This window comes from Streptomyces sp. NPDC090445 (genome assembly GCF_044769385.1).
GTDB lineage: Bacteria > Actinomycetota > Actinomycetes > Streptomycetales > Streptomycetaceae > Streptomyces.
In genome coordinates, this window is the sequence record NZ_JBIVXV010000002.1 from 111,331 (window position 1) to 167,583 (window position 56,253).

At 73.6% G+C, this 56,253-nt stretch carries 51 protein-coding genes and 1 riboswitch (1 of these 52 only partly in view); of the genes, 19 read left to right on the forward strand and 32 right to left on the reverse strand.

Annotated features, from left to right (window positions below; all coding sequences use genetic code 11):
* Window positions 1-122 precede the first annotated feature (122 nt).
* The 10 genes from ACIQUT_RS05225 to rsmH all read right to left on the reverse strand — a co-directional run bounded on the left by ACIQUT_RS05225 (window position 123) and on the right by rsmH (window position 13,029).
* Entirely contained in the window at window positions 123-827 is a 705-nt protein-coding gene (locus tag ACIQUT_RS05225) for a cell division protein FtsQ/DivIB (RefSeq protein ID WP_403560579.1), read from the reverse strand.
* A 314-nt stretch (window positions 828-1,141) separates the two neighbouring features.
* Window positions 1,142-2,236 (reverse strand): undecaprenyldiphospho-muramoylpentapeptide beta-N-acetylglucosaminyltransferase, encoded by a 1,095-nt coding sequence (murG, locus tag ACIQUT_RS05230; RefSeq protein ID WP_403559618.1) that lies wholly within the window; start codon window positions 2,234-2,236, stop codon window positions 1,142-1,144.
* Window positions 2,237-2,242: 6 nt separating this feature from the next.
* Window positions 2,243-3,643 (reverse strand): putative lipid II flippase FtsW, encoded by a 1,401-nt coding sequence (gene ftsW, locus ACIQUT_RS05235; RefSeq protein ID WP_403559620.1) that lies wholly within the window; start codon window positions 3,641-3,643, stop codon window positions 2,243-2,245.
* A gap of 67 nt (window positions 3,644-3,710) precedes the next feature.
* Complete coding sequence (murD, locus tag ACIQUT_RS05240; protein WP_403559622.1) at window positions 3,711-5,150, reverse strand: UDP-N-acetylmuramoyl-L-alanine--D-glutamate ligase; 1,440 nt, start codon at window positions 5,148-5,150, stop codon at window positions 3,711-3,713.
* Complete coding sequence (gene mraY, locus ACIQUT_RS05245; protein WP_403559624.1) at window positions 5,132-6,202, reverse strand: phospho-N-acetylmuramoyl-pentapeptide-transferase; 1,071 nt, start codon at window positions 6,200-6,202, stop codon at window positions 5,132-5,134. The genes murD and mraY overlap by 19 nt, the downstream gene beginning before the upstream one ends.
* Window positions 6,199-7,626 (reverse strand): UDP-N-acetylmuramoyl-tripeptide--D-alanyl-D-alanine ligase, encoded by a 1,428-nt coding sequence (gene murF, locus ACIQUT_RS05250; RefSeq protein WP_403559626.1) that lies wholly within the window; start codon window positions 7,624-7,626, stop codon window positions 6,199-6,201. The genes mraY and murF overlap by 4 nt, the downstream gene beginning before the upstream one ends.
* The gene (locus ACIQUT_RS05255; RefSeq protein ID WP_403559628.1) at window positions 7,623-9,356 is read right to left on the reverse strand and encodes a UDP-N-acetylmuramoyl-L-alanyl-D-glutamate--2,6-diaminopimelate ligase; all 1,734 of its coding nucleotides are present in this window, start codon (window positions 9,354-9,356) and stop codon (window positions 7,623-7,625) included. The genes murF and ACIQUT_RS05255 overlap by 4 nt, the downstream gene beginning before the upstream one ends.
* A gap of 47 nt (window positions 9,357-9,403) precedes the next feature.
* Window positions 9,404-11,407 carry a peptidoglycan D,D-transpeptidase FtsI family protein gene (locus tag ACIQUT_RS05260; RefSeq protein WP_403559630.1) on the reverse strand — a complete coding sequence of 668 codons (2,004 nt, stop codon included), beginning with the start codon at window positions 11,405-11,407 and terminating at the stop codon, window positions 9,404-9,406.
* 153 nt (window positions 11,408-11,560) lie between these two features.
* Window positions 11,561-12,103, reverse strand: coding sequence for a hypothetical protein (locus ACIQUT_RS05265; protein WP_403559632.1), 543 nt, complete (start codon window positions 12,101-12,103; stop codon window positions 11,561-11,563).
* Window positions 12,100-13,029 (reverse strand): 16S rRNA (cytosine(1402)-N(4))-methyltransferase RsmH, encoded by a 930-nt coding sequence (rsmH, locus tag ACIQUT_RS05270; RefSeq protein ID WP_403560581.1) that lies wholly within the window; start codon window positions 13,027-13,029, stop codon window positions 12,100-12,102. The genes ACIQUT_RS05265 and rsmH overlap by 4 nt, the downstream gene beginning before the upstream one ends.
* A 342-nt stretch (window positions 13,030-13,371) precedes the next feature.
* Here rsmH and ACIQUT_RS05275 point away from each other — a divergent pair, with 342 nt between their 5' ends.
* From ACIQUT_RS05275 to ACIQUT_RS05290, 4 genes are all read left to right on the forward strand, one after another.
* Window positions 13,372-13,920 carry a beta-class carbonic anhydrase gene (locus tag ACIQUT_RS05275; RefSeq protein ID WP_403559634.1) on the forward strand — a complete coding sequence of 183 codons (549 nt, stop codon included), beginning with the start codon at window positions 13,372-13,374 and terminating at the stop codon, window positions 13,918-13,920.
* A 137-nt stretch (window positions 13,921-14,057) separates the two neighbouring features.
* Complete coding sequence (locus ACIQUT_RS05280; RefSeq protein ID WP_403559636.1) at window positions 14,058-15,068, forward strand: AAA family ATPase; 1,011 nt, start codon at window positions 14,058-14,060, stop codon at window positions 15,066-15,068.
* Window positions 15,068-16,432 carry a DUF58 domain-containing protein gene (locus ACIQUT_RS05285; RefSeq protein ID WP_403559638.1) on the forward strand — a complete coding sequence of 455 codons (1,365 nt, stop codon included), beginning with the start codon at window positions 15,068-15,070 and terminating at the stop codon, window positions 16,430-16,432. Before ACIQUT_RS05280 ends, ACIQUT_RS05285 begins: the two co-directional genes overlap by 1 nt.
* Window positions 16,429-18,876, forward strand: a complete 2,448-nt coding sequence (locus ACIQUT_RS05290) for a transglutaminaseTgpA domain-containing protein (protein ID WP_403559640.1) — start codon at window positions 16,429-16,431, stop codon at window positions 18,874-18,876. Before ACIQUT_RS05285 ends, ACIQUT_RS05290 begins: the two co-directional genes overlap by 4 nt.
* A gap of 406 nt (window positions 18,877-19,282) precedes the next feature.
* Here the strand turns inward: ACIQUT_RS05290 and ACIQUT_RS05295 are convergent, their stop codons facing one another.
* The 3 genes from ACIQUT_RS05295 to ACIQUT_RS05305 are packed head-to-tail and all read right to left on the reverse strand — an operon-like array spanning window position 19,283 to window position 23,035.
* Window positions 19,283-19,909 carry a TetR/AcrR family transcriptional regulator gene (locus ACIQUT_RS05295; protein ID WP_403559641.1) on the reverse strand — a complete coding sequence of 209 codons (627 nt, stop codon included), beginning with the start codon at window positions 19,907-19,909 and terminating at the stop codon, window positions 19,283-19,285.
* Between the two features lie 29 nt (window positions 19,910-19,938).
* Window positions 19,939-22,029, reverse strand: coding sequence for a YhgE/Pip family protein (locus ACIQUT_RS05300; RefSeq protein ID WP_403559643.1), 2,091 nt, complete (start codon window positions 22,027-22,029; stop codon window positions 19,939-19,941).
* A complete protein-coding gene (locus ACIQUT_RS05305) occupies window positions 22,001-23,035 on the reverse strand; it encodes an ATP-binding cassette domain-containing protein (RefSeq protein WP_403559645.1) in 1,035 nt (344 codons plus the stop codon). The genes ACIQUT_RS05300 and ACIQUT_RS05305 overlap by 29 nt, the downstream gene beginning before the upstream one ends.
* Before the next feature lie 206 nt (window positions 23,036-23,241).
* Here ACIQUT_RS05305 and ACIQUT_RS05310 point away from each other — a divergent pair, with 206 nt between their 5' ends.
* From ACIQUT_RS05310 to ACIQUT_RS05330, 5 genes are all read left to right on the forward strand, one after another.
* A complete protein-coding gene (locus ACIQUT_RS05310; protein ID WP_179175656.1) occupies window positions 23,242-23,724 on the forward strand; it encodes an SAV_6107 family HEPN domain-containing protein in 483 nt (160 codons plus the stop codon).
* Between the two features lie 73 nt (window positions 23,725-23,797).
* On the forward strand, window positions 23,798-24,556 hold the full coding sequence (locus tag ACIQUT_RS05315) for a methyltransferase domain-containing protein (RefSeq protein WP_403559648.1): 759 nt from the start codon (window positions 23,798-23,800) through the stop codon (window positions 24,554-24,556).
* Between the two features lie 310 nt (window positions 24,557-24,866).
* On the forward strand, window positions 24,867-25,268 hold the full coding sequence (locus ACIQUT_RS05320; protein ID WP_403559650.1) for a DUF3040 domain-containing protein: 402 nt from the start codon (window positions 24,867-24,869) through the stop codon (window positions 25,266-25,268).
* A 128-nt stretch (window positions 25,269-25,396) separates the two neighbouring features.
* Complete coding sequence (locus ACIQUT_RS05325; protein WP_403559652.1) at window positions 25,397-26,047, forward strand: DUF4126 domain-containing protein; 651 nt, start codon at window positions 25,397-25,399, stop codon at window positions 26,045-26,047.
* A 33-nt stretch (window positions 26,048-26,080) separates the two neighbouring features.
* Complete coding sequence (locus tag ACIQUT_RS05330) at window positions 26,081-27,502, forward strand: phytoene desaturase family protein (protein WP_403559654.1); 1,422 nt, start codon at window positions 26,081-26,083, stop codon at window positions 27,500-27,502.
* 111 nt (window positions 27,503-27,613) lie between these two features.
* On the opposite strand, the gene ACIQUT_RS05335 is transcribed toward ACIQUT_RS05330, so the two are convergent.
* The 5 genes from ACIQUT_RS05335 to ACIQUT_RS05355 form a co-directional block, all read right to left on the reverse strand.
* Window positions 27,614-28,615, reverse strand: coding sequence for a hypothetical protein (locus ACIQUT_RS05335; RefSeq protein ID WP_403559657.1), 1,002 nt, complete (start codon window positions 28,613-28,615; stop codon window positions 27,614-27,616).
* Between the two features lie 41 nt (window positions 28,616-28,656).
* Window positions 28,657-29,574, reverse strand: a complete 918-nt coding sequence (gene metF / locus ACIQUT_RS05340; protein WP_403559659.1) for a methylenetetrahydrofolate reductase [NAD(P)H] — start codon at window positions 29,572-29,574, stop codon at window positions 28,657-28,659.
* Between the two features lie 69 nt (window positions 29,575-29,643).
* The gene (gene thiE / locus ACIQUT_RS05345; protein WP_403559662.1) at window positions 29,644-30,294 is read right to left on the reverse strand and encodes a thiamine phosphate synthase; all 651 of its coding nucleotides are present in this window, start codon (window positions 30,292-30,294) and stop codon (window positions 29,644-29,646) included.
* A gap of 78 nt (window positions 30,295-30,372) precedes the next feature.
* Window positions 30,373-30,738: an Rv2175c family DNA-binding protein gene (locus tag ACIQUT_RS05350; protein WP_403559665.1), complete on the reverse strand. Its 366-nt coding sequence runs from the start codon at window positions 30,736-30,738 to the stop codon at window positions 30,373-30,375.
* Between the two features lie 119 nt (window positions 30,739-30,857).
* Entirely contained in the window at window positions 30,858-32,141 is a 1,284-nt protein-coding gene (locus ACIQUT_RS05355; RefSeq protein ID WP_403559667.1) for an NAD(P)/FAD-dependent oxidoreductase, read from the reverse strand.
* Window positions 32,142-32,242: 101 nt separating this feature from the next.
* Window positions 32,243-32,355, forward strand: a riboswitch (TPP riboswitch).
* Between ACIQUT_RS05355 and thiO the strand changes: the two genes are divergently transcribed.
* The 5 genes from thiO (at window position 32,353) to ACIQUT_RS05380 (ending at window position 37,606) form a co-directional block, all read left to right on the forward strand.
* The gene (gene thiO / locus ACIQUT_RS05360; protein WP_403559670.1) at window positions 32,353-33,537 is read left to right on the forward strand and encodes a glycine oxidase ThiO; all 1,185 of its coding nucleotides are present in this window, start codon (window positions 32,353-32,355) and stop codon (window positions 33,535-33,537) included. It overlaps the preceding riboswitch by 3 nt.
* The gene (thiS, locus tag ACIQUT_RS05365; protein WP_403559673.1) at window positions 33,534-33,734 is read left to right on the forward strand and encodes a sulfur carrier protein ThiS; all 201 of its coding nucleotides are present in this window, start codon (window positions 33,534-33,536) and stop codon (window positions 33,732-33,734) included. The genes thiO and thiS overlap by 4 nt, the downstream gene beginning before the upstream one ends.
* A 5-nt stretch (window positions 33,735-33,739) precedes the next feature.
* Window positions 33,740-34,534: a thiazole synthase gene (locus ACIQUT_RS05370; RefSeq protein WP_403559675.1), complete on the forward strand. Its 795-nt coding sequence runs from the start codon at window positions 33,740-33,742 to the stop codon at window positions 34,532-34,534.
* Between the two features lie 280 nt (window positions 34,535-34,814).
* A complete protein-coding gene (pknB, locus tag ACIQUT_RS05375; protein ID WP_403559678.1) occupies window positions 34,815-36,728 on the forward strand; it encodes a Stk1 family PASTA domain-containing Ser/Thr kinase in 1,914 nt (637 codons plus the stop codon).
* Between the two features lie 5 nt (window positions 36,729-36,733).
* Window positions 36,734-37,606, forward strand: a complete 873-nt coding sequence (locus tag ACIQUT_RS05380) for a deoxyribonuclease IV (protein ID WP_403559681.1) — start codon at window positions 36,734-36,736, stop codon at window positions 37,604-37,606.
* A gap of 30 nt (window positions 37,607-37,636) precedes the next feature.
* On the opposite strand, the gene ACIQUT_RS05385 is transcribed toward ACIQUT_RS05380, so the two are convergent.
* On the reverse strand, window positions 37,637-38,269 hold the full coding sequence (locus ACIQUT_RS05385; RefSeq protein WP_403559684.1) for a sulfite oxidase-like oxidoreductase: 633 nt from the start codon (window positions 38,267-38,269) through the stop codon (window positions 37,637-37,639).
* Window positions 38,270-38,442: 173 nt separating this feature from the next.
* Here ACIQUT_RS05385 and bfr point away from each other — a divergent pair, with 173 nt between their 5' ends.
* On the forward strand, window positions 38,443-38,922 hold the full coding sequence (gene bfr / locus ACIQUT_RS05390; protein ID WP_403559687.1) for a bacterioferritin: 480 nt from the start codon (window positions 38,443-38,445) through the stop codon (window positions 38,920-38,922).
* A gap of 57 nt (window positions 38,923-38,979) precedes the next feature.
* Here the strand turns inward: bfr and ACIQUT_RS05395 are convergent, their stop codons facing one another.
* Window positions 38,980-39,228, reverse strand: coding sequence for a bacterioferritin-associated ferredoxin (locus ACIQUT_RS05395; RefSeq protein ID WP_403559690.1), 249 nt, complete (start codon window positions 39,226-39,228; stop codon window positions 38,980-38,982).
* Between the two features lie 181 nt (window positions 39,229-39,409).
* Window positions 39,410-40,765, reverse strand: a complete 1,356-nt coding sequence (locus ACIQUT_RS05400) for a class II 3-deoxy-7-phosphoheptulonate synthase (protein WP_403559693.1) — start codon at window positions 40,763-40,765, stop codon at window positions 39,410-39,412.
* Between the two features lie 117 nt (window positions 40,766-40,882).
* Between ACIQUT_RS05400 and ACIQUT_RS05405 the strand changes: the two genes are divergently transcribed.
* The gene (locus ACIQUT_RS05405; RefSeq protein ID WP_361088582.1) at window positions 40,883-40,954 is read left to right on the forward strand and encodes a trp operon leader peptide; all 72 of its coding nucleotides are present in this window, start codon (window positions 40,883-40,885) and stop codon (window positions 40,952-40,954) included.
* 94 nt (window positions 40,955-41,048) lie between these two features.
* Complete coding sequence (locus tag ACIQUT_RS05410) at window positions 41,049-42,950, forward strand: anthranilate synthase family protein (RefSeq protein WP_403559696.1); 1,902 nt, start codon at window positions 41,049-41,051, stop codon at window positions 42,948-42,950.
* Between the two features lie 292 nt (window positions 42,951-43,242).
* Here ACIQUT_RS05410 and ACIQUT_RS05415 read toward each other — a convergent pair whose 3' ends face one another.
* The 5 genes from ACIQUT_RS05415 to ACIQUT_RS05435 form a co-directional block, all read right to left on the reverse strand.
* The gene (locus tag ACIQUT_RS05415) at window positions 43,243-44,241 is read right to left on the reverse strand and encodes a 2-hydroxyacid dehydrogenase (protein WP_403559699.1); all 999 of its coding nucleotides are present in this window, start codon (window positions 44,239-44,241) and stop codon (window positions 43,243-43,245) included.
* 795 nt (window positions 44,242-45,036) lie between these two features.
* A complete protein-coding gene (locus tag ACIQUT_RS05420) occupies window positions 45,037-46,065 on the reverse strand; it encodes a 6-phosphofructokinase (RefSeq protein ID WP_403559702.1) in 1,029 nt (342 codons plus the stop codon).
* Between the two features lie 165 nt (window positions 46,066-46,230).
* Window positions 46,231-46,875, reverse strand: a complete 645-nt coding sequence (locus tag ACIQUT_RS05425; protein ID WP_403560583.1) for a response regulator — start codon at window positions 46,873-46,875, stop codon at window positions 46,231-46,233.
* Between the two features lie 59 nt (window positions 46,876-46,934).
* Entirely contained in the window at window positions 46,935-48,143 is a 1,209-nt protein-coding gene (macS, locus tag ACIQUT_RS05430) for a MacS family sensor histidine kinase (protein ID WP_403559705.1), read from the reverse strand.
* Window positions 48,144-48,265: 122 nt separating this feature from the next.
* On the reverse strand, window positions 48,266-48,997 hold the full coding sequence (locus ACIQUT_RS05435; RefSeq protein WP_360632738.1) for a lysophospholipid acyltransferase family protein: 732 nt from the start codon (window positions 48,995-48,997) through the stop codon (window positions 48,266-48,268).
* A 584-nt stretch (window positions 48,998-49,581) separates the two neighbouring features.
* On the opposite strand from ACIQUT_RS05435, the gene ACIQUT_RS05440 reads away from it, so the two are divergent.
* On the forward strand, window positions 49,582-50,364 hold the full coding sequence (locus ACIQUT_RS05440; protein ID WP_403560585.1) for an alpha/beta hydrolase: 783 nt from the start codon (window positions 49,582-49,584) through the stop codon (window positions 50,362-50,364).
* A complete protein-coding gene (locus tag ACIQUT_RS05445; protein WP_403559707.1) occupies window positions 50,357-50,944 on the forward strand; it encodes a hypothetical protein in 588 nt (195 codons plus the stop codon). The genes ACIQUT_RS05440 and ACIQUT_RS05445 overlap by 8 nt, the downstream gene beginning before the upstream one ends.
* A 221-nt stretch (window positions 50,945-51,165) precedes the next feature.
* On the opposite strand, the gene ACIQUT_RS05450 is transcribed toward ACIQUT_RS05445, so the two are convergent.
* From ACIQUT_RS05450 to ACIQUT_RS05475, 6 genes are all read right to left on the reverse strand, one after another.
* On the reverse strand, window positions 51,166-52,122 hold the full coding sequence (locus tag ACIQUT_RS05450; protein WP_403559710.1) for an endonuclease/exonuclease/phosphatase family protein: 957 nt from the start codon (window positions 52,120-52,122) through the stop codon (window positions 51,166-51,168).
* A gap of 106 nt (window positions 52,123-52,228) precedes the next feature.
* Window positions 52,229-53,170 (reverse strand): ROK family glucokinase, encoded by a 942-nt coding sequence (locus ACIQUT_RS05455; RefSeq protein ID WP_403559713.1) that lies wholly within the window; start codon window positions 53,168-53,170, stop codon window positions 52,229-52,231.
* Between the two features lie 61 nt (window positions 53,171-53,231).
* Entirely contained in the window at window positions 53,232-53,711 is a 480-nt protein-coding gene (locus ACIQUT_RS05460; protein WP_403559716.1) for a DUF5304 domain-containing protein, read from the reverse strand.
* A 146-nt stretch (window positions 53,712-53,857) separates the two neighbouring features.
* Window positions 53,858-55,144, reverse strand: coding sequence for an ArsA-related P-loop ATPase (locus ACIQUT_RS05465; protein ID WP_403559719.1), 1,287 nt, complete (start codon window positions 55,142-55,144; stop codon window positions 53,858-53,860).
* Between the two features lie 5 nt (window positions 55,145-55,149).
* The gene (locus tag ACIQUT_RS05470) at window positions 55,150-55,599 is read right to left on the reverse strand and encodes an SRPBCC family protein (RefSeq protein ID WP_403559722.1); all 450 of its coding nucleotides are present in this window, start codon (window positions 55,597-55,599) and stop codon (window positions 55,150-55,152) included.
* Window positions 55,600-55,706: 107 nt separating this feature from the next.
* Window positions 55,707-56,253 carry the 3' portion of a metallophosphoesterase gene (locus ACIQUT_RS05475; RefSeq protein ID WP_403559724.1) on the reverse strand. Its footprint extends 248 nt past the window's final position, so the window shows 547 of its 795 coding nt (coding positions 249-795); the start codon falls outside the window, past its right edge; its stop codon occupies window positions 55,707-55,709.

Sequence of the window (56,253 nt, forward strand, 5' to 3'; positions counted from 1 at the left end):
GGACACTAAGTCGACAAGTAGCGCGTGTTCAACGAACACGCCGAACCTCCCGTTTTTCTTTTCACCCTATGTGATCACCCGTATCGGTGGCCAACCAGGGTGCGTCGCCGCGCGACCGGACGTCAACTCCCGGACACGGCAGGGGCGGTGGGAACGCTCACGTCGAAGTGGGCAGCTCCCGGCGCGGCTTTGAGCAGGGCGGTCAGCGCGCGCGCCTTCGCCTCCCCCTGCTCCCCGCTCCCCCACACCACCGAGCGGCCCCGGGTCAGCTCCAGCACGATCGAGTCGTACGAGCCCACCTTGACCTGCACGGTCTCCTTGGCGACGGCCTCCGGGAGGTCCCCGGCGACGCCCACGGCCTCGCGCAGCAGCCGCTCCCCGTCGAAGCGGCGGCCGCTCGGCGACTGCGCCGCGTTCAATTCGAGGAGCGGTACGCCGGCGGGTGCTTTCGCGACCGTGTCGAATCGCACGCCCGAAGCGTCCACTTCCACGAAGTTGGCGTCCTTTTTGATGAGCAGGACGGGTTTGCGTTCCGTCACTTTGAGACCGATCCCGCGGGGCCAGGCCCGGACCACATCGACCGAATCGACGCGGGGCAGCCGCGTGCGCACCCGCTGCCCGATCTCGTCGGTGTCCGCGGCCACGAGCGGGGAGCCCACCGGCACGGCCGCGGCGGCCAGGACCTGTTCGGGGGTCAGCACCTGCGTGCCGCTCGTGGTCACCTTCTCGATGCGGAGCCACGGGGACCCGTACAGCACCCAGCAGGCTCCGCCGGTGAGCAGCACGGCGGCCGCGGCGACGGCCACGGGCCGGCCCCGGCCGCGCAGCCGCCGGACGAGGCGGAGCACACCGGGGCGCGGTGCGGACGGGCCCTTGGCGGCCTTCGCCGACTTGGCGGACTGTGCGGCCTTCGCGGGTTTGCCGGGCTTTGCGGCCTTCGCGGGCTTGGCCGGCTTCGCCGCCTTCTGCTGCCTCGCCGGCTTCTGCTGCTTCGGCGCCCGGGGCGGCTTCGGCGAGGCGGGCGGCTTGGGGGAGCCGGAGCCCTTGCCCTTGCGGGCGGGCCGGTCGGAACCGGGTGTCCCGCGCTGTGCGGTGTTCGCTCCGGCCACTCCAGTGCCTCCTGCGTCTGCGCGGTACCGCCTCAGCGGTTCCGGTGGGCGGCGATCGCCTCGTACACCATCGCAACCAGCAGCTCGTCGGCGTCGCGGCGGCCGAACTCGGAGGCGGCGCGGGACATCTCGTACAGGCGGTGCGGGTCGGACAGCACCGGCAGGATGTTGCCGAGCACCCAGTCGGGCGTCAGCTCCGCGTCGTCGACGAGCAGGCCGCCGCCGGCCTTGACCACCGGCTGGGCGTTGAGCCGCTGTTCGCCGTTGCCGATCGGCAACGGGACGTAGACGGCGGGGAGCCCGACGGCGGAGAGTTCGGCGACGGTCATCGCGCCCGCGCGGCACAGCATCATGTCGGCGGCGGCGTACGCGAGATCCATCCGGTCCACGTACGGTACCGGGACGTAGGGCGGCATCCCGGGCATGTTGTCGACGTGCGGCATTTCGTTCTTCGGGCCGACCGCGTGCAGGATCTGGATCCCGGAGCGCTGGAGGGTCGGGGCGACCTGCTGCATGGTCTCGTTGAGGCGGCGGGCGCCCTGCGAGCCGCCGGAGACGAGCAGGGTCGGCAGGTTGGGGTCCAGGCCGAAGGCGGCGCGGGCCTCGGGGCGGGCCGCGGCGCGGTCCAGGGTGGCGATGGTGCGGCGCAGCGGGATGCCGACGTAGCGGGCGCCCCGGAGCTTGCTGTCGGGCGTGGAGACGGCGACGGCGTGGGCGTAGCGGGAGCCGATCTTGTTGGCCAGGCCGGGGCGGGCGTTGGCCTCGTGGACGATGATCGGCACGCCGAGCCGCTTGGCCGCGAGGTAGCCGGGCAGGGCCACGTAGCCGCCGAAGCCGACGACGACGTCGGCCTTGGTGCGCTCCAGGATCTCCTCGGCCGCCTTGATGGTGCCGCGCAGCCGCCCCGGGACGGTGATGAGCTCGGGGGTGGGCTTGCGGGGCAGCGGGACGGCGGGGATCAGGCCCAGCTCGTAGCCGCGCTCGGGCACGAGGCGGGTTTCGAGTCCGCGCTCCGTGCCGAGGGCGGTGATGCCCACGGAGGGGTCCTGCCTGCGCAGGGCGTCCGCGAGGGCGAGCGCGGGCTCGATGTGGCCGGCGGTCCCCCCACCGGCGAGTACGACATGCACCGAAATTCACCGCTCTCCGGACGGACGCGTCTTGACGCGCCGTCTCATCGACTTCCATCTCTGCACGGTCCGCTTCCAGCCCGACCTCGGCTGGCGCATCGCGAGCGCCGCACGCGCGGCCGGCTCCTCCCGCGCGAAGGCGATGAGCAGTCCGACCGCGAACATGGTCGGCAGCAGGGCGGAGCCTCCGTACGAGAACAGCGGGAGCGGGACTCCGGCGATCGGCAGCAGGCCGAGCACCGCACCGATGTTGATCACGGCCTGGGCCGTGATCCAGGTGGTCACGCCTCCCGCGGCATAGCGTACGAAGGAGTCCTCCGTGCGTCCGGCCACGCGGATACCCGCATAGCCTAGAGCCGCGAACAGGGCGAGTACCGACAGCGTCCCCGCCAGACCCAGTTCCTCCCCGGTGATGGCGAAGATGAAGTCGGTGTGGGCTTCCGGTAGTTGGCCCCATTTTTCCACGCTGGCCCCCAAACCGGAACCGAACCATCCGCCTGACGCGAGGGCGTAGATCCCGTGTACGGCCTGCCAGCAGAGGTCGTTTTTGCCCGGTTCGGTCGCGCCGAGGCAGGCGAGCCGGTCCATGCGGTGCGGGCTGGTCTTGATCAGCAGTGCGACGATCACACCCGCGAAGGCGAGCACGGCCACGAAGAGCCGGGTGGGGGCGCCGGCGAGCCAGAGCAGGCCGAACAGGACGGCGCCGAGGATCATGGAGGTGCCCATGTCCCCGCCGAGCATGATCAGCCCGAGGAGCAGGAAGGCCACCGGGACCAGCGGCACCAGCAGGTGCTTCCACTGGGTCAGCAGGCCCTTGTCGCCCTTGCGGGCCAGCAGGTCGGCGCCCCACAGGATCAGCGCCAGCTTGCCGAACTCGCTGGGCTGGAGCATGAACGGGCCGCCGAGGGAGATCCAGTTCTGGTTGCCGTTGATCGCCACCCCTATCCCGGGGACCTGGACCAGGACCATCAGGAACAGGGTTCCGGCGAGCACGGGGTAGGAGAGCGCCCGGTGCAGCTTGACCGGCATCCGGGAGGCGGCGAGCAGGAGGAGGGTGCCGATCAGGGCGGCGACGAACTGCTTCTTGAAGAAGTACGCGTCCCCCAGGCCCAGCTGCAGGGCCTTGATCATCGAGGCCGAGTAGACCATCACCAGGCCGAGCACGGTGATGAGCAGCGAGCTGCCGAAGATCAGGTAATACGCGGTGAGGGGCCGGTCCCAGGCCCGGCGCAGCTGCCGCTGGGTCCGCCGCAGCCGGGTCAGCGGCCCGCCCCCGGAGGGCCGCCGCGCGCCCGGTACCGGGCGCCTGCGGCCCTGCACCTTGACGGCCCGCAGGCCCTTCAGCGGGCCGGCGGCGGCCTTCCCCGCGGACGGCCGCCGCCCGGGCAGCACCTGCTTGGCCGGCATCTGGAACCTTCCCCTCCACTCGTACGCGGCGAGCAGCCGCCCGATCGGGGAGGTCCTCCTGCCCGGCCTAGGCGCTTTCGGCGGCCAGTTCGCGCACCGCGTCCGCGAAGGCGTCCCCGCGCTTGTTGTAGTTCGCGAACATGTCCATCGACGCACAGGCGGGCGCCAGCAGGACCGTGTCCCCGGGTTCGGCGAGCCGGGCCGCCTCCCGCACCGCCGCGAGCATCGCCCCAGTGTCGGTCCGGCCGAGGTCGACGACCGGGACATCGGGGGCGTGTCGCGCCAGCGCCTCGGCGATGAGCGCCCGGTCGGCGCCGATCAGCACCGCGCCGCGCAGCCGCTTGGCCGACTTCTGCACGAGCTCGTCGAAGGTCGCGCCCTTGGCCAGGCCGCCCGCGATCCACACGACGGGCTCGTACGCGGCCAGGGAGGCCTCGGCGGCGTGCGTGTTGGTGGCCTTGGAGTCGTCGATGTACGCGACCCCGGCGACCTCGTCCACGAACGCGACCCGGTGCGCGTCCGGGCGGAAGTCGCGCAGCCCGTCGCGGACCGCGCGCGGCGGGACGCCGAAGGCGCGGGCCAGGGCCGCCGCGGCGAGCGCGTTGGCGATGTTGTGCGGGGCCGGCGGGGTGACGTCCGAGACCTCGGCGAGCTCCTGGGCGTTCTTCTGCCGGTTCTCGACGAAGGCGCGGTCGACGAGGATCCCGTCGACGACGCCGAGCATGGAGGGGCCGGGGGAGCCGAGGGTGAAGCCGACGGCGCGGCAGCCCTCCACGACGTCGGCCTCCTCGACGAGCCGCTCGGTGGCGGGGTCGGCGACGTTGTAGACGCAGGCGACGGTGTTGCCCTCGTAGATGCGGCCCTTGTCGGCGGCGTAGGCCTCCATCGAGCCGTGCCAGTCGAGGTGGTCCGGGGCCAGGTTGAGCACGGCCGCCGAGTGGGCGCGCACGGAGGGCGCCCAGTGCAGCTGGTAGCTGGAGAGCTCGACGGCGAGGACGTCGTACTCCTCCTCGCCGAGCACCACGTCGATGATCGGGGTGCCGATGTTGCCGACGGCTGCGGTCTTCAGGCCGGCGGCCTTCAGGATCGAGGCGAGCATCTGGGTCGTGGTGGTCTTGCCGTTCGTCCCGGTGATCGCGAGCCACGGGGCGGGCGTGCGTCCGGGCCGGGACCCGCGCAGCTGCCAGGCGATCTCCACGTCGCCGACGACGTCGACGCCGGCCGCCGCCGCGGCGGCGAACAGCGGGCTGTCCGGCTTCCAGCCGGGCGAGGTGACGACGAGGTCGGTGCCCTCGGGCAGCGTCTCGGCGTCGCCGAGGCGGACGGAGACGCCCAGGTCCGCGAGTTCGGCGGCCTTGGCGCGGTGGCCCTCGCCGTCGCCGCCGTCGACGACGGTCACCGAAGCGCCGAGGCCGGCCAGGGCGCGGGCGGCGCTGATGCCGCTCACGCCGAGACCGGCGACGGTGATGTTCTTGCCCTGCCAGGAGGTCACTTGTCGGCTGCCCATCCAGCGTAGAAGAGTCCGAGTCCGACGATCACGCACATGCCCTGGATGATCCAGAAGCGGACCACCACGAGTACTTCGGACCAGCCCTTGAGTTCGAAGTGGTGCTGCAGCGGGGCCATCCGGAAGACGCGCTTCCCGGTCAGACGGAACGAGCCGACCTGGATGACCACCGAGAAGGTGATGAGCACGAAGAGGCCGCCGAGGAGGGCGATCAGGAACTCCGTGCGGGAGCAGATCGCCAGACCGGCGAGCGCGCCGCCGAGGGCCAGCGAGCCGGTGTCGCCCATGAAGATCTTGGCGGGCGAGGTGTTCCACCACAGGAAGCCGAAGCAGGCTCCCATGAGGGCCGAGGCGACGACCGCGAGGTCGAGTGGGTCGCGCACCTCGAAGCAGGCGTTCGGGTTGGTCAGGGTCTGCGCGTTGGCGCAGGACTCCTGGAACTGCCAGACGCCGATGAACGTGTAGGCGCCGAAGACCATCACGGCGGCGCCGGTGGCCAGGCCGTCAAGACCGTCCGTCAGGTTCACGCCGTTGGACATGGCCAGGATCATGAACAGCGCCCAGACCACGAACAGGACGGGGCCGATCGACCAGCCGAAGTCGTTGACGAACGACAGCTTCATGGAGGCCGGGGCGAGCCCGCGGGCGTCCTTGAACTGCAGTGCCAGCACGGCGAAGGCGACGCCGACGATCAGCTGGCCGGCCATCTTGGCCTTGGCCCGCAGGCCGAGCGAGCGCCGCTTGACGATCTTGATGTAGTCGTCGAGGTAGCCGACGAGGCCCATGCCTGCCATCAGGAACAGCACGAGCACGCCGGAGAGCGACGGCGACGCGCCGGTCAGCACCTTCGTCAGGGCGTACGCGATGAGCGTGGCCAGGATGAAGGAGATGCCGCCCATGGTGGGCGTGCCCTTCTTCCCGAGGTGGCCGCGGGGGCCGTCGTCGCGGATGAACTGGCCGTAGCCCTTGCGGGCCAGCAGCTTGATCAGCAGCGGGGTGCCGATGACGGTGAGGAACATACCGATGACACCCGCGAACAGGATCTGCCTCATCGGCCGGCGACCTCGCCCTCGGCGCCGTCGAGCAGCGCCTGCGCGACCCGCTCCAGGCCGATCGACCTGGAAGCCTTCACCAGCACGACGTCACCCGGGCGCAGTTCACTGCGCAACAGGTCGATCGCCGCCTGCGCGTCGGACACGAGCACCGACTCCTCACCCCACGAACCCTCGTTATAGGCGCCCAGTTGCAGCCAGGACGCTTCCCTGCCCCCGACTGCGACGAGCTTGCTCACGTTGAGCCGGACGGCAAGCCGTCCCACCGCGTCGTGCTCGGCCAGCGCGGCGTCACCGAGCTCGGCCATGGGACCGAGCACCGCCCACGTACGCCCCCCGTTCGCCCTGGCGGAGCCGCCCATGGCGGCCAGCGCGCGCAGTGCGGCCCTCATGGACTCGGGGTTCGCGTTGTAGGCGTCGTTGACAACCGTGACGCCGTCCGCTCGCTCGGTGACCTCCATCCGCCACCGGGACAAGGTGCCCGCCCCGGAGAGCGCGGTGGCGATCTCGTCGACGGACATGCCCAGCACGTGGGCGACGGCGGCCGCGGCAAGCGCGTTCGACACGTGGTGCTCACCGTACAGGCGCAAGGTCACTTCGCCGCACCCGGTGGGGGTGTGAAGTGTGAAGGCGGGCTGTCCGGCCGGTGTCATCCGGACTTCCGAAGCCCGTACGTCGGCGTCCTCGGCCTCGCCGAAGAGCAGCGAACGGGCCCGGGTGCGGGCGGACATGGCCCGGACCAGGGGGTCGTCGGCGTTGAGGACGGCGACTCCGCCGTCGGCCGCGGCGGGCAGGGCCTCGACCAGCTCGCCCTTGGCGACGGCGATCTGCTCGCGGCCGCCGAACTCGCCGATGTGGGCGGTGCCGACGTTGAGCACGACGCCGATGCGCGGCGGGGTCAGGCCGGTGAGGTAGGCGATGTGCCCGATGCCGCGGGCGCCCATCTCCAGCACCAGGTGCCGGGTCTCCGCGGTGGCGCGGAGCGCGGTGAGCGGCAGGCCGATCTCGTTGTTCAGGGAGCCGGGGGTCCACACGGTGGGGGCGTGGGCCTGGAGCACCTGGGCGATGAGGTCCTTGGTGGAGGTCTTGCCGGCGGAGCCGGTCAGGGCCACCACGTCGGTGCCGAGACGCTGTACGACGGCCCGGGCGAGGGCGCCGAGCGCCTTCTCGACGTCGGGGACGACGATCGCGGGGACGCCGACGGGCCGGGCGGCGAGGACGGCCGCCGCACCGGAGTCGACGGCCCCCTTCGCGTAGTCGTGGCCGTCGACGTGCTCGCCGTCGAAGGCGGCGAACAGGCTGCCGGCCTCCACCTGGCGGGAGTCGATGACGACGGGCCCGGTGATCCGCACGGACGGATCCGGTATGTCGTGGGGCCGCCCGCCGGTGATGTCGGCGATCTCGGCGAGGGAAAGGGCGATCACTGGTTCACCTCGGCCTCGGGGACGCATCCGTCGTGCTGCCGCGCGGCGCGGTCGCGCGCGGCCTGTGCCTCGATCGCGGCGCGGAGCACCGCGCGGTCGTCGAAGGGCCGGACGACACCCGCGGTGTCCTGGCCCTGCTCGTGGCCCTTGCCGGCGACCAGCACGGTGTCGCCGGGTTCGGCGCGCGCGACGGCGGCGGCGATGGCCGCGGCCCGGTCGGCGTCGACGAGGACCCGGCCGCGCTCCCCGGCGGGGACGGAGGCGGCGCCCTCGAACATCGCGGCGAGGATCTTCAGGGGGTCCTCGGAGCGCGGGTTGTCGGAGGTCAGCACGGCGGTGTCGGCGAACCGGGCCGCCGCGGCGCCCATCGGGCCGCGCTTGGTGGTGTCGCGGTCGCCGCCGCAGCCGAGGACGATGTGCAGCCGGCCGGCGGTGACCTCGCGCAGCGCCCGCAGCACGGATTCGACGGCGTCGGTCTTGTGCGCGTAGTCGACGACGGCGAGGTACGGCTGTCCCGCGTCGACCCGCTCCAGGCGGCCGGGGACGCCGGGGACCGCGGCGACGCCGTCGGCGGCGGTCTGCGGGTCGAGGCCGGCGGCGGCGAGGGTGGCGATCGCGGCGACGGTGTTGGCGACGTTGAACGGGCCGGGCAGCGGGGCCTTGGCCGACACGCGCTCCCCGTTCGGGCCGAGCACGGTCAGCGTGGAGTCCATGTGCCCGAAGACGACGTCCTCGGCGCGCCAGTCGGCGCCCGGGTCGCCTGCGGCGGAGAAGGTCACGACCGGGATCGCGGACTCCTTGGCCAGGCGGCGGCCGTACTCGTCGTCGACGTTGACCACGCCCAGGCGGGCGCGGCGCTCGGTGAAGAGCTGGGCCTTGGCCTGGAAGTAGTCCTCCATGTCGGAGTGGAACTCCATGTGCTCCGGGCTCAGGTTGTTGAAGACGGCGACGTCGAAGACGCAGCCGTCGACCCGGCCGAGCACGAGGGCGTGGCTGGAGACCTCCATGGCGACGGCGTCGACGCCGCGTTCGCGCATGACGGCGAACAGGGCCTGGAGGTCGGTGGCCTCGGGGGTGGTCCGCTCGGACTTGATGCGCTCGTCGCCGATGCGCATCTCGACGGTGCCGACGAGCCCGGTGGCCCGGCCCGCTCCGCGCAGGCCGGCCTCGACGAGGTAGGCCGTGGTGGTCTTGCCGGAGGTGCCGGTGATGCCGATCTGCAGCAGGCCCTCGCCGGGGCGGCCGTAGATCGCGGCGGCGAGCTCTCCCATCCGGCCGCGGGGGTCCGCGACGGCGAGCACCGGCAGGCCGGTCGCGGCGGCGCGCTCGGCGCCGGCCGGGTCGGTCAGCACGGCCGCGGCGCCGAGGGCGGCCGCCTGGGCCGCGAAGTCGGCGCCGTGCAGCCGGGCGCCGGGCAGGGCCGCGTACAGGTCACCGGGGCGCACGGCACGGGAGTCGTGCGTGATCCCGGTGATCAGCGGGCCCGACGGCTCGGGCGCGACCTCGGGGTCGACCAGGGCCGCGAGCTCCGTGAACGGGGTCGGGCGGACGGTCGCGGGCCTCGGCGCGCCCGGCGGCGTTGCCGGGGCGTCTTGCTCGGTGGTTCTGGGCTGATCAGCGTGGGGCACGGCGGTGAGCGTACCGGGCGGGGCGGGCCGGTCGCGAAGTGAGGGCCCGCCCGGGACGGGGCCGGAGGTCTGGTTCCCGGGTTTCGGGGTGATCGTTGTCACTGGTGGTGCCTCACGGATCTGCTGGACGGGACGGGCGGGCGGACGGGTCACCGGCCGGGCTGCGGGGAGCTCTGGGGGGCCGCCTGGGGGCCGGGTTCGTAGGTGACGGGGAGGCCGGCGGGGGCGCTGCCGGTGGGGGCGACCTGGAGGGTCTTGAGGGCGAACTCCATGACCTTCTTGTAGATGGGTCCGCAGATCTGGCCGCCGAAGTAGCTGCCCTTGGTGGGGTTCTGGATGGCGCAGTAGACGGTGATGCGGGGGTTGTCGGCGGGGGCGAACCCGGCGAAGGAGGCGGTGTAGCCCTTGTAGCGGCCGGTGGCCGGATCCACCCGGTTGGACGTGCCCGTCTTGCCGCCGACGCGGTAGCCGGGGATGCGGGCCTTGGTGCCGGTGCCCTCCTGGTCGTCGACGACGGACTCCAGCATCTCGGAGAGGGTCCTGGCGGTCTCCCTGCTGATCACGCGGGTCTGCTCGGGGGCCGGGGCGGGGGTGAAGCGGCCGTCGGGGCCCTTGGTGCCGCGGACCAGGGTGGGCTCGATCCGGACGCCCCCGTTGGCGACGGTGGAGTACACGGAGGCCGCCTGCATGGCGTTGAGGGACAGGCCCTGGCCGAAGGGGATCGTGTACTGCTGGGAGGTCGACCAGGCCTCGGGGCGGGCGAGGATGCCGCGGGACTCGCCCGGGTAGTTCAGCCCGGTCGGCTGCCCGATGCCGAACTTGGTCAGGTAGGAGTGGAGCACCCGGTTGGCGTCGGGCTGGGTGGGGCCGAGCTGGCCGGTGGCCAGGATGGTGCCGATGTTGGAGGACTTGGCGAGGACCCCGTTGAGGGTCAGGTACCAGGTCGGGTGGTCGATGTCGTCCTTGAACAGCCGGTCGCCGCGGTGGAGCCGGTTGGGGACCTCGACGCGGGTGTCGGGGGCGGCCTTCTTCTCCTCCAGTACGGCGGCCATGGAGATGACCTTGGCGGTGGAGCCGGGCTCGTAGACGTCCTGGAGGGCCGCGTTGCCCATGGCCGCGGAGCTGGCCCGGCTGAGGTCGTTGGGGTCGAAGCCGGGCGCGTTGGCCATGGCCAGCACCTCGCCGGTGCGGGTGTCCTGGACGATGACGTAGCCGCGGTCGGCCTCGGACTTCTGGACCTGCTCGGTGATGGCGCTCTGCGCCGCCCACTGGATGTCCCGGTCGATGGTCAGCTCGACGTCCTCGCCGGGCACGGCCGGCTTCTCGCTGGACCCGGCGGTGGGGACGCGGCGGCCGCCGGACTGGGCGTAGGTGATCGTGCCGTCCTTGCCGGACAGCTTCCGGTCGAGGGCCGACTCCAGGCCGCCGGCTCCCTTGCCCTCGGCGTTGACGTAGCCCAGTATCCCGGCGGCCAGGTCCCCGCCCGGGTACACGCGCTTGCTGCTGTCCTCGTTGAACACGCCGGCCAGCACGTTGGCGCCGGGGCCGTTGTTCCGCTTGTCGGCGGTGGCCTTCTCGGCGAAGACCCGTTTGAGGTCCTTGATCTGGTTCCAGACCTGGGGGGTCTGGCGGCGGGCGAGGACGACGTAGCGGGTGTTCTTGGTCTTCAGCCGGGCGGTGAGTTCCTTGGCGTCGGCGCTCAGGATGGGCGCGAGGAGGGCGGCAGCCTGCTCGGGGGCGTCGGGGGCCTTGCTCTCCTGCGGGGTGAACATCTGGGGGTCGGCGGTGATGTCGTACGCGTCGACGCTGATGGCGAGGGCGACGCCCTTGCGGTCGGTGATCTCACCGCGCTCGGCGGCCAGGGTGATGCTGGCGAAGCGGTTCTCGGAGGCCTTGGCGGAGTACGTGGCGGCGTCCACGGCCTGCACCTGCAGCAGCCGTACGACGAAGGCCAGCATCACGAGCGTCAGCCCGACGCCGACCAGGCGCAGCCGGGGCCGCGGGCTGCCGAGCCGGATCGTGTGCGGGGCGCGGGCGGCGGGGGGCCTGCGGGTCGCGGGGCGGGCCGCGGGCCGCGGCCGGCCGCCCGTGCCGGCGGGGCGGGGCCGCCCGGGTCCGGGCACCCGCCGCCGCGGGGTGTCCTGCGGGTTCACCCGGCCACCTCCGGGCGGTGCCGCTCCGGCGCGCCTGCGTGCGCCCCCGCCCGGGGGGCCGGCCCTTCGGCGGCGGGGGTGCCGGCGGCTGTGGCGCGGGGGCGGGGAGGGGGTGGGGCGGGGAGGGGGCCCGGAGGGGTCCGCGTCACGACGTCACCTGCCTGGGTTGGGGGTGGGCTGGGGTCCTGGCTGCGGGGAGGACGCCGCCGGGCCCGGCACGGCAGGGGCGTTCGGCGGGGGCGGGCTCTGCGGCGGCGCCCCGGTCGGCGCCGACGGGGTCCCGGACGCGGCGGGGAGCGCGGCCGGGGGCGAAGCGGGGGGCGGGGCGGCCGGGGTCGGGGACTCCGCGACGGCGGCGGTGCCGGTGACCTTGCCGTCCGGGCCGACGAAGGCGGGGCTGCCGCCGGGGACCATGCCCAGCTCCTGGGCGCGCCGCTGCAGCGCGTCGGGCGCCGAGTAGGCGTCGACGTCCCGCTGGAGGGCCTGCTCCTCGTCGGTCAGCGCGGTGGTCTCCTTCTTCAGCCGGGACAGCTGGAAGGAGCCCTCGTTCAGGGCGGAGTTCAGCAGCAGCAGGCTGATCAGCCCGCCGGCGAGCAGCGCCACCACGAGCAGGACGAACGGCGTGCGCGCCGCCTGTCCCGCCGCGGGGCCGCGCAGTCGCCCCGGTCCCGCCGGCCCGGCCCCGCCCCTGCTCACAGGTTCGCCTCCCGGATCCGCTCCACTCCGCGGAAGCGGGCCGGGGCGGCCCGCCGGTTCTCGGCGATCTCCTCCTCGGTGGGCAGCTCGGCGCCGCGGGTGAGGAGCTTCAGCTTCGGCAGGTACTTCTCGGGGACCACGGGCAGGCCCGGCGGGGCGGTGGAGGCGGCTCCGGCGGCGAAGACCTGCTTGACGAGGCGGTCCTCCAGGGAGTGGTAGGAGAGCACCGCGATGCGGCCGCCGACGGCGATGCGGTCCACGGCGGACGGGATGGCCCGCTCCAGGACCGACAGCTCGCCGTTGACCTCGATGCGCAGGGCCTGGAAGGTCCGCTTGGCCGGGTTGCCGCCGGTGCGCTTGGCCGCCTGCGGCAGGGCATCGCGGATCAGCTCGACCAGCCGGGCGCTGTTGCCGAACGGCTCCTTCGCGCGCTCGCGGACGATCGCCGAGACGATCCGCTTGGCCTGCTTCTCCTCGCCGTACTGGCGCAGGATCCGTACGAGCTCGCCCGGCGGGTAGGTGTTGAGGACCTCGGCGGCGCTGATGCCGGTCGTCTGGTCCATGCGCATGTCCAGCGGCGCGTCCTGGGCGTACGCGAACCCGCGGTCGGCCTCGTCGAGCTGCATGGAGGAGACGCCCAGGTCGAAGAGGACGCCCTGGACGGCGGGGATGCCGAGGCGGTCCAGTACGTCGGGCAGCTCGTCGTAGACGGCGTGGACGAGGGTGGCCCGGTCCCCGAAGGGGGCGAGCCGCTCGCCGGAGAGGCGCAGGGCCTCCTTGTCACGGTCGAGGCCGATCAGGCGGGCCTCGGGGAATCGGGTCAGCAGGGCCTCGCTGTGGCCTCCGAGGCCGAGGGTGCAGTCGACGACGACGGCCCCCGGCTTCTGGAGCGCCGGGGCCAACAGGTCCAGGCAGCGCTGGAGCATGACCGGGACGTGTCGGGACTCGCTGGTCAAAGCGCCCTCTCAGATAACGGCGCGGCAGGCATACGCCGCGCCGCGCACGCGGAGTGTTACCAGGGGGCCGGGCGGCCGGTGGGGCCGGGCTCCGGCCGGTTCGCGCCACTTTAGTGCACCGGTCGGCGCGGTCAACGAACCGCCCGCGCGTGCCGTAGCGGCTGCCTTCCGAGGAACCCCCGAAAGCCGCGAACCACCCGGATGGGCCCACCCTGCCCACTCCTGTGGGTTAGCTCACAACAAGGCTGGTTGACCTTCTTTGTCCACCCTCACTCCATGCCCGGACCGGCCGTGACCACTACCGTCGTATGCATGACGACTTCCGCATCCCTGCCCGCAGAGTCCGCCGCACCGACCTCCGGCGGGTCCGTCACCGATGAGCTGGTCGTGGCGAACCGCAGGTATGCCGCGACTTTCAAGGACCCCGGCATGGACGCCCGGCCCGTGCTCCGCGTCGCCGTCGTGGCCTGCATGGACGCCCGCCTCGACCTGCACAAGGCGCTCGGCCTGGAGCTGGGCGACTGCCACACCATCCGCAATGCCGGCGGCGTCGTCACCGACGACACCATCCGCTCGCTCACCATCAGCCAGCGCGCCCTGGGCACCCGCAGCGTCATACTCATCCACCACACCGGCTGCGGCCTGGAGAGCCTCACCGAGGACTTCCGGCACGAGCTGGAGGACGAGGTCGGCCAGCGCCCCGCCTGGGCCGTCGAGGCCTTCCGGGACGTTGACCAGGACGTTCGCCAGTCCATGCAGCGGGTCCGCACCAATCCCTTCCTGCCCCACCGCGACGATGTGCGAGGCTTCGTCTTCGACGTGCACACCGGGCTCCTGCGGGAGATCGATCCGGCCTCGTGAGTGACACAGCCCCGTGACGCCGTCAACAATGCGGGGATGACGCCGCCCGGAATTCCGTCCGGGCCGGCGTCCGTGTTGGGGTGGGCCGTCACGCGCGAAGGACGTCGGCCCTGCCGGAAAGGGCCGAGGAGAACCAGGTGACGACGTATGACGACAGAGCGGGCCTCGCAGATCTGACGAGCACGGCCGAGCGGGTCCGCGACTCGGTCGAGACCGTGATCGAGGGCAAGCCCGAGGTCGTGCGGATCGCGCTGACCGTGCTGCTCGCCGAGGGCCATCTGCTGATCGAGGACGTGCCGGGCGTCGGCAAGACCATGCTCGCCAAGGCCCTCGCCAAGTCGATCGACTGCTCGGTGCAGCGCATCCAGTTCACCCCGGACCTGCTGCCCTCCGACATCACCGGTGTCAGCATCTACGACCAGCAGCGCCGCGAGTTCGAGTTCAAGCCCGGCGCGATCTTCGCCCAGATCGTCATCGGCGACGAGATCAACCGCGCCTCGCCCAAGACCCAGTCCGCGCTGCTGGAGTCCATGGAGGAGCGGCAGGTCACCATCGACGGCACGACCTACGCCCTGCCCAGCCCGTTCATGGTGGTCGCCACCCAGAACCCGGTGGAGATGGAGGGCACCTACCCGCTCCCCGAGGCCCAGCGCGACCGCTTCATGGCCCGCGTCTCCGTCGGCTACCCGAACCCGGACGCCGAACTGCAGATGCTCGACGTGCACGGCGGGCTGTCCCCGCTCGACGACCTCCAGGCCGTCGCGCACGCCCACGACATCACCAAGCTGATCGACGCCGTCCGCGACGTGTACGTCGCCGAGCCCGTCAAGCGCTACGTCGTCGACCTGGTGTCCGCCACCCGCAGCCACCCCGACCTGCGCCTGGGCGCCTCGCCCCGCGCCACCCTGCACCTGCTGCGCGCCGCGAAGGCCTCGGCCGCCCTGTCCGGCCGGGACTACGTCCTGCCCGACGACGCCCAGGCCCTGGCCGGGCCGGTCCTCGCGCACCGGCTGCTGCCCACCGCGCAGGCCCAGCTCAACCGGCGCACCGCCGAGCAGGTCGTCCAGGACATCGTCCAGCGCACCCCCGTCCCGGCTGCCCGGGGCCGCGGCGAGACGCCGCCCGCCGCGGGCGTCCGGGGCTTCTGATGAGCGCCGGTGCCCCGCGCGGCGCCGGCGGCGCGAGCCAGGGCCCGGGGCCGGGCGGGCTGCGCGCCTCGCTGGCGGGGCTGACCACCCGCGGCCGGTCCTTCCTGGCCGCGGGAATGGCCGCCGCCCTGTGCGCGTACGTACTCGGCCAGAGCGAACTGCTCCGGGTCGGGCTGCTCCTCGCCGCCCTGCCGCTGGTCTGCGTCCTCGCCCTGCACCGCACCCGCCACCGGGTCTCCGGCAGCCGCCGGCTCACCCCGGTCCGCGTGCCCGCCGGGGCCGAGGCCCGCGTACAGCTGCGCATGGACAACGGCTCCCGGCTGCCCACGGGTCTGCTGATGCTGCAGGACCGCGTCCCGTACGTGCTCGGGCCCCGCCCCCGCTTCGTCCTGGACCGCCTGGAGCCGGGCGGACGCCGCGAGGTGTCCTACCGGGTCCGCTCCGACATGCGCGGCCGCTACCCGCTGGGCCCGCTCCAGCTGCGGCTGACCGACCCGTTCGGGCTCGTCGAGCTGACCCGCTCGTTCGGCACGTACGACCTCCTCACCGTCGTCCCGCGGACCGAGGAGCTGGCGCCGGTCCGGCTGACCGGCGAGACCTCCGGCTACGGCGACGGCAGCCACCGCGCGCTGGCCCTGGCCGGCGACGACGACGTGATCCCGCGGACCTACCGGCGCGGCGACGACCTGCGCCGGGTGCACTGGCGCTCCACCGCCCGCTACGGCGAGCTGATGGTGCGGCGCGAGGAGCAGCCGCAGCGCAGCCGGGCCACCGTCCTGCTGGACACCCGGGCGGCCGCCTTCGAGGGCGCCGGCCCGGAGTCCGCCTTCGAGTGGGCCGTGTCCGCGGCCGCCTCGACCCTCGTCCACCTGCTCGAACGGGGCTTCGCCGTACGGCTGCTCACCGACACCGGGAGCGCGGTGCCCGGCGAGGGCGGCGGCTTCTCCTCCGGCGGCCCGGAATCCACCGAGGCCTCCGGGCTGATGATGGACACCCTCGCGGTCGTCGGGCACTCCGACGGCGCGGGCCTCTCGCGCGCCTACGACGCCCTGCGCAGCAGCGGCGCCGACGGCGGCGGTACGGGCTCCGGCGGCGACGGGCTGCTCGTCGCCTTCCTCGGGGACCTCGACGACGCACAGACGGAAATGGCGGCGCGGATGCGCGGGCGCAGCGGGGCCGCGGTGGCCTTCGTCCTGGACCCGGACCGGTGGGCCGGACGGCCGGGCACGCAGGCGGAGGAGCGGCTGCGCCGCCTGCGCGAGACGGGCTGGACGGCGCTGGCCGTGCCGCCCGGGGCGGCGTTCGGTGATCTGTGGCGGCAGGCCGGCAGTGCACCGGCAGAGACCTCGGGAGGCCGGTCATGAGCGGGCGGGCGCGGCTGACGCTGTTCGCGGCACTGGCGACGCTGATGACCTCGTGGTCGCTGGCCTCGCTGGTGGAGTCGGCGGGCTGGCTGCTGCAGGCGGGCCTGCTGCTCGCCGTGCAGAGCGGGGTGGGGGCGGCGGCCCGGCGGGTGCCGCTGGCGCGCTGGCTCACCGTCGCCTGCCAGATGCTGGTGTCGGCGCTGGTGCTGATCTTCCTCTTCGCGGGGAAGGGCGAGTCCACCGGCACCGGGCCGGTGGCGTACCTGGTGACGGACGTCGGGGCCCTGTTCCTGCGGGGCCTGCAGGACGTGGCCGAGTTCTCGATCCCGGCGCCGCTTACGGACGGCATCCGGCTGCTGCTGCTCGCCGGGGTGCTGCTGGTCGGGCTGCTGGTGGACCTGCTGGCGGTGACGCTGCGCAGCGCCGCGGCGGCCGGGCTGCCGCTGCTCGCGCTGTACTCGGTGGCCGCCGGGCTGTCCGGCGGCCTCGGCGGCGGCGGCGCCTGGTTCTCCTTCGTGCTGGCCGGCGGCGGCTACCTGTTGCTGCTGCTGGCCGAGGGCCGGGACCGGCTGGCCCAGTGGGGCCGGGTCTTCGGCGGGGCCCCGCCCGGCCGGGTGTCGGCCGCCTCGGGGTACGGGAGCGGCGAGGGCTCGGGCCAGGCGGTCTCCCCCGTGCGCACGGGGCGGCGGATCGGCGCGGTGGCGCTGGGCCTCGCGCTGGCGGTGCCGGCGGTGCTGCCCCCGCTCGGCGGCGGGATGCTGGCCCGCCAGGGCGAGGCCGAGGGCGGCGGCAGCGGGGTCGGCGGGACCATATCGGCGGTCAACCCGCTCGTCTCGCTGCAGGGCAGCCTGAACGCGCAGGACAACCGGGTGGTGCTGAAGTACCGGACGGACAGCCCGCAGCTGGGCGAGCAGTACCTGCGGATCCTGGCGCTGGACGAGTTCAACGGGGTCAAGTGGGAGGCGTCGGCGCGTGCCCTGGAGGACGTGCCCGAGCGGCTGCCGGCCCCGCCGGGCCTGAGCGCGCAGGTCCGCCGGAACGCCGTCGAGGTCCGCACCAACCTCTCCGCGGCCGACACGTACGCGCAGCGGTACCTGCCGATGCCGTACCCGGCGACGTCCGTGGACATCCCCGGCAAGTGGCGGTTCGAGCCGGTCGGCCGGACCCTCGTCGGCGACCAGCTGGGCAAGGACCGCTTCCAGAACGTCCAGGGTGCCGGCTACAAGGTGACCAGCCTGCTGCTGCGGCCGACGGCGGCGCAGCTCCAGGCCGCCCCGGAGCCGGACCGGGCGATCCGCGACGAGTACACGAAGCTGCCCGACACCCTGCCGCCGGTGGTCGCGGAGACGGCCCGCCAGGTCACCAAGGGGGCGAAGGACGACTACACGCGGGCGGTGAAGCTGCAGGACTTCTTCGCCGTGAACGGTGGATTCCGTTACGACACGAAGGTGGCCTCGGGGACCGGACCGACGGCGATCGCCCGCTTCCTCCAGGACAAGGAGGGCTTCTGCGTCCACTTCGCGTTCTCGATGGCGGCGATGTCGCGGTCGCTCGGCATCCCGGCGCGGGTGGCGGTCGGCTTCACCCCGGGCGAGCGGCAGCCGGACGGCAGCGTCAACGTGACCATGCGGGACGCGCACGCCTGGCCCGAGCTGTACTTCGAGGGCATCGGCTGGACCCGGTTCGAGCCCACGCCCCGGCAGGGCATCAGCCTGCCGGACTACTCCCGCACCGACCGGCCGGCGGCCCAGCCCTCGGCCCCGTCCCCGGTGCCGTCGCAGAGCGCGGCGCAGCCGTCCGCGGAGCCGTCGAAGGCCGACACCTGCCCGCCGGAGCTGAGGAGGCTGGGCGAGTGCGGCGGCGCAGCGCCCCAGCAGAGCGCGGGCGGCAAGGGCGGCGGCCCGTCGGTCACCGCGGTCCTCGGCTGGACGGGCTCCGTGCTGGCGCTGCTGGCCCTGCCGCTGCTGCCGATGCTGTGGCGGAGCCGGGTCAGGGCGCGGCGGCTGGCCGCGGACGGTGTCCTGTCGGCCTGGGAGGAGCTGGGCGACGCCGCCTGGGACGTCGGCATCGCCCCGGACGGGGCCCTGTCGCCGCGCCGGGCCGCGTCCCGGCTGGTGGAGCTGGGCCGGCTGGAGCCGGAGGCGGCCGAGGCGGTGCACCGGGTCGCCGGGGCCGTGGAGCGCGCGCTGTACGCCCCGCCCGGCCAGGACCCGTACCGGCCCGCGGCGGACGTGCTGCTGGCGCGGACCGCGCTGCTGGCCGGGCCGGGCCGCTTCGGCCGGCTCCGGGCGCTGCTGCTGCCGCGCTCCGCGGTCCGGCTGCGCTGGGCGGCCGCGGCGCGCCGGGAGGCCTGGGCCGCGGCGGTCCGGGGCCGCCTGGCCGCCCTCGCGGCGCGGGTCCCCCGGCCGCGCCTGCCCCGCCTGCCGCTGCGGGACCGCAGCTGAGGCCGGGGGCCGCTGCGGGCGCGGTGGCATCCGTACGCATGTGAAAACGCCGGCGCGGCGAGGCTCGATCCCCCCGAGCCCCGCCGCGCCGGCGTCACTGCATCACCGGGCTGTTTCCCCCCGTTTTTCCCCTCCCCGGTTTCCCCGTTTTCCCCGTCTTCCCCCGTCTTCCCCCGTCCCGGCGGAAGGCACCCGGTCCGCACCGGCCGCCCCGTGTCGGCGGTCCGGACCGGGCCCCGTTCCGTTGCCCCCAGTCTGTCGTCCGCGCAGGTGGGAGCCCATCCGCGCTGGTACTCATTTCCTCGCCTGAGTACGGGTACTCAGGCTCCGCGGCGGACCGGCGGCAGGCCCCACCAGTTGTACGCGGCCGGGCCGGCCGGCAGCACCGCCGATCGGGGGGCGGCGGTCAGGCGTTGCCGCTGACCCGCCCGCGCAGCAGCAGCGACAGCGCCGAGTGCACGTCGTCCAGCGACCGCTCACGCTGGAAGGACTGCCAGTCCAGCGCGGCCACCAGCACCATCCCCACCAGCGCCGCGGCCGTCAGCGGCACGTCGATCTCCGCGCTGAGCTCGCCCCGCTCCACGCCCTCGCGCAGCACCGTCTCCACGACGGCCACCGCCTCCTGGCGGACCACCATCAGGGTGGACTGCCAGGTGCGGTTGGTCCGCCACAATTCGGCCACGTAGAGCTGGGTGAAGGCGGGGTAGCGGTCGATGAAGACCAGGCCGGCCCGGATCATCGCGTCGAGCGCCTCGACTTTGCTGCCGCCGTTCGACTCGGTCTCCTCGGCCGCCGCCCGAAGGGAGGCGGTGAGCAGGCCGACGCCGTGCCGCAGCAGCTCCTCGAAGAGCTCGTTCTTGCTGGCGAAGTTGTAGTAGACGGTGCCCTTCGCGACGCCCGCCCGCTCGGCGATCTCGTCGACCGTGGTCGCGGAGAAGCCCTGCTCGGCGATGAGGGTGACGGCCGCTTCGTAGAGCTTCTGGCGTGTCACCTGGCGGCGGCCGCCGCCGGCGGTGGTGCTGCTGCTGTCCATGTGGCTGATTCTCACAGGTCCCCCGGTCTCTACAGGCTCAGTTCGGGGTGGAGCCGGTCCATCGTCCACACCTGCTTGCCGCGGGCGGCGAGCGAGGTGAGGGCGAGGGCGCCCACGGTGAAGGCCAGCAGGACGGCGCTGCCCTGCCAGACGGGGGCGAGGTCGCCGCCGGTGATCAGGCGGCGCAGGCCCTCGACGATGTACGACATCGGCAGGTACGGGTGGATGGCGTTGAAGAAGCCCGGGCTGGTCTCGACGGGGTAGGTGCCGCCGGCCGAGGTCAGCTGGAGCATCAGCACGGCCAGCACGAGGATCCGCCCGGCGGCCCCGAACTTTGCGTTCAGCCACTGCACGATCGCCGCGAAGCAGCCGGTGACCAGGACCAGGAAGCCGATGGTCAGGGCCGGGCGCTCCATCTCCAGGCCGAGGCCCCAGTGCAGGACGGACATCAGCAGGCCGACCTGGAGGGCGCCGAGGCCCGCGACGGGCAGCCAGCCGGCGAGCGCGATCCGCCAGGGCGAGGCGCCGGCGGCCAGGGCGCGCCGGTTCACGGGCGCGATCAGCATGTACGCGACCATCGCGCCGACCCAGAGGGAGAGCGGGATGAAGTACGGGGCGAAGCCGGTGCCGTAGTTCGGCGCCTTGTGCAGGGACTGGTTGGCGAGCTTGATCGGGTCGGCCATGACCTCGGTGCGGGCGTCGCGCTGCTGCTGGTCGTAGTCCGGGATCTTGCCGACGCCCTCGTGCAGGCCGTTCGCCAGTTCGCCGTTGCCGTCGGCGAGCTTGTACAGGCCGCCGTCGAGGCTGTGCGCGCCGTCGCCGATCTTGCTGACGCCGTCGCCGATGGCGGCGGAGCCGTTGGTGGCCTTGCCGAGGCCGGCGTGCAGCTGGGCCATGCCGTCGGCGACCTTGTGGGCGCCGTCGTTGAGGGCGTTGGCCTGGGTGACGGCGGCGTCGAGTCGGGCGGACAGGTGGGGGGCGTCCGCGGCCAGCTTGCGGGCCTTGGTCTCCAGGTCGGAGAGCTGCTTGCGGAGCGTGATCAGGTCGCCGTTGGTGCCCTTGAACAGGGTGTCGACGTCGCCGGTGAGCCGGGACGCCTCCGCGCTCGTGTCCTTGACCTTCTTGAGGTCGGCGCAGGCGGCCGACGGCGTCTTGGCCGCGGCGGCGCCGGTGCAGTTGCGGGTGTGGGCGTCGGCGGCCAGGGTGGCGACCTGCTTGCTGACCCGGGCCGCGCCGGGGGCCGTCTTGGAGATCTTGTCGAGGTGGTTGCCCACGACCTGGGCGGTGTCCGCGACCAGCTGGGCGGCGTCGGCGACCTGCTTGGGGTCCTTCAGGGCGGGGCGGGCCTTGTCGGCGTTGCCGCTGACCTTGTCGGCGACGACCTGGGTGCCGTTGGCGACGTCCCTGGTCCCCTTCTTCAGCTTTGTGGCGGCCTCGCCGAGCTTCTCCAGCCCGCCGGTGAGCTCGCCGTTCTTCTGCTCGACCTTGTCGAGGTTGTCGGCGATCTCCTTCGCGCCCTCCTGGGCCTTGGTCGCGCCGTCCTTGAGCTTGGAGGCGCCGTCGGCGGCCTCGGCGGTCTTGTCGTGCAGGTCGGAGAAGGAGACGAAGATCTTGTCGAGGAACTTCCGGGAGGCGTTCGTGGACGCTGCGGTGCGGACCTCGGCGAAGACCGTGCGGGAGATCGAGCCGACGATGTAGTTGTTCGCGTCGTTCGTGCGGACCTGGAGGGCGCCGGTCGTCGGGTCGTCGCCGGAGCTGGAGGCGATCCGCTCGCTGAAGTCGGCCGGCATGGTCAGGGTCAGGTAGTACTTCCCGTCCTCCAGGCCCTTGGCCGCCTCCTTCGCGCTCACGTCGTGCCACTGGAAGGTCTTGCTGTCGTGCAGCTTCTTGGTGATGTCCGCGCCCGCGTCGAGGCGGCTGCCGTCGACGGTGGCGCCCTTGTCGGCGTTGACCAGGGCGACGGGCACCTTGTCGAGGCGGCCGTACGGGTCCCAGAAGGAGCACAGGTACAGGGCTCCGTAGAGCAGCGGCAGCAGGAGCAGCGCGACGAGGGCGGCCCTGGGCAGCTTCCCCCGCCCGAACCGCTTCAGCTCAAGCGCGGCCAGCTTCGGCGAGCGCATCGTCCGCTCCCTTCGTGTCGTCGTCGGCCGTGTCGGCCGGGGTCTTCGCCTCGGTCCGCGCCTCGGTCTGCGCCGCGGGCTTCGCCTCGGTCTGCGCGTCGGTCTGCGCCTCGCCCTCGGCCCGGGCCTTCGCCGCGGGCTCCGTCTCGGCCGTGCCGGTGTCCATCGCCGCGGGCTTCGCGGTGTCCTTCCGGGCAGGCTTCGTCTCGGGCTTCGCGGCGGGCTTCGCCTCGGTCTTGTCCGCGGGCTTCGCGGCCGTCTTCGTCTCGACCTTGGACGCGGGCTTGGCCGCAAGCTTCGTCTCGGGCTCGGCGGGGGACGTGCGCAGGACCTGCACGCCGTCCGGGGCCTGGCTGCACACCGCGAGGACGGTGGTCCCGGCGTCGGCGATCGAGCGGAGCATGGCCCAGGCGTCGGCGCGCTCGGCGTCCGAGAGCTTGATGTCGAGGTCGTCGAGGGCCAGCAGCCGCGGGGAGCCCAGCAGGGCGATGGCCACGGACAGCCGGACCGCCTCCAGGCGATCGAGGTCCCGGACGGAGGTGCGCGGGCCCTTGGGCAGCGCGTCCACGTCCAGGCCGGCGGCGGCCAGGGCGGCGTCGATACGCGCCGCGGTGGCGGTGCGGCGCTCACCGCGGGGCCGCAGCAGGGCGCGGACCGGGCCCTCGTAGCGGCGCTGGAGCAGGGCGCCCTCGCGGAGCTGCTCGGCGACGGTGAGGGCCTGGTCGAGGTCGTTGACGCCGGAGACCGGACCGAGGGCGGCCACTCGCCGGACGGCGGCCATCCGCTTCGGCAGCGGGTGGCCGGCGACCTCGGCGTGGCCCTCGCTCGGCTTCATGCGCCCGGTGAGGGCGAGGAGCAGGCAGGTCCGGCCGGTGCCCGAGGGGCCTTCCACGGCGATGAGCGAGCCGGGACCGGCGTCGATCCCCACCCCCCGGAACGCCCAGCCGCGCGGGCCCTTGAGTCCGAAGTTCTCGGCTTTGACGGCCGCGCCGTGCGGGCTGTCCACGCCGACCCCCTCTCTTTTGAACTGACCGGTCAGTTCAAAAACTACCACCCCCGGCCCGGACACCCGCGCACCGGGGTCGAACACCACCTGAGGAACCCGCAAAACCGCAGGTCAGCGAGATTGTCAGTGGCAGCCGTCACGATGGACCCACGGCACGGAACCAAGCGCCGGGAAGAGCAGCAGTACGCAACGACAGGAGGTTCGTCATGGCCACACCGTCCCCGTCCCCTGTCCACCCCGTCCCGCGCAGGTCGGCAGCCCCGCCGGCCGCGCTCGACCTGCTCGACAAAGCACGCGGCGGCCTCGCCGAGGCCGCCCGGCTGACCCGCCCCAACGAGCGCTACGCCACCGCCCACCTCGCCGCCCTGCGCACCGCCGCGGCCGTGCTCGCCGCCCGCGCGCGGCCCGAGCCGGCCCACCCGAGGCGCCGGCCCCGGATCCGCAGCGCCTGGGAGGTGCTTCCCGAACTCGCGCCCGAACTGGCCGAGTGGAGCGCCCTGTTCGCATCGGGAGCCGACCGCCGGGCCCGGGCCGAGGCCGGCATACGCGACGCGGCGAGCAGCGAGGACGCGGACTACCTCCTGCGCGCCGCGTCGATGTTCCTGCGGCTGGTCGAGCGGATGCTCGCGCTCCAGCCGGTGGCGCAGACCCTGCCGCAGCCCCGGCCGGAGCGTCCTGACGCGGGATGAGCTGCGGCACTGCCGGAGGCAATAGGGTGGGACCCGGACAGCCCGCCCTTACCGCGCCGAGGAGCCATCAGCCGTGTCGGACACTTCCCGCCCCCGTGCCTCCCTCCGCACCGCCGTGGTGTGGGAGGTCCTCAAGGAGGCCCTCGACCGCCGGGTGAAGGCGACCGGGAGGGACGTGCTGGACGTACTCGACACCGGCGGCGGCACCGGCAAGTTCGCCGTACCGGTGGCCCGCCTGGGCCACCGGGTCACCGTCGTCGACCCCAGCCCGAACGCCCTGTTCGGGCTGGAGCGCCGGGTCTCCGAGGCCGGCGTGGCCGACCTCGTCCGCGGCGTGCAGGGCGACGCGCAGGGCCTCCTCGACGTGGTCGAGCGGGAGTCGTACGACGTGGTGCTCTGCCACGGCGTGCTGGAGTACGTCGACGACCCGGCCGAGGGCGCGGCCAACGCGGTGGCGGCCCTGCGCCCCGGCGGCACGCTGAGCCTGCTCGCCGCCGGCCTCGGCGGGGCCGTCGTCGCCCGCGCCCTCGCCGGCCACTTCACCGAGGCCCGCGCGGCCCTCACCGACCCGGTCGGCCGCTGGGGCACCGGCGACCCGATGCCGCGGCGCTTCACCGCCGAGCAGCTCACCGAGCTGGTCGCCGGAGCGGGCCTGGACGTCGGCGCGGTGCACGGGGTCCGCGTCTTCGCCGACCTCGTCCCCGGCGTGCTCGTGGACACCGAGCCCGGCGCCGTCGAGGCGCTGCTGCGCCTGGAGGAGGCCGCCGCCGAGCTGCCCGCCTTCCACGCGATCGCCACGCAATTGCACGTACTCGGTGAGAAGCGCGCCTGAATTCCCCGGCCCGCGGAACCTGCGCCGGTTTCCGCGGGTCCTTCCGAGACCCTCCGCCGCGCGGGCCTGCGCCGTATGATCGTGGGACGCGACCTGCATGGCGGACGGAGCGGTGGGGAATAACGGCCTCAGCGACCGCTCCCCCGGCGGTACGGTTTCGCGGAGTGTTTTGTTGTGGGGCACTGCCTTTCCGGCAGTGCATTTTTCGAACCTGGCGTGGAGGGCGGGTATCACGGGGGCGATTCCCCGCCTATCCTGAAGGGGACCCCTGGTCGCTACCCCCCGCGACCGAAGGATGAGGAGGACTCCCGTGCCGCTCTCGGAGCACGAGCAGCGAATGCTCGAGCAGATGGAGCGAGCGCTGTACGCCGAAGATCCCAAGTTCGCGACAGCGCTTGAGGGAAGCGGACTGCGCACGTACACCCGGCGACGGGTCTACCAGGCAGTCGCAGGCATTGTGGTGGGTATCGCGCTCCTCATGACCGGTGTGATCATCCCGAACGTACTGTGGGTCAGCGTGGTGGGCTTCCTCGTCATGCTGGGCTGCACGGTCCTCGTGGTCACCGGTTGGCGCAAGGCGCCCAAGCCTGGCGAGCACCCCGTCTCCGGAGGTGCAGGCGGTTCGGCCCACGGCCGCAACCGGCAGCGTCGGTCGATGATGACCCGCATCGAGGAGCGGTGGCAGCGCCGCCGCGACGAGCAGGGGCACTAGGGACCCCGCGCAGACACGGGTGAGGGGGCGGCTGCCGCACGGCGGCCGTCCCCTCACCGCTCCGGCCGCGGCGCCCGGGATTTCCCCGTCCGCCCACCGGATCACCCGCGCTGCGCGATGATGGCCCGGTGAGTGTCCTCCCCCTGGTCTTCACCAGCGGCTGGGCCAGCGGGATCAACGCCTACGCCGTGGTCCTCCTGCTCGGCCTCTTCGGCGCGGCCGGGCTGACCGACGAGGTGCCCGCCTCCCTGCAGCGCACCGACGTACTGGTCGTCGTCGGCGTGCTGTTCCTCTGCGAGGCCGTCGCCGACAAGATCCCGTACGTGGACTCCGTCTGGGACGCCGTCCACACCGTCATCCGGCCCGTCGCCGGGGCCGTGGTCGGCGCCCTGCTCGCCGGGCAGAGCGGCTCCCTCCCCGACCTCGCCGCCGGCGCGATCGGCGGCTCCACCGCCCTGGCCAGCCACGCCGTCAAGGCCGGCACCCGCATGGCGGTCAACACCTCCCCCGAGCCGCTCTCCAACATCGTGCTGAGCACCGCCGAGGACCTCGGCGTCGCCGCCGTCGTCACCCTCGCCCTGTTCCACCCCGTCGCCGCCGCCGTGATCGCCGCCGTCCTGCTCGCGGCCGGCCTGGCCCTGGTCGTCTTCCTGTGGTCCCGGATCCGCCGTTTCCTGCGCCGGCGGGCCCAGCGCCGCGAGGAGAAGCGCCTGGCCGGCGAGGGCGGGCCGCCCGCACGCCCCGGACCGGCCGCGCAGGCGCCCGGGCCACCCCGCTGAGCCCGGGCGGAGCCGCTCGATAGGGTCGGGGCCATGGCACGAATTGCGGTGATCGGCGCCGGCATGGGCGCGATGGCCACGGCGGCCCGGCTGGCCGTGGCAGGGCACCAGGTGACGGTGTACGAACGGGGTTCCACCCACGGCGGCTCGCTCGGCCGCTTCGAGCGGGAGGGATTCGCCTTCGACACGGGCCCGGGGCTGCTACACCTGCCCGCCGTCTACCGCGACCTGTTCGTCAAGACCGGCAAGCGGCGCCTGGAGGAGTGCGTCGACCTCGTTCAGGTCGACCCGGCCGTCCGCCACGTCCTCGCCGACGGAACCGCCGTCACCCTCCCGGGCGCCTCCCGCGGCGGCGCCGCGGCCGCCCTCGACGAGGCCTTCGGCGCGGGCGCCGGGGAACGCTGGGCCACCGTGCTCAACCGGGCCCGGGACACCTGGGACGTCACCCGCCGCCCCCTGCTGGAGGAGCCGCTGCGCCCCGACTGGCAGGTCCTCGGCCGGGACCCGTACCCGGCCGTCCGCAAGAGCGGGCTGCTGCGCCGCCGCCCGCCGACCCTCGCCGAGGTCGCGGCACGCGAACTGGGCGGGCAGCTCGGCGAAGTGCTGGCCGCCCGAGTGCGGGAGTACGGCCTCGACCCGGCGACCGCCCCCGCCTCCGCGGCCGTGCTGCCCTACATGGAGCAGACCTTCGGCAGCTGGTACGTACGCGGCGGGATGCGGGCACTGGCGACCGCCCTGTACGAGCGCTGCCGCGAGCGGAAGGTGGAGTTCGTCTTCGACGCGCCGGTCCGGGAGGTCCTGGCCCGCGAGGGCCGGGCCGCCGGGGTGCTGCTGGCCGACGGGACCGGGCACCCGGCCGACCACGTGGTCTGCGGGATCGACCCGCGGCAGCTGGCCGTGCCGCTGCCGCCCGACGGCGTCCCCGCCGGGGCCGCGGCCGGAGCCGCCCGCTTCACCCTGCTGCTCGCCCTGCGCGGCCCCCGCCCCGCCGGCACCGTGCACCGCACCCTCGTCCACTCCCCGGGCACGCAGCTCACCGTGCTGCGCCCCGACGACCCCGCCGTCCGGCCCGACGCGGACCACGAGGCCGTCACCGTCAGTGCGGTGTGCGCCCCCGCGGGCCCGGCCGCCGCGCCCGCACCCGACGCCGAGGCGCTGCTGGACCTCGCCGCCCGGGCCGTGCCCGGGCTGCGCGAGCGGCTGCTGTGGTGGGAGGCGCGCACCCCGGCCGACATCGAGGCGGCCACCGGGGCGGCGGGCGGAGCGGTGCCCGCGCCCTCGCTCGCCGGGGCCGGCGGCCGGCTGCTGCACCCCGCGAACTCCACGGCCCTGCCCGGGCTGTACCTCGCGGGCGGCTGGGCGCACCCCGGCGGCGGGCTGGCGCACGCCGGGATGACCGGGGCGCTGGTGGCCGGGCTGATCGTGGAGGGCGCGGACTTCCGCGGCTCGCAGTAAGCCGGACGGGCTCACGGGGCGGCCGCCCGGTGAGCCCGTCCCCGGCCCCGGCCCGCACCGGAGCCGGTCCGGCATCCGGTGCGCGCCGGGGCGAAACCCGGTGCGGAGCCGTCAGTAGCGGTACTGCTCGTAGTCGCCGGAGCCCTGGTACGGGTACTGCTGGGGCTGCTGCTGCGGCTGCTGCGGGTACGCCTGGCCGCCCTGGCCGTCGGCCGGGTACGGCTGCGCGACGTCCCGCTGCTGCGGCACCCACACGCCGCCGGGCGGGGTGTCCATCGCGTACTGGTCCTGCCCGGCCGTGCCGCCCGCGTACGGGCCGGCGCCCTGGCCTCCGTACGGGGTGTAGTCGTACGGCTGCTGCGGGATGACGCCGCCGCCGGTGCCGATGTACGGGTCCGAGTAGGCGGCGTAGACCTGCTGTTCGCCGCCGGGCTGGTAGGCGCCGGGGTAGTCGTAGCCGCCGCCCGGCGCCTGCGGGTCCTGGTAGCCGGCGTAGCCGTGGGCGTCCTGCTCGGCGGTGGTGAACGGCGAGGCGAACGCGGCCGTCTGCCCGGCGTCGGAGCCGGACCCGAAGCTCTGTATCCCGTACGAGCCGGTGTCCTCGGGCAGCGGCTCGGGGCTGTACAGCTCCTCCGTCGCGGCCGTGAACCGCGGCCGGGGGGTCTTCCCGGATTCCGCCGCCCCGTCGGCGCCCGCGTCCGCGGGCCCGCCCGGCGCGTCGGCGCCGTACTCCACCCCGGACACCTCCAGCGCGGGCTCGGACCGCGGTCCGCCGGCGCGGCGGCGCCGGGCGGCACCCTTCGGGGCCGCGGCGGCGTCCTCGCCCTTGCCACCCTTGCCGCCCTTGCCCTGCTTGCCGCCCTTGCGCAGCGCCCAGCCGGCCTCGAAGCCCTTGCGGAAGGACAGCGTCACCAGCGTCTGGCCCAGCGCGAACGCGAGCGCGCCCGCGGCGATGACCGGCACCGAGGGCAGCACCACCCCCGCGACCACGCCGAGGAACCCGGCGAACGCGAGCAGCCGCCAGCGCAGCCGGGCCTTGTACTGCATCAGGACCTCGGCAAGCAGCCACAGCGCGACGAAACCGAACGCGACGTAGAGGACCGTCATTCCCATGCGTGGCACCCCTCGGTACGGCCGTCCTGGGGTACGGCCGATCAGGCCCGCTGGTGCAGGCCCAGATTCTCGTAGATCTCGAGAGTCGCCGTGGAGTTGTTCAGCGTGATGAAGTGCAGCCCCGGGACACCCTCGGACAGCAGCCGCGCGCAGAACTCCGTGGCGAACTCGATCCCCATGGAGCGTACAGCGGCCGGATCGTCCTTGACGGCGAGCATGCGCTCTTTCACGGCCTCGGGGAAGACGGCGTTGCTGAGTTGGGGCAGCCGGTCGAGCTGCTTGACGGCCACAACAGGCATGACCTCAGGGATGATCGGGGTGTCACAGCCCGCCTTTTCGGCGCTGTCGCGAAGCCGCAGATAATTCTCCGGATCGAAGAACATCTGGGTGATCGCATAGTCGGCACCGGCGCGGCACTTGTCCACGAAGTGCCGGATGTCCGTGTCCCAGTCCTCGGAGCGCGGGTGCATCTCCGGGAAGGCGGCGACGCCCACGCAGAAGTCGCCGGATTCCTTCAGCAGCCGGACCAGGTCGGCCGCGTAGTGCACCCCTTCGGGGTGGGGCACCCACGGGCCCATGGGGTTGCCCGGCGGGTCGCCGCGCACGGCGAGCATGTTGCGGATGCCGGCGTCCGCGAACTGGCCGATCACATTGCGCAGCTCGGCCACGGAGTGGTCGACGGCGGTGAGGTGCGCGACGGGTGTCAGCGTGGTGTCGGCGGCGATCTGCTGGGTGGCCTTGACCGTGCCGCCCCGGGTGGAGCCGCCGGCCCCGTAGGTCACGGATACGAAGCTCGGGGACACCGCCTCGATGCGGCGCAGCGCGTTCCAGAGGTTGCGCTCGCCCTTCTCGGTCTTGGGAGCCCAGAACTCGAACGAGTACGAGGGGTCCCCGGACGCCAGCAGGTCGCGGACCGTGCGTGCACGGTCCGTTCGGGTGGAAGCGGTACCAAGGGCCATACGGGCAGGTTAGACGCGTGTTCCCGCACGCCGAAGCCCTGTCCGGGTTTTGGACAGGTTTTTGGACACTTAAGAGACGCGGTTCCGGATACGCCGTGCGAGGTCCGCCGCCGCGGCCCCCGGATCGGACGCCTCGGTCAGGGCGCGGACGACGACGACCCGGGTCGCGCCGGCGTCGAGGACCTCGTCGAGGTTGCCGGCGTCGATGCCGCCGATCGCGAACCAGGGGCGGTCCTGCCGCAGGGAGGCCGCGTACCGGACCAGGTCCAGGCCGGGGGCGGGCCGGCCGGGCTTGGTGGGGGTGGGCCAGCAGGGGCCGGTGCAGAAGTAGTCCACGCCCGGCTCGGCGGCCGCGGCGTCGACCTCGGGCTCGGCGTGGCAGGAGCGGCCGACCAGCACCCCCTCGCCGAGGATGGCGCGGGCGGCCGGCACCGGGATGTCGCCCTGGCCGAGGTGCAGGACGTCGGAGCCGATGGCGTGCGCGACGTCGGCGCGGTCGTTGACCGCGAGGAGCTTGCCGTGCCGGCGGGCGGCCTCGGCGAACACCCGGAGGTGGTCGAGCTCCTCGGCCGCCTCCATGCCCTTGTCGCGGAGCTGGACGATGTCCACCCCGCCGGCGAGGACGGCGTCGAGGAACTCGGGGAGGTCTCCCTGCCGCGTGCGGGCGTCCGTGCACAGGTAGAGCCTGGCGTCGGAGAGCTGCCGGGCGTTCGAGGACATGGGTACCCCCTGGTGGGCGCAGAGAACGCGGGCCGCACCGGGCGGCCCGCGTTCCGCGGATGGATCGGTCGGCTCGGGTCAGAGGGCGAGCGCCTGGGCGCGGCGCTTGACCTCCGTGCCGCGATTCTCGCGCAGCGCCTGCACGGGGGTGCCGGGCAGGGTCTCGTCCGCGGTGAAGAGCCACTCCAGCATCTCCTCGTCGGAGAAGCCGTCGTCGCGCAGCACCGTCAGCAGGCCGGTGAGGCCCTTGACCAGCTTGGTGTCGTCGATGAAGTCGGCGGGGACCTGGAGGGTGCGGTTCTCGCCCCGGCGGACGGCGATCAGCTGACCTTCCTTGACCAGCTGGCGGACCCGGGTCACCTCGACGTCCAGCATCTCGGCGATGTCGGGCAGGTGGAGCCAGGAGGGGACAAGGGCATCGATCTTGGTGTCAATCTCGGTCACGGCACAAGCCTGCCACCTCCCGCCCGCTGCCGGTACCCGGGCCTGTCCGTACGGGGCTCCCCGGCCGTACGGGGACCCCCGCACGGCCCGGGCGCGCCGTCCGGGTGCTCCGCGCCGCGCTACTGCGGGGCAGCCACGGCCGACTTCAGGGGGGTGCCGGGGTCGGCCACCCGGCCGGGGTCGACGGCGGCGCCGGTCTCGATCAGCTTGCGGCCCTGGGCGAGGTCCCGCGGCCGGCCCACGGCGAGGATCGCTACCAGCGACCCGGCCCGCAGCCAGCACACCGACCACGCCTGCCCGCCGGGGTCGCCGCGCCACAGCAGGGTGTCCGCGTCCGCGTGGTGGCCCGCGTACTGGACGAACCGCCCGAACTGCTCGGACCAGAAGTACGGGACCGGGTCGTAGACCTGGAGCGCGGCCCCGGACTCCGCCTTTGCCTCTGCCTCCGCCCCGGCCCCGGCCCCGGCCCCGGCCCCGGCCAGGATGTTCGCCGCGACCACCCGCGGCCCCTGCAGCGCGTTGTCCCAGTGGTGCACCAGCAGCCGCGCCCCGTACCGCGCCGAGGGGAACGAGGCGCAGTCGCCCACCGCGTACACCCCCGGCAGGGAGGTCCGCAGGTACGCGTCCGCCGTCACCGAGCCGTCGGCGCCGAGCTCGACGCCCGACCCGGCCAGCCAGCGGGTGGCGGGCCGCGCCCCGATGCCCACGACGACCGCCCCGGCGGGCAGCTCCCGGCCGTCCGCGAGCAGCACCCGCCCGGACTCCACCGAGGCGACCTTGGCGGAGGTCAGCAGGGCGGCCCCCACCTCCTCGTACCAGCCGGCCATCGGAGCGGCGACCTCCGCCGGCAGGGCGCCCGCGAGCACCCGGTCCGCGGCCTCGACCACCGTCACCGCGCAGCCCGCCTCCCGGGCCGCGGTCGCGAACTCGGCACCGATCCACCCGGCGCCGACGACGACGGTGGCCGGGGTCCGGGCCAGCACCGGCCGCAGCCGGGCCGCGTCGTCGAGGGTGCGCAGCAGGTGGACGCCGGGGACGCCCTCGGAGCCGGGCAGGGTCAGCGGTTCGGCGCCGGTCGCCAGGACCAGGACCCCGTACGGGACCGGGCCGGACTCGGTGTCCAGCTCGCGGTCGGCGGCCCGCAGCCCGGTCACCTCCACGCCGAGCCGGAGTTCGATGCCCAGGCCCTCGAAGTCGACGTCGAAGGCGGAGTCCTCGGCCTTGCCGAGCAGGACCGCCTTGGACAGCGGGGGCCGGTCGTAGGGCTGGTGGGGCTCGGCGCCCAGAAGGATCACGGGGCCGGTCCAGCCCTGCTCGCGCAGGGCGACCGCGGTCTGCACGCCGGCCATTCCGGCGCCGACGATGACGACGCCGCTCTGAGTGTGTTCGGTCTGCTCGCTCACGCAACCCACCCTAGTCAGCAGTGATCGGTGAGGAAGGGTGCACCGGCGGCCGCGTCCCGGCTCTCTCCCGCCGCCCGAAGGGGAACGGCTACTGTGGCCACCGTACCTATCGCGGGAGCCCGGGCGCACCGGGCTGAGAGGGAGGCTGGCCGGCCTCCGACCGTCCGAACCTGATCCGGGTCATGCCGGCGAAGGGAGGGGCTGGACGCCCATGCACTCGTCCAAGGGAACCGCGACGGCCGCGGGATCCGACGTCCTCGTCATCGGGGGCGGGATCATCGGCCTGGTCACCGCCTGGCGGGCGGCCCGGCGCGGGCTGCGCACCGCCCTCGCCGACCCGGCCCCCGGCGGCGGCGCCGCCCGGGTCGCGGCGGGCATGCTCGCCGCCGTCACCGAACTGCACTACGGCGAGGAGACCCTGCTCGGCCTCAACCTCGCCTCCGCCGCCCGCTATCCGGAATTCGCCGCCGAACTCGCCGACGCCAGCGGCGGCATGGACATCGGCTACCGCGCCTGCGGCACGCTCGCCGTCGCCCTCGACGCCGACGACCGGCTCCACCTGCGCGAACTGCACGCCCTGCAGCGCCGCTGCGGCCTGGAGTCCGAGTGGCTCACCGGCCGCGAATGCCGGCGCCTGGAGCCGATGCTCGCCCCGGGCGTCCGCGGCGGCCTGCGCGTGGACGGCGACCACCAGGTCGACCCGCGGCGGCTGGCCGCCGCCCTGCTGGCCGCCTGCGAGCACGCCGGCGTCGACATCCGCCGGGCGAACGCCGAACGGCTCGTCGTCACCGCCGACCGGGCGGCCGGCGCCGTGCTCGACGACGGCACCGAGCTGTCCGCCGACCAGGTGGTGCTGGCCGCGGGCTCGCTCAGCGGCCGGCTGGCCGGCGTACCCGACGAGGCGCTGCCGCCCGTCCGGCCGGTGAAGGGGCAGGTTCTGCGGCTCGCGGTGCCCGCCCCGTACGCGCCGTTCCTGTCGCGGACCGTACGGGCCCTCGTCCGCGGCAGCCACGTGTACCTGGTGCCCCGCGAGAACGGCGACATCGTCATCGGCGCCACCAGCGAGGAACTCGGCTGGGACACCACGGTCACCGCCGGCGGGGTGTACGAACTCCTCCGCGACGCACACGAGTTGGTGCCCGGCATCACCGAACTGCCGCTGACCGAGACCCTCGCCGGCCTGCGCCCCGGCTCCCCCGACAACGCCCCGCTGCTCGGCCCCACCGCCCTGCCCGGCCTCCACCTGGCCACCGGGCACCACCGCAACGGGGTGCTGCTCACCCCCGTCACCGGCGACACGATGGCCGAACTGCTCGCCACCGGCGCCCTGCCGGAAGCCGCCCTGCCCTTCAGCCCGCGCCGCTTCTCCCCCGCACGTCAGGAGTCGTACGCATGACCATCTCCGTCAACGGCGAGCCGCGCGAGCTCGCGCCCGGCACCACCCTCGACGCGGTGGTCGCCACCCTCACCGCCGCCCCCTCCGGGGTCGCGGCCGCACTCAACGAGACCGTGGTCCCGCGCGGGCAGTGGCCGCACACCGCGGTCGGCGACGGCGACCGGGTCGAGATCCTGACCGCGGTCCAGGGAGGCTGAACACGATGGCGGACGACGCACTCCTCCTCGGCGGCCGGACCTTCTCCTCCCGCCTGATCATGGGCACCGGCGGCGCCCCCAGCCTCGACGTGCTGGAACACGCCCTGACCGCCTCCGGTACGGAACTCACCACGGTCGCGATGCGCCGGCTCGACCCGGCCGTCCGGGGCTCCGTCCTGGGCGTCCTCGACAAGCTCGGGATCGCGGTCCTGCCGAACACGGCCGGCTGCTACACCGCCGGCGAGGCGGTCCTCACCGCCCGGCTGGCCCGCGAGGCGCTCGGCACGGACTGGATCAAACTGGAGGTCATCGCCGACGAGCGGACCCTCCTCCCGGACGGCGAGGAACTGCTCGCCGCCGCGGAAACCCTGGTGGACGACGGGTTCACCGTGCTGCCGTACACCAACGACGACCCCGTGCTCGCCCGGAAGCTGGAGGACGCCGGCTGCGCGGCCGTCATGCCGCTCGGCTCGCCCATCGGGTCGGGCATGGGCATCCGCAACCCGCACAACTTCGAACTGATCGTGGAGCGGGCCGGCGTGCCGGTGATCCTGGACGCGGGTGCGGGAACCGCCTCCGACGTGGCGCTGGCGATGGAACTCGGCTGCGCCGGGGTCATGCTGGCGTCGGCGGTGACGCGGGCGCAGGTGCCGGTGCTGATGGCCGGCGCGATGCGGGATGCGGTGTCCGCCGGGCGGCTCGCCTTCCGCGCGGGCCGCATCCCCCAACGCCGCTTCGCCCACGCCTCCTCCCCGGCCGAAGGCCGCGCCACCTTGGACCCCGAACACCCGGCCTTCTGACCCCGCTTCCGCTGCGCGGAGCCTTTCCCCAGTCCCGCCCCTTCCCGAAACCGGGCGCTGACCGGACCCGTTGCGCTCAAACGCCGCGCGGGCTGGATTTTCCAGCCTCGCCGGCGTTTGAGGCGCGGGGATCTGGGGCGGAGCCCACAGTTTCGGGAAGGGGCGGGGTGGGGAATGGCTCCGCGCAGCGGCGGGAGCAACGGGTGGGGCGCGTCACAGCTGTGCTGCAAGGCACAGCCACCCACGGCCCGCGCAGCAGACCGGCTCGTAGGATGGCCGGGTGGACACGACCCTGGATGACCCGCTCGTCGGGCAGACGCTCGACGGCCGCTACCGCATCGACGCCCGCATCGCGGCAGGCGGCATGGCCACGGTCTACCGGGCCCTGGACACCCGCCTCGACCGGATCCTCGCCCTGAAGGTGATGCACCCGGCGCTGGCCGCGGACGCCGCCTTCGTCGACCGGTTCATTCGCGAGGCGAAGTCCGTCGCCCGCCTCGCGCACCCCAACGTGGTCGCCGCCTTCGACCAGGGCACGGACGGCCCGTACACGTACCTGGCCATGGAGTACGTCTCCGGCTGCACGCTGCGCGACGTGCTGCGCGAGCGCGGCGCGCTCCAGCCGCGGGCGGCGCTGGACATCCTGGAGCCGGTCCTGGCGGCGCTGGGTGCCGCGCACCGGGCCGGGTTCGTGCACCGCGACATGAAGCCCGAGAACGTCCTGATCGGCGACGACGGCCGGGTGAAGGTGGCCGACTTCGGGCTGGTCCGGTCCGTGGACGCGGTCACCAGCACCACCGGCGCGGTCCTCGGCACGGTCTCCTACCTCGCCCCCGAGCAGATCGAGAACGGGGTCACCGACACCCGGGTCGACGTGTACGCCTGCGGTGTGGTGCTGTACGAGATGCTGACCGGGGACAAGCCGCACCCCGGCGGCACCCCGGCCGAGGTGCTGTACCGGCACCTGCACGAGGACGTCCCGCCTCCGTCGGCGGTGGTCCCCGGGCTGCCCGTCGCGCTGGACGAGCTGGTGGCGCAGGCCACGGCCCGCACCCCGGACCTGCGCCCTTACGACGCCGCGGCCCTGCTGGGGCTGGTCCTGGACGCCCGGAGCCGGCTGGCCGACGCCGAGCTGGACGCCGTTCCGCCGCAGGCGTACGCCGAGGTGCGGTCGTCCGCGGAGGACCGCACGAGCGTGGTCCCGCGGATCCCGGCGCCGCAGCCGGTGGAGCGCACCTCCCTGCTGGTGGCGTCCCTGCCCGTCGACGGCGAGGAACCGCCGGCACCGGCGCAGGCGCCGTCCCGCTCCCGGCGCGGCCCGCTGCTGGTCCTCGCCGCGCTGCTGCTGATCCTCGGCATCGGAACCGGCGTCTGGTACATCAGTTCCGGCCAGTTCACGCAGGTCCCCAACCTGCTGGGCAAGACCGAGGCGCAGGCCCGGTCCGAACTGTCGGAAGCCGGCCTCGGCGTCAAGCGGGTCGACCGGAAGTTCAGCGACGCCTTCGACCGCGGCACGGTGATGGACAGCGACCCGCAGGGCGGCAAGCGGATCCGCGGCAACGGCGCGGTGGTGCTGACGATCTCCCGCGGCCCGGCGGTCGTGGTGGTGCCCGACGTCAAGGGCCGTCCGCTGGAGGAGGCGAAGGCGGAGCTGACCAAGAGCGGTCTGGCTCCGGGCATCGTCACGCAGGCGTTCAGCCAGGAGGTGCCGCAGGGTTCGGTGATCTCCACCAACCCGGACGGCGGGCAGAAGCGGGCCCCCGACACCGCGGTGTCGATCACGGTCAGCAAGGGTCGGCCGGTGCCGGTGCCGAGTGTGACCGGGAGGCCCGTGGACCAGGCCCGGGCGGCGCTGCAGGACCTCGGCCTGAAGGTGGAGACGGCGGCCGACGAGATCAACTCGCCGTTCCCGGCCGGTACGGTCGCCAACCAGTCGGTCGGCGCGGGCGCGCAGGCCGCGGCCGGTGACACGGTCGTGCTCACGCTGTCCAAGGGGCCCCGCCAGATCCCTGTGCCGAACGTGGTCGGCCTGGAGGCGGACGTGGCCCGCAAGACCCTGGAGGCCGCGGGCTTCAAGGTGAAGGTGGAGAGGGCGTTCCTGAACTTCACCAACATCGTGGACGTGCAGTCGGTGCCGGGCGGCCAGAGCGCCCCGGAGGGCAGCCAGATCGTCCTGCGGATCAAGGGGCTGTAGCGGGGATGGACACTGCGGCCAGGCGCAATCCCGTGGGCGGGCACGTGCCCGTGGCGGGCGGGCTCGCCTCGGTGGGGCTGTCGTACGCGCGGGAGCTGGCGGCCGAGGCGGTGCAGGTCTTCGTGGCCAATCCGCGCGGCTGGGCCACCCCGGCCGGGAACCCGGCCCAGGACGAGCTGTTCAGGGCCGGCTGCGAGGCCGGGTCGGTCCCGGCCTACGTGCACGCCCCCTACCTGATCAACTTCGGCTCGCACACCGAGGCGACGGTGGAGCGGTCGGTGGAGTCGCTGCGCCACTCGCTGCGCCGGGGCCGGGAGATCGGCGCCCTGGGCGTGGTCGTGCACACCGGGTCGGCGACCGGGGGCCGGCCGCGCGAGGCGGCGTACGCGCAGGTCAGGGAGCACATGCTGCCGCTGCTGGACGAGCTCGTGCACGACGACGACCCGTTGCTGCTGCTGGAGTCCACAGCCGGGCAGGGCTCCTCGCTGTGCTCGCGGACCTGGGACTTCGGCCCGTACTTCGACGCGCTCGACCACCACCCGAAGCTGGGCATCTGCCTGGACACCTGCCACATTTTCGCCGCCGGGCACGACCTGGCGGAGCCGGGCGGCGTCAAGCAGACGCTGGACCTGCTGGTGGACACGGTGGGCGAGGGGCGGCTGAAGCTGATCCACGCCAACGACTCGAAGGAGGGCGTGGGCGCGCACAAGGACCGCCACGCCAACATCGGGCAGGGCCACATCGGCCGGGAGGCCTTCGGGGAGCTGTTCACGCACCCGGCGATGGAGGGGGTGCCGCTGATCATCGAGACCCCGGGCGGCAAGGAGGGGCACGCGGCCGACGTGGCGCTGCTGAAGGAGCTGCGCGCCCTGCATTGACCCGGCGCGGGGCGTACGGCCGCTACAGCTCTACAGCTCGGGGCCGTCCCCCGGCTCCTCCTGGTACGAGTAGCGCTGTTCGCGCCAGGGGTCGCCGATGTTGTGGTAGCCCCGTTCCTCCCAGAACCCGCGGCGGTCGGCGGTCATGTACTCGACGCCGCGGACCCACTTCGGGCCCTTCCACGCGTACAGGTGGGGCACGACGAGCCGCACCGGGAAGCCGTGTTCGGCGGTGAGCGGTTCACCGCCCTGGTGGGTGGCGAAGACGGTCCGCTCGGAGGCGAAGTCGGCCAGCCGCAGGTTGGAGCTGAAGCCGTACTCGGCCCACACCATCACGTGGGTGACCTGCGGTGCCGGCGGGGCGAGGGCGAGGATCTCGCGGGCGAGGACACCGCCCCATTCGGCGCCCACCATGCTGAACTTCGTCACGCAGTGCAGGTCCGCCACGACCGACTCGAAGGGCAGGGCCGTGAACTGCTCGTGGTTCCAGCAGTGCTTCTCGCCGTCGGCGGTCGCGCCGAAGACACGGAACTCCCAGCGTTCCGGCTTGAACTTGGGCACGGGCCCGTAGTGGGTGACCGGCCAGCCCCGCTGAAGCCGCTGCCCCGGTGGAAGCTCCGGCTGCTCTGCTCCCGGAGATTCCCGGCTTTCCGGCTGACCCATGACTCCATGGTGACAGACGCGGCGGGGTGGTCATGACCAGGGCGCGGGCTGATTCGGACATGTCATTGCAACTCCCACTAAGGAGGCACTTACTGGACGGCCCCCAGCGGCGGTGCAAGGATGCGCGCAACCGATCCGTCACTTGCTGACTTTGCCTGGAAGGAGCCTCTGCGATGCAGGGCGACCCCGAGGTCCTCGAGTTTCTGAACGAACAGCTGACCGGCGAGCTCACGGCGATCAACCAGTACTGGCTCCATTACCGGATCCAGGACAACAAGGGTTGGACCAAGCTCGCCGAGTACACCCGTTCCGAGTCCATCGACGAGATGAAGCACGCGGACAAGCTCACCGAGCGCATCCTGATGCTCGACGGGCTCCCGAACTACCAGCGCCTCTTCCACGTGCGGGTGGGCCAGACCCTGACCGAGATGTTCCAGGCGGACCGCCAGGTGGAGGTCGAGGCGATCGACCGCCTCAAGCGGGGGATCGAGGTGATGCGCGGCAAGAGCGACATCACGTCGGCGCGCCTGTTCGAGGACATCCTGGCGGACGAGGAGCACCACATCGACTACCTCGACACGCAGCTGGAGCTCATCGACACCCTCGGCGAGCCGCTCTACATCGCCCAGCTGATCGAGCAGCCGGAGAGCTGATCGGGAGCCGACGGAGGCCGGGCGGCTCTGCGACCGGGCAGTCGGGCAGTCGGGCTGCTAGGCGACTTCGGCGAGCTCCGGGGCGGGCGCCAGGACGGACGCCGTCCGGCCCTTCTCCAGCAGCTCGCGGCGCGGGCAGGCCCCGCGGCCGAGGAGGCCCTGGATGGTGCGCACGCAGGAACCGCAGTCGGTGCCGGCCTTGGTGGCGGAGGCTATCTGGCGGGGCGTGCAGGCCCCGGCGGCCGCGTGCTCCTTGACCTGCTGGTCGGTGACACCGAAGCAAGAGCAGACGTACACGCGGTTCACCTCCCGGTCAGGAACGCCCTCGGAAAAGCCATCCCCTATTCGGTGAGGCTTACCTAACCGTACCCAAAGTCGAGGTGGCCGAAAAGCCCCCGGTACGGCTGTGGGGCGCGGATCACATCGATCCGCGCCCCACTGTCACGAGGTGCTCACCGGCGGCCGCCGGGGCGGCACAACGTGCCCGTCACTGGTCGCGGTACATCTCGGCGACGAGGAACGCCAGGTCCAGGGACTGGCTGCGGTTCAGGCGGGGGTCGCAGGCCGTCTCGTAGCGCTGGTGCAGGTCGTCGACGAAGATCTCGTCGCCGCCGCCCACGCACTCGGTGACGTCGTCACCGGTGAGCTCGACGTGGATGCCGCCCGGGTGGGTGCCCAGCGCCTTGTGGACCTCGAAGAAGCCCTTGACCTCGTCGAGCACGTCGTCGAAACGGCGCGTCTTGTGGCCGGAAGCCGCCTCGAAGGTGTTGCCGTGCATCGGGTCGGTGACCCAGGCCACCGTCGCGCCCGAGGCCGTGACCTTCTCGACCAGCTCGGGGAGCCTGTCGCGGACCTTGTCGGCGCCCATGCGGACGACGAACGTCAGCCGGCCGGGCTCGCGGTCCGGGTCCAGGCGGTCGATGTACGTCAGCGCCTCGTCCACCGTCGTGGTGGGGCCGAGCTTGATGCCGACCGGGTTGGCGATCTGCGCGCAGAACTCGATGTGCGCGTGGTCCAGCTGGCGGGTGCGCTCACCGACCCAGACCATGTGGCCGGAGGTGTCGTACAGCTTGCCGGTGCGCGAGTCGGTGCGGGTCAGCGCGCCCTCGTAGTCGAGCAGCAGCGCCTCGTGCGAGGAGTAGAACTCCACCGCCTTGAACTCGGCCGGGTCGGTTCCACAGGCCTTCATGAAGTTCAGCGCGTTGTCGATCTCCCGCGCGAGCTGCTCGTAGCGCTGCCCGGACGGGGAGGACTTCACGAAGTCCTGGTTCCAGGCGTGCACCTGGCGCAGGTCGGCGTAACCGCCGGTGGTGAAGGCGCGCACCAGGTTCAGCGTCGAAGCCGACGCGTGGTACATGCGCTTCAGCCGCTCGGGGTCCGGGACGCGGGCCTCTTCGGTGAAGTCGAAGCCGTTGACGGAGTCGCCGCGGTAGGTCGGCAGGGTCACGCCGTCGCGGGTCTCGGTGTCCTTCGAGCGCGGCTTGGAGTACTGGCCGGCGATCCGGCCGACCTTCACGACGGGCACGGAGGCCGCGTACGTCAGGACGGCGCTCATCTGCAACAAGGTCTTGAGCTTGGCACGGATGTGGTCGGCGGACACGGCATCGAAGGCCTCGGCACAGTCGCCGCCCTGCAGCAGGAACGCCTCGCCCTTGGCGACGGCTCCCAGACGGGCACGCAGCTGATCGCATTCGCCCGCGAAAACGAGCGGAGGATACGACTCGAGGTCCGCGACGACAGCGCGCAGGGCCTCGGCATCGGGGTACGAAGGCTGCTGCGCCGCGGGCAGGTCTCGCCAGGTCGCCTTGGCGGCGGGGGCGTGGGTTTCAGCGTTCACGGTCACACCTACACATTAAGGGCTCACACCTCGCGTCCAGCCGGATGACCACCAGGTGAGACAGACGTCTCCCGTCGTGTCACCCGCCCCCGGCGCCGCGCCGCGTGGGCTAGGGTTCGTCCCGTGTACGCGCACTCCTGCCAGAACTGGTGGTGGACCGCTCCCGGCGGCCCGCCTCCCTCGCGTACCCACTGACACGAGCGACACGAAGGCCGCCCCGAGGGGCGGCCTTCGGTGGTTTCCGAGGCCCGGCCGCCCCTCCGCCATCCGGAAGGACGACCGACCACCCATGGACCACCGCCAGCACCAGAACAGCAGCCGGCTGCTCGATCTGCTCCGCGACGACTGCCCGCCCTTCGCCCTGCTGCGCCGGCGCACCCCCGGCCGCGACCACGACACCGTCGAGGTGCTGCTCGGCCCGGTCCACGAGGCCGAACACCTCGCCGACCTGCCCGTACGCGACCTGCCGACCCTGGCCCTGGTGCCGTTCCGGCAGATCCGCGAGCGCGGCTTCGACGTCCGCGACGACGGCACCCCGCTGGCCGTGCTGGCCGCCGAGGAGGCGTACGAGGTCCCGCTCGCCGAGGCGCTGGCCGTGCTGCCCGCGCACCCGGTGCGGGTCGAGGACGGCGGCTTCGACGTCCCCGACGAGGAGTACGCGGCCACCGTCCGGCGGGTCGTCGAGGACGAGATCGGCCGCGGCGAGGGCGCGAACTTCGTCGTCCGCCGCACCTTCCGGGGCCGGATCGACGGCTTCCGGCGGGCCGACGCGCTCGCACTGTTCCGCCGGCTGCTGCTGGGCGAGCGGGGGGCGTACTGGACGTACGTCGTCCACACCGGCGGGCGCACCCTCGTGGGCGCGAGCCCGGAGGTGCACGTGCGGATGACCGGGGGCACGGTCGTGATGAACCCGATCAGCGGGACGTACCGCTACCCGCCCGGCGGCCCGACCCCCGAGTCGCTCCTGGCCTTCCTCGGCGACCGCAAGGAGACCGAGGAGCTGTCGATGGTCGTCGACGAGGAGCTGAAGATGATGTGCACCGTCGGCGACCGCGGCGGGGTCGTCGTCGGGCCCCGGCTGAAGGAGATGGCACACCTCGCGCACACCGAGTACGAGCTGCGCGGCCGGTCCTCCCTGGACGTGCGGGAGGTGCTGCGCGAGACGATGTTCGCCGCCACGGTCACCGGCTCGCCGGTGCAGAACGCCTGCCGGGTGATCGAGCGGTACGAAGCCGGCGGCCGCGGCTACTACGCGGGGGCGCTGGCGCTGCTGGGCGTGGACGCGGCCGGGGCGCAGACCCTGGACTCGCCGATCCTGATCCGCACCGCGGACATCGCCGCGGACGGCACCCTGCGCGTGCCGGTGGGCGCGACGCTGGTCCGGCACTCCGACCCGGCGGGCGAGGTCGCCGAGACCCACGTGAAGGCGGCCGGGGTCCTGGCCGCCCTCGGGGTCCGGCCGGCGGCACCCGGGCCCGCCTTCGAGGGGGCGGGGCTGGCGGCGGACCCCCGGGTGGCGGCGGCACTGGCCGCCCGCCGCCGGGACCTGGCGCCGTTCTGGCTGCGGATGCAGGAGCAGCCGGCGGCCGCGGCCGGGCACTGCCTGGTGGTGGACGGGGAGGACACGTTCACGGCGATGCTGGCCCATGTGCTGCGCGCCGCGGGCCTGTCGGTGACGGTGCGCCGCTTCGACGAGCCGGGGCTGCGGGAAGCGGCGCTCGCGCACGAGGGGCCGATCGTGCTGGGCCCGGGGCCGGGCGACCCGGCGGACGCCTCCGACCCGAAGATGCGGCTGCTCCGCGGGCTGGCACGGGAGCTGCTGGCGGGGCACACGGGCGGGCTGCTCGGGGTGTGCCTGGGCCACGAGCTGATCGCGGCCGAGCTGGGGCTGCCGCTGGTCCGCAAGGCGGAGCCGGCACAGGGCGCGCAGGTGGAGGTCGACCTGTTCGGCGCCCGCGAGGTGGTCGGCTTCTACAACACGTTCACGGCGGCCTGCGACGCCGAGGCCGAGGCGGAGCTCGCCGCGCACGGGGTGGAGGTCGCCCGGGACGCCGCCACGGGCGAGGTGCACGCCCTCCGGTCTGCTTCTGGCGGCTTCGCCGGCGTCCAGTTCCACCCCGAGTCGGTCCTGACCCTGCGCGGGGCGGAGCTGCTGCCGGCGCTCCTGTCAGCCGTCGCCGCCCCGGCCTGACCCCCCGCTCCCGCTGCGCGGAGCCGTTTCCCCACCCCGCCCCTTCCCGAAACCGGGCTCTGCCCGGACCCGGTGCGCTCAAACGCCGCGCGGGCTGGATTGTGCCGCTGCGCGGCAATTCCAGCCTCGCCGGCGTTTGAGGCGCTGGGGGTGCCCCCAGCGGTAGCTGGGGGAGGGTCTGGGGGCGGAGCCCACACCACGCGGCGGAGCCGCATATCCGGTACGGCGGGAAGGGGCGGGGTGGGGAACCGCTCCGCGCAGCGGAAGCAGGTCGGCGGCCCCGGGGGCGGGGTCAGGTCGCCGCAGGCACCAGCGTGTTTTCGGAGGTGCGGCCGGCGAGGTAGTCGGCGACGTTGCGGACCGTCGCGTCGATGATCTGGCCGACCGCCTCGTGGGTGTAGTACGCCTGGTGGGAGGTGACCACCACGTTCGGGAAGGTGATCAGCCGGGCCAGGGTGTCGTCCTGCACCGGCTCCAGGGACCTGTCCGTGTGGAAGATCCCGGCCTCCGCCTCGTAGACGTCCAGGCCGACCCCGGTGAAGCGCCCGGCCCGCAATTCGGTCACCAGCGCGTCCGTGTCGACGAGCCCGCCCCGGCTGGTGTTCACGAGGATCGCGTCGTCCTTCATCATCCGCAGCGCGACCGCGTCGACGAGGTGGTGCGTGTCCTCCAGCAGCGGGACGTGGAGGCTGACCAGGTCGGCGGAGGCGAACAGGTCGTCCTTGTCGGTGTACTTCATGCCGAGCTGCAGGCAGGCCGGGTTCTCCACGGCGTCCCAGCCGAGCAGGTTCATGCCGAAGCCGTGGGCGATCCGGGCGAAGGCCTCGCCGATCCTGCCGGTGCCCAGTACGCCCGCGGTGCGGCCGTGCAGGTCGCGGCCCATCAGCCCGGTGAGGCGGAAGTCGAAGTCCCGGGTGCGGCGGGAGGCGCGGACGATCCGCCGGTCCACGGCCAGGGCCAGCGCCCAGGCGAACTCGGCCACCGCGTACGGGGAGTAGGAGGACACCCGGCTCACCGTCAGCCCGAGCTGCCGCGCGACACCGAGGTCGATGTTGTTGAAGCCGGTGGACCGCTGGGCGATCATCTTCGTCCCGCCGCCGGCCAGGGTCCGCAGCACCCGGCCGCCCAGATCGCCGTTCACGCTCGACGAGACGACCTCGTACCCGGCGGCGATCGGGGCGGTGTCCTCGTCGAGGACGACCTCCAGGCAGCGCACGTCGTGCTGCCCCGCGAAGGCCTTTTCGAGCAGCGGCTTCTCGTCGCCCTGCACACCGAATGCCAGGATTTCCACGTTCGCTCCCGCTGCGCGAAGAGATCGGACCATGGGCCGTCTGCCACGATACGGCCCACGCCCCACCCACGCGCCGAGGCTCACATGCTTCCTTTGCTTCCTTCGGGATCCGTGGTGATGTGTCGTTCGTCGGTGTCATGCCGTGTGTCCGGTGCCGGTGCCGGTGCCGGTGCCGGTGCCGGTGTCGTTCGTGGGTTCGTGGATCGCATGCGTGACCCTTTCGCGGCGGTGTCGTTGATCGGATGACAGCACCACGAGCGAGCGGGCGAGCGGGCGGGGCGGTGAGCCGGAGGCTGCCGCTGGGCGAGGGCGAGACGCCCCGTACCGCCTGTGTCCGCGTCCTTGTCCGGTCGGGCGTGGACGAGAAGACCGGCGAGGTTCTCGCCCCGGCCACGCTGACGGAACGTGTCGGCTGGTGCACCGACCCGGTGGCCGGCATGACGGCCACCCCGAAGACCAGCCGGACGGACCGGTCCAAGACCGGCCCCACCCGGCCGCGCACCAACCGCCTCACGCCCAGGCGACGTGAGGTTCCCTCCCCAGTGCGGCCCTCGGGCCGTGCCGGGCAGCGTCCGGAGGGACACGCACCAACGGGCCGGAAGACGCTGCCCCGCGCAGCCCACCGGCACCAGGGCGCGCACACCATCAGCACACCCACCACCCGCCGACACCGGCCACGAGGAGCAGCACTGGGCGCGGGATTCCACCTCCACGCCCATGCCGCCCCACCCAGGTGGGCAGAACCCACACCGAACCCAACGGTTCGCATGGGGTCGCTCAACTGATCAGAGACGCTCAGCCGAAGAAGACGCCCGCCTCGCGGTAGAGCTCCGGGTCCACCGTCTTCAGTTTTGCGGTGGCCTCCGCGAGGGGGACGCGCACGATGTCCGTCCCCTTGAGGGCGACCATGGTGCCGAAGTCGCCGTCGTGCACGGCGTCGATGGCGTGCAGGCCGAACCGGGTGGCGAGCCACCGGTCGAACGCGCTCGGTGTGCCGCCGCGCTGGATGTGGCCGAGCACGGTCGTCCGGGCCTCCTTGCCCGTACGGCTCTCGATCTCCTTGGCCAGCCACTCCCCCACGCCGGACAGTCGGACGTGTCCGAAGGAGTCGGTGGTGGCGTCCTTGAGCACCAGTTCCCCGTCCGTGGGCATGGCCCCTTCCGCGACGACCACGATCGGCGCGTAGCTGGCCTTGAACCGGGAGGTCACCCAGGCGCACACCTGGTCGACGTCGAAGCGCTGCTCGGGGACGAGGATGACGTTGGCGCCGCCCGCGAGCCCCGAGTGCAGGGCGATCCAGCCGGCGTGCCGGCCCATCACCTCGACGACCAGGACCCGCATGTGCGACTCGGCGGTGGTGTGCAGCCGGTCGATGGCCTCGGTGGCGATGCCGACGGCGGTGTCGAAGCCGAAGGTGTAGTCGGTCGCCGACAGGTCGTTGTCGATGGTCTTCGGGACGCCGACGCAGGGGACGCCGTACTCCCCGGACAGCTTGGCGGCCACGCCCAGGGTGTCCTCGCCGCCGATGGCGATGAGCGCCTCGACCTCGTGCTTGGCGAGGGTGTCCTTGATCCGGCGGACGCCGTCGTCCTGCTTGAACGGGTTGGTGCGGGAGGAGCCGAGGATCGTTCCGCCGCGCGGCAGGATGCCGCGGACGGCGGGGATGCCGAGCGGGACGACGTCCCCGTCGACCGCGCCGCGCCAGCCGTCCTTGAATCCGGCGAACTCGCAGCCGTACTCCTGTACGCCCTTGCGGACGACGGCGCGGATGACCGCGTTGAGCCCGGGGCAGTCGCCGCCGCCGGTCAGCACTCCGACCTTCATGGAATCTCCCTTCGCCACAGGGCCGCACAGGCCCGCATGACGGTCACGCTAGTGGTGACGCAGGTCACATCCGTGGCTCCGGGAGAGGCAATTCCGGTGGAATTGCGAGGCGTTGCGTCCGCCCCTTCACTCGTACGAGGACGTAAGTACGACGTACGGCACCGCTTACGCGTCGTCGAGCCCGCGCTCTATCGCGTACCGGACGAGCTCCACGCGGTTGTGCAGCTGGAGCTTGCCCAGGGTGTTCTGGACGTGGTTCTGCACCGTGCGGTGGGAGATGACGAGCCGCTCCGCGATCTGCTTGTACGACAGCCCCTTGGCCACGAGCCGCAGCACCTCGGTCTCCCGGTCGGTCAGCCGGGGGGCGGTCGGCTCGTCGGGGGCGGCGGGCAGCGGGTCGGTGGCGAGCCGCCGGTACTCGCCGAGGACCAGCCCGGCGAGGCCCGGGGTGAACACGGGGTCGCCGGCGGCCGTGCGACGCACCGCGTCGATCAGTTCCTGGGCGCCCGCGGACTTCATCAGGTAGCCGGTGGCACCGGACTTGACCGCTTCCAGGACGTCGGCGTGCTCGCCGCTCGCGGACAGGACGAGGACCCGCAGGGCCGGGTTGGCGCCGACGAGCTCCTTGCAGACCTGCACGCCGGGCAGACCGGGCAGGTTGAGGTCGAGGACGATGACGTGGGGGGCGGCGGCGCGGGCGCGGCGCACGGCCTCGTTGCCGTCGCCGGCGGTGGCGACCACGTCGAAACCGGCGGCGGCGAGGTCGCGGGCGACCGCGTCCCGCCACATCGGGTGGTCGTCGACGACCATCACCTTGATCTCGCCGAGCTCGTGCTGCCCGTTCGGCCGGTTCGCCTCGATGGGCTGGGTCACTGGGTCCTCCCCCTGGGTACTTTCAGTTCCACTTCGGTGCCCTGCCCGGGGACGGACACCAGCTCGGCGGTGCCGCCGAGGTCGCGCAGCCGGCCGCGGATGGACAGGGCCACGCCCATCCGCCCCTCGCCCTCGGCCTGGTCGAGACGGCCCGCCGGGATGCCGGGGCCGTCGTCGCGGACGGTCACGATCACCTCGTCGCCCCAGTCCTCGACGAGGATCCAGGCGCGGGCGCCGTCGCCGGCGTGCTTGCGCACGTTGTCCAGGGCGGCGCCGACGGCGGCGGCCAGCTCCCGTGCCGCGGGCGCCGGCAGCAGGACGGGCGCGCCCGGCTCGGCGAAGCTCACCTTCGCGCCGGCGTGCGGGGCGAGCAGGGTCCGCAGGTCCGTCTCGCCCCCGTCGCCGCCGGGCTCCTCCACCTCGTACGTGTCCACCAGCGCGCCGAGCGACTCGTCGCGGGAAACCCGGGAGGTGTGCACCAGCCCGCTGGAGACCAGGCTGCGCAGGGCGACCTCCTGCTCCCCGGCCATCCGGCCGAGTTCGGCGGCCTCGCCGCCCAGCTCGGTGCCGCGCCGCTGGACCATGGCGAGGACCTGGAGGACCCCGTCGTGGATGTCGCGGGCGAGGCGTTCGCGCTCGCGGGTGGCAGCCTCGATCTCCAGGGCGCGGGCGAGGGTGGCCTCACTGGCCCGGGCGACCTCGACGACGTACCCGATGGCGATGGAGGCGACCCAGACCAGCAGGACGTTGTGGACGGTGTCGCGGGTGGGCTCGCCGCGCTGGACGATGTTGGCGACGGCCACGAAGCTCGACGCGATGCAGGCCCACCGCCAGCCGCCCTTGAGCGCGAAGCCGAGGACGGCGCCCGCGGTCCAGATGGTGGGCAGGGTGGGGCCGCCCGCGGTGATCCGCTCGTGGGTGTCGGCGAGCGGGGTCAGCAGGATCCCGACGAGGGCGACGGTGAGGTCCGCGACGAGGAACTGCTTGGTGCACACGGCGGCACCGGACACCTTGCGCCGGGTGGCGAGCGTCCACCCGGCGAGGCAGGCGAGGTACGCCGCCGCGACCCAGGGCCGGTCGAAGTCGCGGTACGCCGAGGCGAACAGCAGCACCGCGTAGACCATGGTGATCAGCCGGTAGGCGGTCAGCGCCCGCCACAGCGGCTGCTCGACCGACATGCGCACGACGCGCTCGCGTTTCGCCATCTCCCCACCCCTTGCGGGCGGTCCCGCCCCGTTCGCCGCCGGCCCGTTCGCCGCCGCCCCATTCGCCGCCGGCCGGGACCGGCCCGGCCTGCCGCCGGCCGGGCCGGTCCGCGCCTGCTCCGCTACTCCGCGTTCTTGTCCGCGGCGGCCTTGGCGGCCTTCGCCGCCTCCTTCTCGGCCTTCTCGGCATCGGCGATCTGGCGCTTGGCCGCCGTCGCGTAGATGTCGACGTACTCCTGGCCGGACAGCTTCATGATCTCGTACATGACCTCGTCGGTCACCGAGCGCAGGATGAAGCGGTCGCCGTCCATGCCCTTGTAGCGGCTGAAGTCCAGGGGCTTGCCGATCCGGATGCCGGGGCGCATCAGCTTCGGGACGACCTTGCCGGGCGGCTGGATCTTCTCCGTGTCGATCATCGCCACGGGGATCACGGGCGCGCCGGTCGCCAGGGCCACCCGGGCCAGGCCGCCGGGCTTGCCGCGGTAGAGGCGGCCGTCGGGCGAACGCGTCCCCTCAGGGTAGATACCGAACAGCTCCCCGCGCTCGATGACCTCGATGCCGCTCTTGATGGCGGCCTCGCCGGCCCCGCGTGCGCCGGAGCGGTCCACCGGGAGCTGGCCGACGCCCTTGAAGAAGGCGGCCGTCAGCTTGCCCTTCACGCCCGGGGAGGTGAAGTACTCGGCCTTCGCGATGAAGGTCACCTTCCGGTCGAGGACGGCCGGCAGGAAGAACGAGTCCGAGAAGGACAGGTGGTTGCTCGCCAGGATCGCCGGCCCCTCGGCGGGGATGTTCTCGAGGCCCTCCACCCACGGCCTGAAGGCGAGCTTCAGGGAACCCCCGATGGAGAACTTCATTGCGCCGTAGATCAACTCGAAAGCCTTCCTGTGTCCTGTCGAACAGACCTTAACCGTTCTTGAGGACTGAACGGGAGTGAGACCTGGTGCCAGGGCTCGTGCCCGGTCGGACGCCCCGAGCGGTGTCGGGTGTCCTGGTTGCCCGCGTTCGCTCCGCGTCCGGCCCGCGCGGATCGTGTCCGCGGTCCGGGAAACCGGCGCGGGTCACCGACCGGATTGCCGTGGGCGTCGAGGCGGCAGACGGCGAGGTGGTCGGTGTTGGTGTCCACGCCGACCATCCCCGCGGCGCGGGCCGCGTCCGGCGGGACCGCCTTCACGGCCGGGCGCTGCCAGGCGGCGGTGAGAGACCAGCGGGCGTGGGCCGGATCGTGGCTGGTCGTGCGATGCCTCCGCCGTGGAGCAGCCCGGGCACGCACATGTATGCGTCGGAACGCCCCCATGCGCGGTCTCTCGCCCGGCAATCCCCAGCCCCTGGCTCGCAGCGAGGGCGCCCGACGGCCCTGGTCGGTGCCACTCCGGTCGCGTACGGTGAAGTCACACAGCGCTACGCACCCCCCATGCCCCCCTTGACGAAGGAGACCCCGGTGCCCGTCCTCCCTGGAGCCGAGCCGTTCCGCCACGAGGGCGGAGAGGTCGGCGTACTCCTGTGCCACGGCTTCACCGGCTCCCCGCAGTCGCTGCGCCCCTGGGCCGAGTACCTCGCCGAGCGGGGGCTGACCGTATCCCTGCCCCTCCTCCCGGGGCACGGGACGCGCTGGCAGGACATGCAGCTCACCGGCTGGCAGGACTGGTACGCGGAGGTGGACCGGGCGCTGCGGGAGCTGCTGGACCGGTGCGGCCGGGTCTTCGTGTTCGGGCTGTCGATGGGTGGCGCGCTGACCCTGCGGCTGGCGGCGAAGCACGGTGATGCCATCAGCGGCATCGTCCTCGTCAACCCGGCCAACAAGGTGCACGACCCGCTGGCGTTCGCCCTCCCGGTGGCCAAGCACTTCGTGCGGTCGACGCCGGGCATAGCGAGCGACATCGCCAAGCCGGGCTCGGAGGAGGTCGGCTACGACCGGGTCCCGACCCGGGCCGCGCACTCCCTGCGGGACTTCCTCCGGCTGGTGGACGGCGAGCTGCCGCAGGTGACGCAGCCGGTGCTGCTGCTGCACAGCCCGCAGGACCATGTCGTCCCGCCGGTCGACTCGGCGCGGATCCTGTCGCGGATCTCGTCCACGGACGTCACCGAGACGCTGCTGGAACAGAGCTACCACGTGGCGACGTTGGACCACGACGCGGAGCAGATCTTCGAGGACAGCTACGCGTTCGTCGGACGGCTCGCACAGGGCGTCGTCGGCAGGGAAGGGGCGGCCAGCGGTGGCTGAACAAGAGGAGTCCCCGGGGGGCGTTCCCCCGCTGGACGAGGAAGCGGCGTGGGCGGCGATCGTCGCCGGGTACGGGCAGGAGCCGCCCGACCCGCCGGGCGCGCGGCCGTTCCGCCCGATCGAGAACCTGATGCTGCCGGAGGAGGACGTGGAGCCGCTGCAGCCGAAGGACTCCAAGGAGCCGAAGGAGACCAAGGAGCCGGAGGCACCGGAGGAGGAGTCCTCTCCCCCGCCGCTCGGCAGCTCGGTGGTGTTCGCCCCGGGCGTCGGCCCGGCCGGCCCGGGGCCCCGGGACCACTCCCTGGCCGATCCGGACGACGCCGACGACGCGGACGAGGGCCACTTCGTGCAGCCCGAGCCGGAGCTGCCGCCCGCCGACACGACGGCGAAGTTCGCGTGGCTGGCGGTGGTCGGCGGGCCGGTGCTGCTGCTGGTGGCCGTCCTGCTGCAGTGGGACATGACCTGGTGGCTCACGACGCTGGGCATCGGCGGCTTCCTCGGCGGCTTCGCCACCCTGGTCGCCCGCATGCAACAGGGCGACGACGAGGACGACGACCCGGGCCGCGGCGCAGTGGTCTGACCCCCGCGCCCCGCACAGGGGCGCGGGAACCTGCGCCACGCAGGGCGCGGGAACCTGCGCGCTCAACCAAGAACACCCCGCACCCGGGCGGCACACCCCAGCCCCCACGACGGCGCCCCCAGGGGCGCGGGGAACTGCGCGCTCAACCAAGAACACCCCGCACCCGGGCGGCACACCCCAGCCCGCACGGCGGTGCTCCAGGGGCGCGGGGAACTGCGCGATCAGCCACCGGCGGCCCGCGCCGGCCCCACCGGCAGCCGCAGCGCCGCCAACACCGGCAAATGATCACTCGCCGCGGCGAGATCCGCGTCCGAAACCCCGCCCAACCCCACCGGCACGCCGCACCCCAGCACCTCCACCCCCGGCGTCGCGAACACCGCGTCGATCCGCCGCGGCACCCCAGCCCGTACGAACGTGTGCTCGCCACCCCACGGCGCCACCGCCCGGCAGTCCTGCAGCGCTCCGGCGAGCCGCCGGAAGACCGCCCCGTCCGGGGTCTCGTTGACATCCGCCGCGGCAATCCCGTACGGCAGCACATCCGGCGCATCAGGCATATCCGGCGCGTCCGGCGCATCCGCGTCCCCGGCCCCGAGCCGCGCCAGCAGTTCCTCCGCGTGTGCCCGCCGCTCCCCCGCCTCCAGCGGCAGGTGGGCGCTGAGCACGGCGACCCGGGCGCCCCCGAACCGGACCACGGCGGTGGCGAAGCCCCTCCGGTGCAGGCCGGGGGTGAGCGGCAGCAGCACGTCCTCGGTCCGTTCCACGAAGGCCCGCAGCGAGCACAGCAGCAGCGGCCCGGCGGCGGTGGCGCCGCCGGACAGGACGACGAGGTCGCTCTTGGCGGCGAGTCGCGCCGCGTGCTTGCGCCAGCGGAAGAACCTCGGGGCTTCCTGGACGAAGACCAGGTCGGGGGCGCAGGCGCGGATGACGCGGGCGAGTGCGTCCTCGTCGTCCCGCAGGGAGCGGATGTTGTAGCTGAGCACGCGGATGACGGCGGAGCCGTCGGCCTCGGTCCGGGACCCGGGCAGGTCCGGCAGCGCGGGCCGGTCCGGCAGCGCGGGCGGCTCCGGCGGCGCGGGCCGTGCAGGCTCTGCGGCCTGTGCGGGCCGTCCGGGCCGCCTTCCGGGCAGACCGGGCAGACCGGGCAGACCGGGCAGGCGTGAACGCGAAGTCAGGTCCATACCCCGCAACATAACGACCCTGCCCGCCGTGCCCCAGAGGGCGCGGCGGGCAGGGTGCGGGAGAGCGGCCGGGCGGCGGGGTCAGTCCCGCGGCCCGGCGGCGGGGTCAGCCCTGGCGGGCCAGGTCCGCGGCGCCGACGAGTCCGGCCTTGCCGCCGAGCTGGGCGGCGAGCACCTGCGCGTGCGGGCGCCAGGCGCCGCCGATCAGCCAGCGCTTGAAGGACTTGCGGATGGGGTCGAGGACGAGGTCGCCCTCGTCGGAGACGCCGCCGCCGACGATGAACGCCGAGGGGTCGAACAGCGAGGCCAGGTCGGCGAGGCCGGCGCCGGCCCAGCGGGCGAGCTCGCGGAAGGAGTCGACGGCCACCGGGTCGCCCTGGCGGGCGGCTTCGCTGATGTGCTTGCCCTCGATGCCGTCGGGGGTGCCGTCGCCGAGGGCGAGCAGCAGGGCCGCGCTCTCGGGGGTGGCGTTGGCGCGCTGCTTGGCGTAGCGGACGAGGGCGCGCCCGGAGGCGTACTGCTCCCAGCAGCCCTGGCTGCCGCAGCCGCACAGCAGGCCGTCGGGGACGACCCGGATGTGCCCGAACTCGGCGGCGACGCCGAACCGGCCGCGGCGCAGCTTGTTGCCGATGATGATGCCGCCGCCGAGGCCGGTGCCGAGGGTGATGCAGATGACGTCCTCGTGGCCCTGGCCGGCGCCGAAGCGGTATTCGCCCCAGGCGGCGCAGTTCGCGTCGTTCTCGACGACGACGGGCAGGCCGATGCGCTGCTCGACCTTGTCCTTGAGCGGCTCGTGCCGCCAGTTGATGTTCGGCGCGAACAGCACGGTCGCGCGCTTGTCGTCCACGTATCCGGCGGCGCCGATGCCGACGGCTTCGATGGTGTGGTTGCTGCTGACTTCGGTCACTGCGGCGCAGATCGCGTCCGTCACGCCGTCCGCGGTCGGCGGGGTGGGCACCTTGTACGTCTCAAGGATGGTGCCCTCTTCGTCGACCACGCCGGCCGCGATCTTCGTGCCGCCGATGTCGACGCCGATGGTGAGTCCCATTAGTCCCTCGGTTTCCGGTCAAACCCCGCCACGGCCAACCGTACCCGAGGGCGGTGCCGTCTCAGTCGAGGTCGATGCGCTGGGAGGGGCCCGTTCCGCCTTCGTCGCGGGGGTCCGAGCCGTCGCCGGCGGGCCGGTCGGGGCCGGGGCCGGGGGCGGTTTCGCCGCGGGTCCAGCGGCGTTCGTGGCCTTCGACGGCCGAGCGGTAGGCGGCGAGGAGCTCGGATCCAGCCGCCGCGAGGTGGCCGAAGACCTCGGGGTTGCGTTCGACGACGGGCTTGGCGGCGGCCTTGGCCTGGTCGACGATCTGCCGGACGGCGCCCTGGGCGCCGGCTGCGAGCAGCGGGTTGTTCAGGGCGGAGACCTTGTCGGCGACGGCCTCGAACAGCTTGAACAGCTCCTCGGCGGCGGTTCCGGTCCCGGAGGGGGTGCCGGTGCCGCCGTGCGCGGAGCGGCGGCGCTCCTCCTCGGCGGCGAGGTCCTCGGCGCAGGCCGTGGCCCAGGCGTCGTCGTCGGCGGGACGGTCGGTGGCCTCGCTCATGGCGGACTCTCCTGCGGCAGCTGCGGGACGTGCGTGGCGGTGCGGTGTGGTGCGGTGCGTACGGGTGGTGTACGGCTCGGTACTGCGTTTCGTGTACGTGTTTTCCGTGTACTGCTTTCGACGTTACCCGAACGGGGGTACGCCGTTCAGGGTCTGTCGGGCCACAGTGCCGGGTCGGGGGTGAAGCGGATCCGCAGGGTGCCGTCGGTGAGGGCGGCGCCGGTGACGGTGCAGCGGCGCAGCGCGGACGGCAGGGAAACGATCCTCCGGTGCGGGCCGGCCGCGATCAGCAGTTCGTCGCCGCGCCGGACGAGGTCGAGGTCGCGCTTGTGGGCGCCGGGCAGGGGAACCGCCCAGACGAGTACCCCGTCCTCGGCGCGCCGGTCCTCGACGGCCCAGTCGCGGCGGGCCGGCGGGGTGCCGGGCAGGAGCCCTGCGGTCCCGGCGAGCAGCGCCAGGTCCTCGGGGCCGCGCGGGGCGCGGCCGAGGTGGGGCAGCGGGACGACGGGCCGGCCGGTGTCGGCGGCCCACCGGGCGGCGTGCTTCTCCTGTTCGGCGGCGAGCCCGGCGAGCCAGGGGTCGGGCGAGGCCTGGGGCACCATGCGGTTGGCGACGATCCCGCCGACGGGCAGTTGCAGGAGGGCGGCTCCGAGCAGCCCGGTCCGCAGGGAGGCGTCGGCGGCGGGTCCCGGTTCGGCGACGAGCCGCAGGGAGGTGGTGTCGGCCTCGACGATCCGCTGGACGGCGGCCAGCTCCTCGTCCCAGCGGGCGGCGGCCTCGTACAGCCACTGCGCGGGCATGGGTACGCCGGCCAGCTGGGCGAGGACGGGGCGCAGGGCGCGCGCGGCCTGCCGTTCGGCGGGGAGCAGCCGGGCCAGGTAGCGGCGGAGCTGCCCGGGCAGGGCGAGGGCGGCGAGGGCCTGGTGCAGGGGCGGCAGGTCGACGACGACGAGGTCGGTGCCGGGTGCGGCGGCGGCCCGCCGCAGGGCGCGCAGCAGGGCGAACTGCTCGGCGCCGGGCAGTTCGGTGAGCTCCTCGGCCCCGAGCGGACGGGAGCCGAGCATGCCGAGGAGGGCGGAGCCGCGTTCCTGGAGGGCGGCGAGCTCGGCGCGGAACTCCCCGCCGGAGTCGACGCGGGCCACCAGGATCCCGCCGGCGGGTACCGCGGTGAGCCCGGGGGCGACCTCGACGGGCGCGCCGGCGGGTGCCCCGGCCAGTGCGGTGACGGGGTCCGCGGGGCGGCCGGGCTCTGCGAGGCGGCCGGGACCGCCGGGCTCCCCGGGGCCGCCGGGCTCCGCGGGGTCCCCGCAGGGCGCGGGGTCGCCGGACAGCAGCAGCACCCGCTGCCCGGCCCGGGCGGCGGCGGCCGCGGTGGCCGCGGCGACGGTGGTCCGCCCGGCCCCGCCGGGGCCGGTGACGAGCAGGGTGTGCACGCGGATCAGGCCGACTCGGTCGATTCGACGCGCTTCTTCAGACCGGCCAGGGCCCGGTCGATGATGACCTTCTCGGCCTTGCGCTTGATCATGCCGAGCATGGGGATCTTGACGTCCACGGTCAGCTGGTAGGTGACCTCGGTGCGCGTGCCGCCCGCGACGGAGGCGAGCCGGTAGGAGCCGTCGAGCTGGCGCAGCATCTGGGACTTGTCGAGGGTCCAGCTGACCTCGTCCGTGCCCTTCCAGGTGTAGGCGAGGGTGTGGTCGTCCCTGATCGCGCCGGCGTCGAGGAGGAGGCGGACCTTTTCGGCGCGGCCGCGGTCGTCGGTCGACAGCACCTCGGCCTCCTTCACCTCACCGGTCCACTCGGGGTAGCGGGCGAAGTCGGCGATCACGGCCATGACGTCGGCCGGCGCCGCATCGATCGTGATGCTCGAGCTGGTGTGTTCCGCCATCGCGGTCGCTCCTCCGGGACTGGGGGCACCTCCCAGCGGCAGCTGGGGGATTTCGAGGATGTGTGCGGCCTGCGGCCGCCGCGTGCAGGCTACCGTGCGTGCGGACGTCACCACTCCATGGCCCAGGGCCTTCCGGTGGCGGCGAAGTGCCCGACGTTCACGCACTCCGTGCCGCCGATCCGCATCCGCCGGACCAGCGGCTGGTGCACGTGCCCGAAGAGGGCGTACCGGGGCCGGGTCCGGCGGATCGCTTCGAGCAGGGCCTCGCTGCCCCGCTCGAAGCGGCGGGCGACGGTGTCGTAGCAGAGTTCGGGGACCTCCGGCGGGATGTGCGAGCACAGCACGTCCACCTCGCCGAGGGCCTCGACCTTGGCGGCGTACTCGTCCTCGTCGACCTCGTACGGGGTGCGCATCGGGGAGGGCAGGCCGCCGCCGACGAAGCCGAAGACGCGGCCGCCGATCTCCACGCGCTGGCCGTCGAGGACGGTGGTGCCGGGGCCGGCGTACTCCTGCCACAGGCCCGGCATGTCGACGTTGCCGTAGGTGGCGTACGTGGGCTGCGGGAACGCGGCGAACATCTCGGCGTACTGGCGGCGGACCGCCTCCTCGATCAGCCGTTCCCGGTCCAGGCCCTGCCAGAGCCGGCGGCCGAGG

Excerpts from the sequence above, each read along its gene's own strand:
- ACIQUT_RS05285 (WP_403559638.1), top strand. The coding sequence starts at position 15,068 with ATGAGCGCCGGTGCCCCGCGCGGCGCCGGCGGCGCGAGCCAGGGCCCG.
- ACIQUT_RS05275 (WP_403559634.1), top strand. The coding sequence starts at position 13,372 with ATGACGACTTCCGCATCCCTGCCCGCAGAGTCCGCCGCACCGACCTCC.
- ACIQUT_RS05370 (WP_403559675.1), top strand. The coding sequence starts at position 33,740 with ATGGCGGACGACGCACTCCTCCTCGGCGGCCGGACCTTCTCCTCCCGC.
- ACIQUT_RS05385 (WP_403559684.1), bottom strand. The coding sequence starts at position 38,269 with ATGGGTCAGCCGGAAAGCCGGGAATCTCCGGGAGCAGAGCAGCCGGAG.
- ACIQUT_RS05310 (WP_179175656.1), top strand. The coding sequence starts at position 23,242 with ATGGCCACACCGTCCCCGTCCCCTGTCCACCCCGTCCCGCGCAGGTCG.
- ACIQUT_RS05295 (WP_403559641.1), bottom strand. The coding sequence starts at position 19,909 with ATGGACAGCAGCAGCACCACCGCCGGCGGCGGCCGCCGCCAGGTGACA.
- murD (WP_403559622.1), bottom strand. The coding sequence starts at position 5,150 with ATGGGCAGCCGACAAGTGACCTCCTGGCAGGGCAAGAACATCACCGTC.
- thiO (WP_403559670.1), top strand. The coding sequence starts at position 32,353 with ATGCACTCGTCCAAGGGAACCGCGACGGCCGCGGGATCCGACGTCCTC.
- ACIQUT_RS05335 (WP_403559657.1), bottom strand. The coding sequence starts at position 28,615 with ATGGGAATGACGGTCCTCTACGTCGCGTTCGGTTTCGTCGCGCTGTGG.
- ACIQUT_RS05380 (WP_403559681.1), top strand. The coding sequence starts at position 36,734 with ATGGACACTGCGGCCAGGCGCAATCCCGTGGGCGGGCACGTGCCCGTG.
- ACIQUT_RS05460 (WP_403559716.1), bottom strand. The coding sequence starts at position 53,711 with ATGAGCGAGGCCACCGACCGTCCCGCCGACGACGACGCCTGGGCCACG.
- ACIQUT_RS05455 (WP_403559713.1), bottom strand. The coding sequence starts at position 53,170 with ATGGGACTCACCATCGGCGTCGACATCGGCGGCACGAAGATCGCGGCC.
- ACIQUT_RS05410 (WP_403559696.1), top strand. The coding sequence starts at position 41,049 with ATGGACCACCGCCAGCACCAGAACAGCAGCCGGCTGCTCGATCTGCTC.
- ACIQUT_RS05330 (WP_403559654.1), top strand. The coding sequence starts at position 26,081 with ATGGCACGAATTGCGGTGATCGGCGCCGGCATGGGCGCGATGGCCACG.
- thiE (WP_403559662.1), bottom strand. The coding sequence starts at position 30,294 with ATGTCCTCGAACGCCCGGCAGCTCTCCGACGCCAGGCTCTACCTGTGC.
- ftsW (WP_403559620.1), bottom strand. The coding sequence starts at position 3,643 with ATGCCGGCCAAGCAGGTGCTGCCCGGGCGGCGGCCGTCCGCGGGGAAG.
- rsmH (WP_403560581.1), bottom strand. The coding sequence starts at position 13,029 with ATGCTCCAGCGCTGCCTGGACCTGTTGGCCCCGGCGCTCCAGAAGCCG.
- macS (WP_403559705.1), bottom strand. The coding sequence starts at position 48,143 with ATGGCGAAACGCGAGCGCGTCGTGCGCATGTCGGTCGAGCAGCCGCTG.
- mraY (WP_403559624.1), bottom strand. The coding sequence starts at position 6,202 with ATGAGGCAGATCCTGTTCGCGGGTGTCATCGGTATGTTCCTCACCGTC.
- metF (WP_403559659.1), bottom strand. The coding sequence starts at position 29,574 with ATGGCCCTTGGTACCGCTTCCACCCGAACGGACCGTGCACGCACGGTC.
- ACIQUT_RS05290 (WP_403559640.1), top strand. The coding sequence starts at position 16,429 with ATGAGCGGGCGGGCGCGGCTGACGCTGTTCGCGGCACTGGCGACGCTG.
- ACIQUT_RS05470 (WP_403559722.1), bottom strand. The coding sequence starts at position 55,599 with ATGGCGGAACACACCAGCTCGAGCATCACGATCGATGCGGCGCCGGCC.
- ACIQUT_RS05425 (WP_403560583.1), bottom strand. The coding sequence starts at position 46,875 with ATGGTCGTCGACGACCACCCGATGTGGCGGGACGCGGTCGCCCGCGAC.
- ACIQUT_RS05300 (WP_403559643.1), bottom strand. The coding sequence starts at position 22,029 with ATGCGCTCGCCGAAGCTGGCCGCGCTTGAGCTGAAGCGGTTCGGGCGG.
- ACIQUT_RS05435 (WP_360632738.1), bottom strand. The coding sequence starts at position 48,997 with ATGAAGTTCTCCATCGGGGGTTCCCTGAAGCTCGCCTTCAGGCCGTGG.
- ACIQUT_RS05420 (WP_403559702.1), bottom strand. The coding sequence starts at position 46,065 with ATGAAGGTCGGAGTGCTGACCGGCGGCGGCGACTGCCCCGGGCTCAAC.
- bfr (WP_403559687.1), top strand. The coding sequence starts at position 38,443 with ATGCAGGGCGACCCCGAGGTCCTCGAGTTTCTGAACGAACAGCTGACC.
- thiS (WP_403559673.1), top strand. The coding sequence starts at position 33,534 with ATGACCATCTCCGTCAACGGCGAGCCGCGCGAGCTCGCGCCCGGCACC.
- ACIQUT_RS05450 (WP_403559710.1), bottom strand. The coding sequence starts at position 52,122 with ATGGACCTGACTTCGCGTTCACGCCTGCCCGGTCTGCCCGGTCTGCCC.